The following is a 55,635-nucleotide window of genomic DNA, read 5'->3' on the forward strand; positions in this document are numbered from 1 at the left end:
GCCGGACGAAAGTAGTCACAGTTCAAACAGTTACACCGTTAACTTGACAGACCCCGTCGCTTCGGAATAGTGTGGAGAAGGCCGTCGGCATGCGGGCGAATATGTTGTTGTCTTCCGGTCCCGCTTCCAGCGTGACGACGGAGTTGCGTGGATCTGCGCTGAGCCGTTTGGCGAGTACGGTTCCCCGAGGAGCCCTTACCGACTCGACAGAGTTGGCGGAGATGTTGTGGCGGCGCGGTGTTCCTCTTCTATCCGCGGAGGGCGGACGCGAAGATGCCGGGAAGTTTCGTCCAAGACGGTTTCGCGGCGAATGCCGTCAGTAGTCGACCGGTGGTGGCGGCGGTTCGATTGGTGACGAACCATGGCGGCTTGGGCGAGATGGTCCATTCGCCGTTGACGATCGATCGCGGCGCCGGGCGGAACGGTCCGCGGACAACTGTGCGTTCGGCTCCGTCGATGAGCAGGGCATTGTGGACCATGCCCATTCCGCTTTGGATGTCGTCGATTGTATGGCCCGGGAATGCGCCCCAGGTGGCGCCGGCGGTCAGGAAGCCGACACCGGTCCAGGCGTTCACCGCGATCGTTCCGTAGTTGAGCTCCGCCAAGAGTATGTCGAACCCGGTGCCCATCTGTTGGATCGATCGGGGGTGGGCGATGATGTTGATTCCGAGGGTTCCGACGAAGTCGGAGTTGGCCGTGCGCACGGCCGCAGCCGCGAATGCTTCATCAGCGTGGGGGAGTTCGACAATGCCGAGAACCGGCGCGAAGTACTCGGTCTGCAGGAGTGTGGCCTCGTCCGTCGGGTCGATGTCGTGGATCAGCACCCGTCCACTTCCGAGCTTGTCGGCATGAGGATAGGCCGTGAGGGCCGCTTCGACGCGGTTGGCGCTCCCGGGATAGTAGGGGTTGCGACCGGGAGTGTTGTTCAGCGCCGTGCGCAGGGCGGCCACGAACTGGTCGCGTTGCTTCCACTTGGATGAGAGCACGACGACCTGCGAGGCAACGCAGTTGTATCCGCCGTTGTGGAGACGTTGCGTGGCAACGTGTTCCGCCTGGTATTTGATGTCGGCGTCGCTCCACTCGCCGGGTAGCACAATTGTGGGTGACACGCCGCCGAGCTCGCTCGTCATCGGCTTGTTCAGCACGGGATCGTTGGCCGCTCGACGGGCGGCACCCTCCTGGCCCGGGCCGAAGACGATGGTGTCATGGGTGATTGAGCTACCGGTCATGTGCACATGGTGGACCGCCGCGTGGTTGACCAGGTAGGTGCCGAGCTCGGCTCCTCCGGTGAGCACACGAACTGCTCCTACCTCGATCAGTGGTGCGAGGACCTTGGTGAAGACCGGGAGCATCGGGTCTGTGATCGGGTTGAGCTTGAGTGCGACGACGCGGTTGTGTGCGAAGAGTTCGTAGAGAGTGTCCAGCGGTGCGATGGACATGATGTTGCCTGCACCCAGCACGGCGCCGATGCCGTGGGTGTGGGCCGGATCGAGCTGGGCGAGGCCGGCGGTCTGCCTGGCGCGCTCGACGTCGGTTCCCGGCTGCAGCCATACCTCGGCGCTGAATCCGTTCAGCAGCAGCCGGTCGAAGATGCCGAGGGGAAGGACTCGGACCGTTGTGCGACCACCCGGCGCGGATCCGAATGTCGCGGCGGCGATGGGGCTGGTGCCGGTCTCGAGGGAGGCCAGGCTGTGTGCCAGCGTGGCGGCACCGCCGGCGAATGCGTAGGGACCGGAGATCCATTCCTCTCCGACCAGTGGGGACGAGGGGTCGAGCTCTTTGATCGCGGTGGCGGCGGTGACCCACTCCTCGGCGTGGGCGGCGGTGAGGTCCCGAACCCGCTCGAGCAGCGCCCGTCGAGCAGAGAGGGGCAGCGACGCCCATGTTTTCTCGCCAGTGCTCAGCTCGTCGAGGGCCCGGTCGACGGTCGGGTGTCCTGTGGGGGTGTTCGTGACGTGCATGTCGGAACCGGTTTCGTTGGGCACTGCGATCACTCGTCTCTGTGCTGGGGGTGGGAACCGCGGCGCGGTATATGGATTGTGGTCTCGTCGGGCCCTGGTCCGCTATGGGCCGCTGCTCGTCAACATCCGCGTCTGGTTGTGCCGTTGCACAACTTCGTGGTGTCCACCAGTTCGGGTCTAGGCTGGCCCCATGTCGAGAGCGGCCGCGAAACCCGTGCATGTGCGGAACACCCTGCTTCTCCCGCTGCTGACAACGGTGGATGGCATGGCTTCGGAGTTGGTTGCACGCATACTGTCCGCCGAGCGCGGCTACCTCGAGTCATCCTTGCTGACCCGCGAGCAGCTGTATGACGCGTGTCATGCCAACCTGCTGGCGATGATCACCTGTTTGGCGGGCGAGGTCGAGCCGGAGCTCGAGTCGGCCGCCGAGGCTGGGCGGCTCAAAGCCGAACAGGGTGTTCCGCTCGCCGCCCTGTTGCACGCCTTCCGTCTGGGCGGTCGGCTGATCTGGGAAGAACTGATGAACCGGTCGGAGGCGGAGGCGACGCGCGCGCTGCTCGATATGGCCGCCCAGATCTGGGCGATGGTCGATGTGTGTTCGGATGCGGCCGCCGAGGCCTATCGACACACGGTCGACGCCCGAAGCGAGGAGGATGCCGAGTCGCGGCGACGTCTTATTCGAGCACTGTTCGGCGACCACGCGTCCAATCGGTCTGCGGTGGCAGCCGCTGTGCATACCTTGCGGATTCCCGAACGTGGCAGTTTCGTGGTGATTTCCGCGGATTCGGACCGGCTCGAGTTCTCCACGCGTGAGGTAGGCGCGGTGTGGGATTCGGAGGCCGACGGCGTTCTCGGTCTGCTGTTCGGGCGGTCGGACGCGATAGTCAACGAGGTGGTCGCGCATCTGGACGTATCCGGCGCGGTGGGGGTCAGCGAGATGTTCACTTCGCCGTCCGGAACGGCCAAGGCTGTTGCCCAGGCCAGGTTGGCGCGGGCTTGCGCGCGCGTTGACGACAGTGCTGTCACACGTTTTGGCGCGGTTCCGGTGCCGCTGTTGCTAGCGACCCATCCCGACAGCAGCCGCATCGCTGTCCGTCAGATCTTCGGGTCGCTACTCGATCTGCCCGAGGTCGAGCGAAACAGCCTGCTGGCGACGCTCGACGCCTGGTTCGCATCCAAGGGGTCCACGAGTGACGCCGCCGCGCGCCTGCACTACCACCGCAACACCGTCCTCTATCGACTCCGGCGGATCGGCGACCTGACCGGTAGGGATTTTATGAATCCGGCGCAGGCCGCGGAGCTCTTCGTCGGGCTTCGCGCGTTTCAGCTGGGTGAAGACGGGAGATGACGAACTACAGACGGGCGGCGCGAGCGCATCATCGTTCCAGGATGTCATCTCACAGGCACGACATCGAGACAGTCGATTCGGGTGCATTCGCTCCTGACGATGAAACTGATTGCGTCACAACCTATTAGCCTCCACAGGCTGAGTTGTGTCATCTAACCTTGACGAGAACCCCTGGTATTTGACCCTGCTAGTCAGATCTGATGTGGTGATGCGGACGGAACCTGCGCCGTCGCACCGGCAAGCTCAAGGGTAAACGCGGCTGCAGTGACTCGCCCGATAATTGAGAACCACCCCGGCCAAAAACTTGTCTTTGTGCGACACTGCGCCCACACTGGGATCCGTGGCTGTCTTGACGCGAGGTTCGGCGATCTCCCGGGTAGACGAGCTCATCACCGAACTCGGAGGTGATGCCGACGCTCTCCTCCGGTCCCACGGCATCGATCCGCTCGCAGTCGGCGACTTCGACCGATATGTCCGCTACGAAGACGCGGCCGCGGTTCTCGGACACGCCGCCCGCGAGTTCGACTGTCTCGACTTCGGATTGCGTCTCGGTGGCATGCAGAGCATCGCATCGCTGGGACCGCTGAGCGTCATCCTGCGGAATGCTGAGACAGTGGGCGAAGCGATCACCAACGTCTGTCGCTTCCTCGGAAACCTCGCTCCGGCCGACACTGCGCGGCTGACCACCTCGGCGGGATCGGCGATCTACTCGTACTCGACGATCCTCCACAACGACTTCGACCGGCGCCAGACGGTGGAGAAGAGCCAAACACTGGCCATGAACGCGATCAACGTCATGAGCGGCGACAGAGTGATCCCGATAAAGGTCACGTTCCAGCATGAACGGCTCGCACCATTGGAGTCCTACTTCGACGTGTTCGCTTGCCCCGTGGAGTTCGGCCAGAGTCAGAACGCTATTCACCTGTCGCCGGCACATCTCACCCGCGTCATCGAGGATCGCGACGAAGCCGCACTCGCACTTGCTCAGGAATATCTGGCCCGGGTCCATTCCGGCGTGGCGCTGGCCGAGCATGTCCGCGACGTCACGCGGCGCTTGCTGCTGGTCGGCGAGGCGGGTCTCAGCCGGGTGGCCCGAGCGGTGTCACTGCATGAGCGCACGCTGCAACGCGAACTTGCGGCCGAAGGCACGACCTTCGAGAAGATACTCGACGAGGTTCGACGGGCGACAGCCTGGGAGCTCGCCGCAACCGGCTTGCAGGCCTCGCAGCTCGCCTCGGCCCTGGGCTATGCCGAACAGAGCAGCTTCACCCGGGCCTGCCGCCGCTGGTACGGCGAATCGCCGCGCGACCTGCTCAAACGGCGCCGCGGTAGCCGCCCGGAGGATCCGATCCTCTAGGTGGTCGGCGCAACCGACGCCCACTTGGCACTGTCGCCAAATGGCAAAATTATGTCGTCTGAGGACAAGTTTTCCCGCCGCCTGGTTGCGAGGCTTGTAAGCATCGTCACACTGAAGCTCAACTACGGGAGTTGACATGCCTAAAGCCCATGCGCCTGATTCGGGCCTCGCATTCGATCACGTCGACGTCCTCGTCGTCGGCGCCGGCCTCTCCGGGATCGGGATGGGATACACTCTCAAGCATTCACAGCCCGGCCGAACCTTCGCGATCGTCGATGGGCGCGAATCGCTCGGCGGTACGTGGGATCTATTCCGCTACCCCGGGATTCGATCGGATTCCGATATGCAGGCGTATGGCTTCGGTTTCAAGCCATGGCGCCGTGACAACTCGATCGCCGACGCCCACGAGATCCTCGACTACCTCCGGGAAACCGTCAGCGAAAACGGTCTGCAGCGCCACATCCATCTCGGTTTCACGGTCGTTCGGGCGGATTTCTCGACACCCGAGCAGCGTTGGGTGGTCACCCTCGAGCGCGTCAGTGACGGAGTCCGACACGACGTGACCGCGTCGATGTTGTTCTCGGCCGCCGGCTATTACGACGCCGGCGAGGGTTTCACGCCGGACTTCGCGGGCCGTGATGACTTCGAGGGACAGATCGTCCACCCGCAGCATTGGCCCGAAGACCTGGATTACTCGGGCAAGAAGGTTGTGGTCATCGGAAGTGGCGCCACCGCGGTCACACTTCTGCCGTCGATTGCGGAGGAGGCCGAGCACGTCACAATGCTGCAGCGATCCCCGTCCTACGTGATTCCCATCCCACGCAAGGATCCGCTCGCTAACACTCTCCGAAGAATCCTCCCCGAGAAGACTGCCTACTCGATCTCCCGTGAGATCAGCATTCGGAAAGGGAATCTCGTCTACAAGGGCAGCCGGAAGTTCCCTCGACAGGCTCGGGCACTCGTCCGCAAAATCACGGCCGCCGCGCTCCCGGAGGGCTTCGACGTCGACACTCACTTCCATCCGGAGTACGACCCGTGGGACCAGCGCATGTGCACGGTCCCAGATGGTGACCTGTTCAAAGCAATCGCGAAGGGCCGCGCGGCGGTTGTCACCGACAAGATCGTGCGGTTCACTGAAACCGGGATCGAACTCGAATCAGGCACACGGCTCGACGCCGACATCATCGTCACCGCCACGGGTCTGAATATGGTGCCTTTCGGAAAGATCGCATTCGAGGTGGACGGCCAACGGATCGATCTACCCGATCACGTCATCTACAAGAGCGCGATGGTGAGCGGCCTCCCGAACTTCGCGTTCACCGTTGGGTACATCAACCACTCGTGGACTCTCAAAGCAGACCTCGTCGCACAGTGGTTCTGCCGACTTCTCGACCACATGAGCGAGAACGGCTACTCCAGCGTCGTACCCGTCGTCTCGGACAGTTCGATGCCGGTCAAGCGATTCTTCGAATTCGACGCGGGCTACATCAACCGGGCGATGCACTTGTTCCCCAAACAGGGCACCCACGGACCGTGGCAAGCTCCCCAGGATTTTAACCACGACCGGATCGTTCTCGGCAAGGACCCGATCGACGACCCCGAGCTTCGCTTCACGTCGGCCGCTTCACCTGCCGCCGGTTTCGCGGACGACGCGACCGAGCAAGTCAAAGAAGCCGTCCAGTGACCAACGCACCGACCACGCATGAGACCCCCGCACCCACCGCCGACAAAGCCACTCGGCCAGGTGAGCCAACGCGATTCGCCGACGCCACCGACGGCGTCAAGCTCGCGATCTACGAGTACGGCGACAGCGATCGGCCAACGGTGCTGTTCGTCCATGGATATCCCGACGACCACTCGGTCTGGGAACCGGTAATCGCTCTAACGGCCGGCGACTTCCACGTCGTCACATACGACGTGCGCGGTACCGGAGCATCAGGGCAACCCGCCAAGCGGGGCGGGTATGCGATGTCCCAATTGCGAGACGATCTCGCCACCGTCATCTCCCTGACCAGTCCCGACTCACCCGTTCATCTGGTCGCCCACGACTGGGGATCGATCCAAAGCTGGGCCGCCGTATCCGATTCAGCGTTTGCCAACAAACTGGCGTCTTTCACGTCAGTCTCGGGGCCGGGCCTGGACATGGCCGGTGCGTGGTTGCGACGTGGGCACCGTCACCCGCGTAAGTTCGCACGTCAACTGGTTGACTCCTGGTACATCGTCGCGTTCCAACTCCCTTTCCTCCCCGAACTCCTGGTGCGGCGCGGTGTCGTCGAGAAAATGGTCTCGCGATCCGAGAACATCGGCGTGCCGACCGACCGTCAGATCCCGTCCGGACGCCGGTCACGGCGTGACGCAATAAACGGGATCGGGTTGTACCGCGCCAATTTTCGCCACCTGCTCACGCCACGTCCCACTCGAGCGGTGTGTCCGGTGCAGGTTCTCGCCCCGACCGACGACGCCCACGTGACCGTTCCGCTCGGACTCGAAGCACCAAAGCCGTTCGTGGACCGCCTGTGCACGCACGCGATTCCGGGCAACCATTGGGTGGTGGAGCAGAACCCCACCCTGATCACCACCCTCGTCACCGAGTTCATCAGCACCATCACGCAGCAGGACGAAGATTCGAGATGACCATCAGACCACAGCGCCGCAGCGACCCCAGTAAGGTCGCGCTTCCCGCCCGCAACGTGAATTTCGGCCGGCCGGATTGCCGTTCGAGTCGAGGCCGGGTGGGCGCTTCTCCTCGTACTACATCAACATCCGTCACCTCCGGTTCGTTGAAGGTGAACACTGGTTCGTGAAGGTTTTGGAAGTACTCCTGCCGACCTATCATCCGTCCCATGAGGGCTCGGCATAACAGGCCGTCGCCTATCTGGTGACGTCGCCCGCGGCGATACGGGCGGACGCTGTTGCGGACGCCCCGACATCATGAGTCCGTATCGCAACGTTCTGACCGAATAAAAATGCGACGACCACATGATCCTGTGCGTCTCTCGCGCTCAGGACTCAATTTCCATCGATAGGAGAAGGACGCGATGAAGGCCGTTGTCTGTACGGAGGGCGAACTCAGCGTTCGTGAGGTGAAGACACCCGAACCAGGTCCGGGCCAGGTCCTGATCAAAGTACTGCGGACCGGGATCTGCGGATCGGATCTGCATGCCAAAAAGGACGCCACCGAGGTGAACGCGTTGTTGCTCGAATCGGGCTACGCGACCGCGATCCTTCCGAACCAAGAGGTCATTCTCGGCCATGAGCTCCTAGGCGAGGTGGTGTCATACGGCCCGAAGACCCGCGGCCGTTGGGCCGCAGGGACGACGGTGACAGCGTTGCCCGTCCTGCAGACGGAGGTAGGAATGCATATGACGGGCTTCGACAGCCATGCAGCAGGCGGTTACGCCGAATACACCCTTGTAGAGGAAGCGCTGACATTCCCCGTTCCTGACGGCGTCTCCCACGACAAGGCCGCGTTCACCGAGCCCCTCACCGTCGCACGGCACGCAGTACGTCGATCGAGAATAGGCAAGAAGCGCCCCGCTGTCGTCATCGGATGCGGGCCCATCGGCCTGGCAGTGATCCTGATGCTCAAGGCCGCGGGGGTCACAAAGGTCATCGCCTCCGATCTCTCGCCCGGCCGTCGGAAGCTCGCCAGCCAGTGCGGTGCCGATGTGGTCGTCGACCCCAAGGTTCAATCGCCCTGGGACACCCTCACACTCAAGAGCCCGGTCAACTCGACACCGGAACTCCTCGCGTTCGCACTCGAGATGACCAAAGCCGTGCGTAGGATCCCGATGCTCTCGATAGAGAAGATCTTCTTCGGCGCCGATCGACTCGGGCAAACCCCGAGCGGCCCCGTCGTATTCGAATGTGCCGGCGTCCCCGGAATCATCGATCACGTTATCGCCAACGCGCCGCTTCGTACACTGGTGACAGTGGTGGGAATGTGCACCGAGGTCGACAGGTTCCGACCAGCTGTTGCCCTCAGCAAAGAGATCGACCTGCGCTTCGTCTTCGGCTACGACCCCGCAGAGTTCAGCCAAACGCTGGGCATGATCGCCTCCGGCAAGGTCGACCCGTCACCCCTGCACACTGCGACCGTCGGCCTCGACGGCGTCGCACAGGCGTTCAACGACCTCAGTGATCCCGAGCGCCACGCGAAGATCCTCATCGATCCGTTCCAGTGAGAGTGCAACACCCAGTGTTGTGATCGCGCACACATCTCGATGCCATCTAAGCTCCCATCACGGTGCCGCCGGATCTGATTGCGTGTCCGGCCAAGGTTTGCCCGTCTGTATCACGCTGAACTCAACCGACTTCGCGTGAAGGCTTCACCGCGGAGCAGTACAACTATTGACGACCTCAGGAGAATCATGTTGAACCTGTCTGTCCTCCTTGAGGATTCAGCGCGTAGATATCCATCCAAGGATGCGCTGGTCCTGGGCAACACCAAGCTGACGTACGCACAGGTTGACGGAGCGGCGAATCAGGTTGCGAACCTGCTGGTGGAACGGGGGGTCCAACCAGGCGACAAGGTGGCGCTGAGCAGCCCCAACCTCCCCTGGTTCCCCATCGTCTACTACGGCGTCCTCAAGGCTGGGTGTGTTGTTGTTCCGCTGAACATCTTGCTCAAGAGACGAGAGGTGGCCTATCACCTGACCGATGCCGACGCCGTGGCCTTCTTCTGTTTCGAGGGCACCGAAGAACTCCCAATCGGAATGGTGGGATACGCCGGCTTCCAGGAGTCGACCACCGCGAACTTCTTCCTCATTACCGCAGACCCAGCCGCGTCAAGCCCAATCGACGGCGTCGAGACGCTCGGACAGGCCCTCTCCGGGCGGTCGGATGTATTCGAGTCTGTCCCCACCGAGGCCACCGACACCGCCACCATCCTCTACACCAGCGGCACTACAGGCCAACCCAAGGGTGCGGAGCTGTCTCACGCCAATACGCTCTTGAACGCCCTCACCTGCAATCGACTCTTCGATAATAAGACCACGGATACGCACATCGTGGCACTCCCACTCTTCCACACTTTCGGTGCGACGGTACAGATGCATGCCGGCTTCTCGACGGGCGCCACGCTGCACCTGATCCCACGTTTTGATGCTAGTCAGGTCATCGATCTCTTCCAGAGAGAAGACATCACGTTCTTCGCCGGTGTTCCGACGATGTGGTGGGGATTGCTCGAATCGCTCACCGACGATGTCGACGTCGAGCGGATCGCCCGTAACCTACGGATCGGTCTCTCAGGGGGCGCGAGTCTTCCTGCCGACATCATCTCCCGGGTGCAAGACAAGTTCGGCGTGCAGATTCTGGAAGGCTACGGACTCTCCGAGACATCACCGCTGGCAACCTTCAATGACCCCGACCGCGGTTCGCGCCCCGGTTCCATCGGTCTCCCGGTCTGGGGTGTAGAGGTCAAGCTCATCGACGACGAGTGGAATGAGATTGCCGCAATCGGCGAAGTCGGCGAGATTGCAGTCAAAGGCCACAACATCATGAAGGGCTACTACGGGCGCCCTGCAGCCACGGCGGAGGCCATCCGCGGCGGTTGGTTCCGTACCGGGGACCTTGCCCGAAAGGACGACGACGGCTTCTATTTCATCGTCGACCGATCCAAGGACATGATCATCCGCGGCGGCTTCAACGTCTATTCAAGGGAGATCGAGGAAGTCCTGATGACTCACCCAGGTATCAGCCTCGCCACGGTCATCGGGGTTCCGCACGAACGTCATGGCGAGGAAATCAAGGCGTTTGTGATCCCCAACGCCGGAGCCACACTAACCGGTGATGAGCTTATCGATTGGAGCAGAGAACAGATGGCGGCATACAAGTATCCCCGGATCATCGACATCGTCGACTCATTGCCCACGACCGCCACCGGGAAGATCCTCAAACGCGAACTCACCTGACCGTACGCCGCTCAAGTTGGCGTTCTGCAGAACTTCCCGAGGGGATCCGTGAAGGCCTGGCATGGAGGCGCCCGCAAATCATCGGCACAATCTCCACCTGGTTCGAGTCCACGCAGGACACGCACACGAATGTCCGTGCTGGTGCTCATCTCGGTGAAAACTAGCAACGGACATCGCGTCGTTTTCAGATTTTCGCGCGACGATCGGCCCCACGTAAGGAAACTCGGCATCCGCACATTGTCCGACGCATGAAAGTTTGTATTCCCAATGCTGGCTTCGGTTCGCTGCAAACAGTCGGGATTGAGGATGATTCGCTGAGGTTGTGCCTACCCGCCCCGCTTGATCGAACCCTTGGCTCATTCACCAACTATCCAAGCCTCAGCGCTTCCCAAACGGCCGGAAAAGCACATGACCACCTACCGACGTTCGTACTCACCGAGAACTGATCCCACACAACTAGCACAGGTGCTATTCGACGAACTCTCACATCGCTATCACGAAGAGAGACAACGCAGGATCGCAAACGACAATCCGCAAATGCACGTACACAATCACCCAGGTGACGCCGGATCACTACTCAATCTCGCTTTGAACTGGGCACCGTACGGAGGCGTCCCCGAGGAAGAAGTATTCGAAAGATACGGAACCACATTGGCTCGCTTCGTAGACCAACTATGGGTAATCGTGCGCCACCTCCACTGCGATCGTATGACTGTAGCGAAACTATCCGCGGTGTACCCCAAGCGCCGGACCTCGCTTGAGACCGGGCGCGGCGTTGTCACTCCATAACAATCACTGCAAAACATTTGGCGTCATGGTACAAGCGAACTTTCGGAAACCAATCGTATCCTGTGTCAACGGTCACATCGATGGTTTCCTGATTCGACCCGACGGTCAACTCGGTGTTCGATCTCACGGATGCTGTCAATTGATGAACTTCCTCCCGCGCGCGTTTGCGCCATATTCGTCGACGAAAGAAGGAACCTATGTCTCATGTAGATAACGTGACAGTGCTCGGATCGGGTGTGTTGGGTGGGCAGATCGCCTGGCAAAGTGCCTTTAAGGGTAAATCCGTCACCGCCTACGACATTTCAGACGATGCCATCGAGCGCAGTAAAGCAGCTCATGAGCGTTACGCTGCAATCTACCTAGCGGACGTCGGCGCCAACGAAGAAGATATCGCCGCGACGCGAGATCGACTGACCTACACAACAGATCTTGCAGCTGCCGTCGGGCAGGCGGACCTTGTGATCGAGGCTGTACCGGAGATCCCGGACGTGAAGACCAAATTGTACAAGGAGATGGCGGAAATCCTACCTTCACATACATTAGTCGTAACGAACTCCTCGACTTTCCTTCCTCGCGACTTCGCTGCGGACACCGGTCGCCCCGAGAAGTACTGTGCATTGCACTTTGCGAACATGATCTGGAGGATGAACCTCGGAGAGATCATGGCCCACGCAGGTACTGCCCGAAAAACAGTGACCGAGGTGACCGAATTCGCGATCGAGATCGGGATGGTGCCCATCCCGGTACGTAGAGAACAGAACGGTTACCTCGTCAACACGTGGACCGTTCCCCTGCTCAACGCAGCCCAGACATTGGTCACCAACGACATCGGAGATCCTGAGGACATCGATCGTACATTCATGTTTCTCGGCGCCGCGATGGGTCCGCTCGGCATGATCGATATAATCGGCATGAAGACCACGTACGACGTTCTTGCTCACTGGGGCAAGGAGAGTGGCGATACGCAGATGAGTGCCAACGCTGATTACATCAAGGAAAACTTCCTCGACAAGAATTTGCTTGGTATGCAAACCGGGGAAGGCTACTACCAGTACCCGAATCCCGCGTACGCTCGCCCGGATTTCCTTAATGTTCCAGACATTTCCGCTGTCCCGAACCTCGTTTCCGCAATTCTCCCAGAATAGCGCCACGAACTGCCCACTCTGTTGACATCTTGGCGTGCAGAGATGCCGTGAGATTTGGTCCAGGTCAAGATGTCAACCAATGCAGGGCTTTTACACGAAGGTGATCGACAGACTCTCCGGCGGTTTTCGATCAGCCTTACCCGATATGCTCGGGCTAATTCGGACCATTCTGCAGTGCATACGGTGGAGAGCAAGCCTGGAATCGCAACGCAATTGGCCAACAAGCTGTTGGCCAATTCCCCAAGCCGGCGGGAGATTCCACTCCGCTCACCGAGACCGCCGCTGTCTCAACCGCCGGCTTCAAAGCGGTCGAGGCGGAGCTCAACACTGCTCGGGTGCAAACTGCGGCCCGCGCAGTGGGACTCGCTCGCGGTGCGGTCGAAGATTGCATTGTCTACTTGCAAGAACGGGAGCAGTTCGGGCGGCCGATTGGTGACTTTCAGTACCTGCGCTTCACCCTGGCCGAAATGGCCGCAAAGGTCGAGCAGGCTCGCGCCTTCTACCAGCGTGTGGCCCACAAGATAGATGCCGGCCAGCCGTGCGTGCGTGAAGCTGCGATGGTGAAACTACTGGCCACCGAGATGGCAGTGGAGGTGACAAATCTGGGCAGTCAGCTGCACGGTGGCAACGGCTACACCACCGAACGACGAGTCGAAGGGTATTGGCGCGATGCGCGACTGACTACGATCTTCGAAGGCACCAGCGAGATCCAGCGCAAGATCATCGCAGACCGGCTACTACCGAAAAGCTCGCTGAGCCGATCGGACCCCGGACGCGCTGGGCGGTGCCACCGCCCAGCGCGATCGTGTTGACCCATGGCCCGAGTGGAGCGTTCGACGCCGACTCTGCATCCGGACGCTTGGCCACCAGCGTCCCGGGACCGTCCAGTGAAAGGTGAACTGCGTGCCGACGACGTGCTGATGTGTGCTGTTGCGTTCGGCGGCAGCCGGGCATCCACTCGAACCGGTCGCAGATGGTGAGCTGTGCTGCAGCGGATCTACTGCTGATCGGCGGTCTCGTGGTGATCGGATCATCCGACCTGCGGTTCGTCGGTTGACGGCTCGTTGCAGATCCGCGAGCGCCGTGCTGACTCGTAGCGGTGCTCCGGCCGGGGCCTCCGCGGAGCGCCGTCGCTGCTCCGGCGCGCCCTGCTGGCGTTGTTGTCATTGATCGATATGGTGCGGCTCCGCAGTGGCGTGCCGGACGCCTCTATGAAAAGCCGCCGCTGGGGGCGGCTACCGGAGAACCCGGACCTACCTGTAGCGGACGGAGCGGACGTTTTCACTGACGCAGGTGTGTTTACTCAGCGGTGCCCTTGTACGCCCGCCCGGTGAGGATGAAGCCCCGCCGTCCCCTCCGGTGTGTGGCCGGGGAGACGGCGGGGTTTCTGCGCCGGTGAGATATCGAAAACAGGCCATACCGGCCGGGGTGGAGGAGGCAGGTCACCGGCGGCGACCCGATCCCCGCCGCCCGGGGGATGGGTAGCGACAGTCGGGAGTGGGGGACGGACTGCCGGTGTGCGTGCAAACGGAGAAGCGCCGGGTTAGACGGCGATCATCCCGTGAGGATCGATGACGAACTTCTGGGCCACCCCGCTGTCGAAGGCGCTGTAGCCGCGCGGTGCATCATCGAGCGTGATGACGGTCGCGTTGACGGCTTTGGCGATCTGTACCCGGTCCGCGAGGATCGCGTTCATCAGCTCTCGGTGGTAGCTCATGACCGGGCACTGTCCGGTGGCGAACGACAGCGACTTGGCCCAGCCGGTTCCCAAGCTCAACGAGAGCGCTCCGGCCTTGGCAGCATCGTCGGCGGCGCCCGGGTCCCCGGTGACGTACAGTCCGGGGATGCCGATGCCGCCACCGGCGGTGGTCAGCTCCATCAACGAGTTGAGCACTGCGGCGGGCTGTTCGTGCCCGGCGTCGCCGCCGTGACCGCGCGCTTCGAAACCGACGGCATCAATTGCTGCGTCGACCTCGGGGACGCCGAGCAGCTGCTCGATCTGGTCCTGCGGGGCGCCCCCGGAGACGTCGATGGTCTCGCAACCGAACGAGCGAGCCTGGGCAAGGCGTTCGGTATTCAGGTCGCCGACGATCACGACCGCGGCGCCGAGGAGCTGCGCACCGACCGCGGCGGCGAGTCCGACCGGGCCGGCGCCGGCGACGTAGACGGTCGATCCTGCGCGCGCGCCGGCCGTGAGAGCGCCGTGATAGCCGGTGGGGAAGATGTCCGAGAGCATGGTCAGGTCGCGGATCTTTTCCAACGCCTGGTCCTTGTCGGGAAACTTCAGCAGGTTGAAGTCGGCGTAGGGTGCCATCACGTATTCGGCCTGGCCGCCCACCCAGCCGCCCATGTCGACGTACCCGAATGCTGATCCGGGCCGGTCGGGGTTGACGTTGAGGCAGATGCCGGTCTTGCGTTCCTTGCAGTTGCGGCACCGTCCGCAGGCGATGTTGAACGGTACCGAGCACAAGTCGCCGACCTTGATGAATTCGACGTCGCGGCCGACTTCGACGACTTCGCCGGTGATCTCGTGCCCGAGGACCAGTCCTTCAGGGGCGGTGGTGCGGCCCCGGACCATGTGCTGATCGCTTCCGCAGATGTTGGTGGAGACCACCTTGAGTATGACTCCGTGCTCGCACTTGCGTCCGACGTTGGCCGGGTTGACGCCGGGACCGTCCCGCAGTTCGAGTTTCGGGAACTCGATCTCGCGCACTTCGACCTTGCCGGGGCCGACATAGGTCACCGCGCGGTTTGCACTCGCTGTCATCATTGTCCTTCTGTGTGTGGGGTTTCGAGGCCGAATAGCGGCCAGCGGGGGACGGGGAACCGGATCGTGATAGCTGCCGGTCCGCCCAGACGGGCATGGGGCTGCGACCCAGCCGACTATCCTGGGATTGTCGAATTAAACCTGTGCCAGCAATTTTCCTCGGTTCTTCCCGTTGAGTAGCAGAGCCAACGCGTCGGGAACATTCTCGAAGCCATCGACGACATGTGTGCGCAATCAACTGTCCGCGTTGTGTAAGGTCGTCGAGCAGGTTGTCGACGACGTGGTTGCGTGGACCGAAGTCCGCAACAAATCCTTGTAGGCGTGCGCTGCGGAAAATGAGCAACGGTAAATTCTGTACACCGTAGAGATTGGACGGTTCGCTAATGTTGTACTGAGAAATCGCTCCGCACAGAACAATGCGACACCCTACTGCCATGTTCGTCAGGACGGCATCGATTTCTTCCCCACCCACATTGTCGAAGAACAGGTCGACACCGCCCGGGAAGTGCCGGTGGACGGCCTCGCGAATGTTTTCTTGCTTGTAGTCGATCGCACCGTCGAGTTCAACTCGTCCAGAAGGAACTCACACTTGTCCGGTCCACCGGCAATGCCAACCACGCGGCAGCCCTGCGCCTTCGCGATTTGGGCGGCCAACGAGCCCGTGGCCCCGGCGGCCCCGGACACCAACACCGCATCGGTCGGCTTCACTTCACCGATGAGAGTCATGCCACCGGCCGCTGCGCGCCCGACGTGCGAGAAGATCGCCAGTTGTTGCTCAAACGACATTTCCGTAGCAGGTTTCGCCGGATGCACGAGCAGGGGATCGACGACGTCGAATCGTCGCCACCCCCACATTCCCGTCACGACGTCACCGACGGCGTGGGCAGGTGCGCGGGATTCGATGACGACACCGATGGAAACACCGATCATCGGATCTCCGATGCCGAACGGTATCGCCTGCAATTGAGGATCGAGTTTGAGCCAGTTGAGGTTCGTCGGGTCGAGGGACATCAGCAGCGTCTGTACCACGATCTTGCCGTCTGGAGCTGAGGGAATCGGGCCTTCTATCAGGCAGAAACAGCGGGGATCGTAGGTGCCGGTCGACGCCCGGTCCACAATCCAACTCTGATTCTTCACGGCAAGTCCTCCGGCATTCCTTGTGCGTGTCAGGTCCAGAGCATTTGCTCCGCGGTGTGGGCGTTACAGGTCGAGGACGATCCGTTTCGAGCAGGCCCGGGAGACGCAGATGAACATCGTCTCGTTGGCGTCTTTCTCCTCCTGGGTGAGCAGCGAGTCCCGGTGGTCGGCTTCACCTTCGAGGATCGGTGTCTCACAGCTGCCGCAGGTTCCCTCCCGGCACGAGGAGACCACGAGCGCGCCGGCCTCCTCGACGACGTCGAGGATCGAACGGTCGGACGGAACCGACACCGTGACGCCCGTTAGCGCCAGTTCGACCTCGAATTCGGTGTCGACGCTCCCCGGGTCGGCGGCCTTGGCGCGGAACCGCTCCATGTTCACCGCGCCTGCCGGCCACGAGGTGCAATAGGAGTTGATGGCATCGAGCAAAGGGCCCGGCCCGCAGGTGAAGACCCGGCGGCCCGGCCGGTGCTCCCCGAGGATCGCCGGCAGATCCAGATGCCCCACCTCATCCTGGGGACAGATCGTGACCCGTCCGGGATAGCGGTTCTCGAGGTGCTCGACATACGCCATCGAGGACCGTGCGCGCCCACCGTAGACAAGCCGGAACGGAATACCCTGCGCCTCGGCGGTGGCGATCATCGGAAGCAGCGGCGTAATGCCGATTCCCCCGGCGATGAACAAGTACTCCTGCGCGTCGACCAACGCGAAGTTGTTGCGCGGACCCTGGGTATCGAGCATGGCCCCGACAGTGAGGATGTCGTGGACCGCGAGGGAGCCTCCGCGACTATCGGGTTCACGCAGGACCGCGACCCGGTATGCCGAGCGGTCACCGGGGTCGCCGCACAGCGAATACTGGCGCACCAGGTTCGGCCCGAGGACCAGGTCCAGGTGTGCACCGGGTGTCCACTGGGGTAGCGGCCACCCGGCAGGGTGGGCCAGAGTCAGTTCCACGACAGCATCGGCGACCACGGTCCGTGCCGCGACAGTCAACGTCATACGGTTCTCCGTCGACGTCGGCAGGGACGTGTCGGTGTCGATCACAGGTGTCGTTTGCATGGGGAGGTCCTTGTCGGCGAGTTATTCGGTGGTGCTGTCGGCCGGGTCCCAGGTCGCGACGAGGCTACGTCGGATCGGAAGCATGACCAAGGGGAGGAAGTCCTGTGCGAAGTCGGGAGCGATGCGCAGGCTGGGCAGTCGTTCGAACAGGACACGGACCCCGGCGGTGCCCTGCGTCCGGCCGAGCGGCTGGCCCAGACAGGTGTGTCGGCCCTTGGTGAACGCGTAGTGATCGGTGGGCTCGTCGCGGTGGATGTTCCACTTCTTCGGTTCCGGGTAATGCTGGGGGTCGTTGCTGGCGCTGGCCAGTGCCACCCACACCATGTCCCCGGCGGGGATGGTGACCCCCGACAGCTCGCCGTCACGGGTGGCCTGCCGGGAGGCGAACGGGGCGGACGGGCGCCGCCGGAGGGTTTCCTCGAACACCCGCGGCCACAGGCTCGGATCGGCTTGGGCCTGGTCGAGTTGGTCTTCGTTTCGGGAGAGGAAGATGACAGCATTGGCCATGCCCTGGGCAGTGGTGTCGGTCCCGGCGGCCGAGAATTCGCACAGATGAAGCGCGACACGCTCGTCCGACAGGGTTGGTTCGCCGTCGCGGTTGCGTGCCGAGGCCATCACCGAGATGAGATCGGAGGCGGTACTGTCGCGGCGTTCGCGCACGACTTCGCGGAGCGCGAGTTGCGCGTTGGTGTACCGCGTCCACACCTCGGTGCGGCGCGGCTCCTCCATAGGCTCTCGTCCGCTGGCCAGGACCGCGAAGTGGTCGTCGCGTAGTTGGCGCATCATCGGCTCGAACGAGTCCGGCAGATCCATCAGCGCCATCAGCGTCTGGGTGGTGAGCTCGAGGCAGTAGTCCTCCATCAGCTCGGCGGTGCCGCGGTCGGCGAGCCGATCGATGATGCGGTGGGCGCGGGCTTCGATCTCCGGCTCGAGGGCGTCGATGACCGGCTTGAGGAAGCCGCGTTGCGCGACCCGACGCATTTCGGTGTGGATCGGCGGGTCCATGCTGATGGAGATGTGCGCCATCAGCTCGGAGGTGACGATGGAGGTGAATTGCTCGGGCACGGGAAGGTTTCCGCCGTTACCCCTGCAGGAGAACGTCTTCCAGTCCATCAGGACTGTGTCGACGTCGTCGCGGCGAGTGACGACCCAGGTGCCGAGCTGCTCGTGCCAGAACACGGGCCGCTCGGTGCGGATCTGGTCGTACATCGAGGCCGGGTCGAGCAGGGCGCTCTCGCTCAGCGGATTGAATTCTGGTGGTGCAGCGGGGCGCTGCCCGTAGGTGCTGGTCATGTCGGGGTCCGTTCAGAGGGCGGTGGCCGCGGCCATGGTGGACAGACGTTGGAAGCGGGCGAGGTTGTCGCCTTCCTCCATCACTCCGGCGGTCAGGCACACGAAGGTCAGGTCCTTGTCGGGGTCGACCCAGAACAGGGTGGAGCCGGCGCCGTAGTTGCCGTGGGTGCGTGGGCTGGTGGATGCGCCGAAGAACGTCGGGTACACCCCTTCGCCGCGCAGCGCGAAGCCGAGACCGAAGTTGCCGGGGGGCACGTCCCACCCGCGGGCGTGGCACAGCATGGCGTACAGGTCGTTCGGTGCTGTGCCGGTCTGCAGGGTGGTGGCGAGATCGAGGATGCTCGGCGAGAGAATGCGGACGCCGTCGAGTTCGCCGCCGCGGCGGATCATTTCCGCGAAGCGCAGGATGTCGCTGGTGGTCGAGACCGCGCCGACCCACGGCATTTCCGCGCCCTCGACGACGATCTCCTGCATGACCTCGATGTCCGACGACTTGAGCCATCCCCCGGGAGGGAAGTGGGCTTTGATGGGCACCATCCGATCGGCCCAGGCCTTGGGGGCGCCGAGTGCGGTGTCGGTCATCTTCAGGGGGGCGAAGAGTTCGGTGGTGAGCAGTTCCCCGTAGCTGCCGTATCCGGTGACGCGGCGCACCATCTCGCCGAGCAGCGCGTGGTTGAGGGTGGGGGAGTAGTTGAAGGTCCCCCCTGGTTCGCCGACGACGTCGAGTTGACTGATCGCGTCGATGACGGCGTCGAGGTTGCCGATTTCGGAGTACGGCAGGGGGGTGGGTGTGGCGACGAGACCGGCGCGGTGGGTGAGCAGGTGACCGACGTTGACGCGGTCCTTCTTCGCGGCACGGAACGGGTCGCGGCCGACGAACTCGGGGATCACGTCGACGACCCGGGTGGTCAGATCCAGCTGACCGCGGTCGATGGCCTGCAGGACCAGAATGTTGGTGAACGCCTTGGTCATCGAGAAGATCCAGAAGACGTCGTCGACGGTCGCGGTGCGTCCTGTGGTGCGGTCGGCGTATCCGATGGCCTCGTGCATGCCGATCTCGCCGTGGCGGGCGATGGCGATGACCACGCCGTCGTAGTGTCCGGCGTCGATGTCCTCGCCGATCGTGGTGCGGATGCGGCGCAGGGCGTCCTGGTCGAAGGTGGTCGTGGGTGTGCTCATGGTTGCTCTCTTTGTCTGTGCGTCCGGGCGGGTTTACATGTAGAGGCCGCCGGACGGCGACAGGGTCTGTCCGGTGTAGTACTTGCTGTCGTCGGAGGCGAGGAACAGCATGGTGGCGGCGAGGTCTTCGGGCTTGGCCAGGCTCGAGATCGGCTGCACGCTGGCGATGGAATCGACGATCTCGTCGGGCTGGGCGCGCAGCAACGGGGTGTCCACCGCGCCCGGTGCGACGGCGTTGACGCGGATGTCGTGGGGCGCGAGCTCCCCGGCCGCGGCTCGGGTCATGCCGAGGACACCGGCCTTGGAGGCCGGGTAGTACAGCGGCATCGGCGTTCCCACGAGCGCGGACACACTGGAGATGTTGACGATCGACCCGCCGCCGGATCGTTTCATCAGCGGGGCCGCCTCACGGATGGTGTAGAAGGGGCCCTTGAGGTTGACGGCGAGGACGCGGTCGAAGTGCTCGTCGGTGACACCGGACAGGAAGTCCGGGTGCAGGATCTCGCCGCGTTTGCGTGCCTCGAAGACCTGCACGTTGACCTCGACCAGGCGCTGGTTCTCTTCGCGGGTCGGTGCGTTGATGCCGGCGGCGTTGATCAGCACATGGAGTGCGCCGTAGCGGTTTTCGACGTGCGCGAATGCCTCCTTGACGGCGGTGCTGTCGGCGACGTCGAGGGCGATGCCTTCACCCTTGTCGATTCCGGACAGTACCTCTTTGACGTTGGCTTCGGAGATGTCGGCGCCGATGACGGTCGCACCGTGCTCGGCGAACAACCGGGCGGTGGCGGCGCCGATTCCGGACCCGGCGCCGGTGACGAATGCGACTTTTCCAGCAAGCTTCATGGAGAGACTCCTCGAGAGGGGGCGAGCGCAATGGCGGCTCGTAAGTGGTGCAAGACACACCATACCAAAAACTAGATCCATGTCTAGTTTTTTTCTGGATTCTTGTCTAGTTCCGCTGTGTGTGCTGATCGCGGCACCGATACGCTGGACTCATGAGCACGACGGAAACCGCATCCCCGACCGACTCGTCCGCACCGCGCGTGGGCAGGAAGAAGCGGGCCACCCGCGCCCGCATCGTCGAGTGCGCGATTCCGCTGTTCTCCGAATACGGCTACGACAAGATCACCATGGAGTCGATCGCCAAGGCCGCCGGCATCAGCCGCGCCAACCTCTATCTGCACTTCAAGGCCAAAGCGGAGCTAGTCGACGCCATGCTCGAACAACTCAGCCCGGAGGTCGTCGACAGCTACCGAACGCTCGATTCCCTCGACCCGGCCGATACCGACCGCCTGCGGCGGTGGGTCGAAGACAGCTCACAGCTGTGGGTGGACAGGCGCCGGCAACTCGAAACCCTCGAGCATGCCTTGTCCGTCGAACCGGTCGTCTCACAGCGGTGGTACCAGACGCTGTCGGAAGCGGCGGACGCGATGACGACCTTCCTCGGCCGCTACCCGGACGGCCCGGAACGGCAACGGGCACGATTGACGCTGGTCACGACGATGCTCGGCTTCGAGCGCACCCTGTACTTCGTGCTCGTCCGCTCCGCTCCGGCCGACCACTCCGACGTGATCGACGTCTTGACGGCGCAGTGGCACGCCGCTCTCGCCGGCGCGACCACCCCGGCGGCGACACACCCGGCGGCGACACACCCGGGGTGACGCGCACGGCGGCGAACGCGGACCTACTCGATGACGAGCATGTCGAGTTCGGTACCCGGTGGGTAGTGATCGTCGAAGATCACCGCACCGGCGCCGGTCAGGGTCGCGGCGTACCGGCGTTCGGTGAGCCCGTGCGCTGCTTCCCAAAGATGCAGCTCGGCCAGGGGGATGCGTCGAGTTCGATCCGGCCAGCCGGTCGGATCTATCACCGACAGGATCGGCCCGGACCCGGTCATCTCGACCCACGGCTCTGCGATCAGGATGTCGAGCATCCCGCCGTGTCCACCGAGCCGAACGACTCCGCCGAACCGCATGACCTGCGGCGTGTCCGGGGCGGGAGCCGGCGGGAAGGTGAAGTAGCTCGTCTCGCCCAGATACGTGCCCTCGGACATCGCATGTCGACCGTCGGGCAGAGTGCCGATATAGCGGATGAAGCTGCGCTTGATTCCCCAAGTCAGTCCGACCAGGGGAAGCGCGCACGGTCCGACGCCGGCAGTCATGGCACCTCGAGGGTCAAGGTCGCGCCGCGCCCGCCTTCGCCGCACACTACGCGGGACACGCAGGCGCACAGCTTCTTCGAGTTGGCCTTCTGCTCTTCGCTGAAGAACACGTCCCGGTGGTCGACGGTGCCCTCGACGTCGACGATATCGACCTGGCACAGACCGCACTCGCCCTTGCGGCAGTCGAACATCATGTCCGCGCCGGTTCGCTCGAGGGCGTCGAGCAGCGAGTCACCGGCCCGGACGGTGGTCTCGATGCCCAGTCGCGGGATGTTCACGACGAACTCCTCGGCCTGGAACCACCCGCTGTTCCCGAAGGTTTCGTACCGCAGGTTCGGCAGCGGCAGATCCCGCTCGATCCAGGTGCGGCGCACGGCATCCATCAGCCGGATCGGCCCGCACATGTACAACTCCGTTACCTCGTCGACGCCGGCGACGAGATCCTGGACATCGAGTCCGGTGCCCTCGTCGTCGATGTGCACCTCCAGACGATCACCGTGCACGGCGAGCAGTTCCGGCAGGAACGCCATCGCGGGTCGGCTGCGCGCGACGTAGACGAATCGGTAGTCGGCCCCGACCCGCCGCAGCACCGCCGCCATCGCCGCCATCGCGGTGATCCCAATGCCCCCGGCGAGCAGCACATACCGCGGTGCGCCGACCCGCAGCGGGAAGTTCTGCATTGGTGCGGTGAGCTCGATCGGGTCACCGGCCTGCAGGGTGTGCATGTACCGGGACCCACCACGGGAGGTGGGGGACAGGTGGACCCCGAGGGTCACGCTGTGGCCGTCGGCGGCGCCGGAGACGATCGAGTACGAGCGGACGGCGCCGCTGCCGATGCGGACATCGACGTGCACTCCGGGCGCTGCGCGATGGGATTGTTCGGTGGCGATCACGATCTTGGCGATGCCGTCGGCGGCCGGCTCGACAGAAATAACCTGTCCCTGCTGCCAGGTGATCTTGTTGTCGGTCATGTCAGTTCACCGTTTCGGCAGTGAGAGCGTCGATGTTTGCGGTGTGCAGGCGCTCGCTCTCGATGATGCGCTGAATGATGCGGCGGACCCACATCCCGCCGGCGTCGATGTTGAGGTTGTAGAACTCGTGATCCGGGTTGGCCTCGATGGCGGCCTGCTGGGCGGTGAGCATGGCCTCGTCCTCGCCGAAGACTCCGTGTACTCCGTCGCGCAGCTGCGTGGTGATCAGCTGGCTTTCGAGGCGGTAGTTGCGTTGGAAGGCCCAGAAGTACAGCGCCGTCTTCTCGTCGACGGGGGTAATGGTGTTCATGACGAAGCCGTTGACACCCTGGCTGCGATCACCCTCGGGGGCACCGGTGCCGGCCTTGGCCACGCCGACGTCGATGCGAATGGTGCCGGGGGCCTGGAATTCGATGATCTGCCAGCGGTCGACCTTGCCCTCGAACCCGGGGAACTTGTCACGCATGTTCTTGAGCCAGAACGGTGGCGCGTCGATGTTGTGCATCCAACGGGAGACCGTGACCGTGCGCTCGTCGTGGGTGACTACGAAGTCGGACTCGCTGAGTTCTTCCTGTCCGATGGAGGAGGAGTGGACGAACTCTTCGTGGGTGAGGTCCATCAGGTTGTCGAGCACCAGCTGGTAGTTGGCCTGGACGTCGATGGTGCGGCCGTCGCCGGCCCACTCGGGCGAGTCCATCTGGAACATGTCCGGGATGGTCGTGGGGTCAGCGAGTGTGGGATCTCCGGGCCACACCCACAGGAACCGATGACGCTGTTCGACGGGGTAGGACGCCACCATCGCCGAGGGGTTGATCGTCTCCTGCGCCGGCATCTTGGTGCACCGGCCCGCAGAGTTGAACCGCAGGCCGTGGTAGGGGCACTGCACCTCGTCCGCACCGATACGGGTACCGAGTGACAGCGGGGCAAGCCGATGCCAGCAGGCGTCGGCGAGGGCGACCGGGCGGCCATCGGTGGTGCGGTAGAGCGTCATCGGCTTATCGGCAATTCTGCGGGCAAGCAGCTTCGCGGAGGTCACTTCGTAGTCCCACGCCGCGACGTACCACGCGTTGAGAGGGAAGGCCATGTTCTTGGCGGTCGCGCCGCCCGGGCCGAGATCGGTCATGCGATGTCCTTGGGGATCGTCACCAGTAGAAACCGCAATAACTATGCAGATAGCTATTGGGTGATGTGACGCACACACTATCTATCGATATAGTGATTGGCAAGACAGCCCGGCCGACGAGGAGACATGAGCCTTCGCTACGCACTGCTGGCCCTGCTCACGGCGGGCCCGCTCACCGGATACGACGCCGCCAAACGATTCGGCGGCTCCGTGGGGCACGTCTGGCACGCCCCCGATTCGCAGATCTATCCCGAACTGCGCCGCATGCAGAAGGACGGACTGATCGAGGGCGAGCAGGTCAGGTGGGGGCCGCGGAGCACCAAAACGCAATACCGCATCACCGACGACGGCATCGCCGCCTTCCGAACGTGGATGAACACCCCGCTCGACCACGCCCCCGAACGCGATGCCCACCACATGCAGGCCGCCTATTTCGAATGGGCGGACCCCGATCGTGCACGGGCGATCCTGCACAGGCACATCGAGTACTACACCACTCAAGTCGAGTTGCTCACCGCCGTCCGGGACGGAATCAAGGCCGGCACGGATCCAGCAATCGTTCGGCGACTCGATCACTACCCGCAACACGAACACGCCCGGATCATCGCGTACAAGGCCTACACCTACGACGGCATGATCGCCCGGAGCCGGTCCGAGATCGACTGGGCAAACAAAGGTCTCGTCCTCCTCGATGAGCTGTCACACGCCGAGTCGTCACACCGGGACCACGACGATGACGGCACGGCCACCGAACACCCGGTCACTGTGCACTCGTAATCCACCACCTGTTTTGCCCGACAACTCCCTACCGAAACACCGGCACCGGCGACCCTTCGTACCGGCCACAGCGCCCTGCGCGATGTGACCCGCACGAAATACCGAGTGCCGAAACCCACCGAGCACGACTCTCCGGTGTTCACCGCGGCGGTTCCGGCGAACCACCGGAGACACCGGCTAGCGGGCGATCAACCGAAGAGGAATCGCGGCCCATCCCTTGAGCGTGTTGTTCAGTCTCGGCGTCGGTGGGTCCACGAGCTCGATCCGCTTCACCTTTCGGGCGAGCGCACCGAGAACGATCTCCGCCTCCAGGCGGGCGATGGGCTGGCCGACACATTGATGCACGCCCATGCCGAAGGCGACGTGCCCACCGCCGGACCGGGTGATTCGATACTCGTCCGCCGACTCGCCCCATTTGCGCGGGTCCCGGTTGGCGGAGCCGAGGAACAGGAGCACCTTCGCATCGGCAGGGATGTCGTAACCTCCGACCGTCTTCCGCCGCGACGAGGTACGGAAGAATGTTTGGACCGGTGACTCGCACCGCAACGCCTCGTCGAACGCGAACTTCGCCAGATTCGGTTCACGGTGCAGCAGTTCCCATTCCGCAGGGTTCTGTGCCAGTGCATACATCGTGTTCGCGATGCCGTACACGGTCGTGTCGACACCCGCACTGAGCAGAGAGCGAACCAACAGCGGAGCCTGTTCCTGGCTTACCTCCCCGCGGTCCGCGGCCGCCCAGATGTCGGCGCCGAAACCGGAATCGGTGAGGGCCTCGCGCTGACAGCTGGACCATATCCATTCCCGCACCGCCGCCGCGGACTCCATCGCCGATTCGAGGAGCGCGTTGTGGGGTCCGAAGGCGTTGAACGCCAACGCACCGTATGGGAGCAGGTTGTGCCGTCCGTCGGCCGGAAGCCCGACGGCATCGGGAAACACCTTGAGGGGATAGACCTCGGCGAGGTCGGTCACCGCGTCGATCGTCTCGCGCTCGATCAACGCGTCGACGAGTGCGTCAGCCTCGGCCTGAAACTGTGTCCTCAGCCCACGAACGGTGCGCGGGGAAATGACACTTCCCATCACCGTCCTGACGGCAGTGTGATCCGGAGGGTCGGACTCGAGCAGAAGGGAAGGCGGCCGCCACGGCTTTTCCTTCTGAAAGTCCGTGAGCCCGGCCCCTCGGCTGGAGACGAAAGTCTCCCAGTCCACCAGGGAGGCGTGGACGTGTTCGTGCCGCCCCATGGCGTAGACCTCGTATCGAGGAAGGAATACGACAGGCCCGGCATCACGCAACCGTTGGTGAAAGTCGTACGGGTCGGTCAGGATGGCCGTACCGAAGGGATCGTCGTCGAGGACGGGCAACTCGGTGGCGGTCGTGGATTCGGTAGACATGGAGGGCCTCTCCTGATAGCGCAGTGTCACTGCTGTCGGATTCGATCGCGAGTCCCCACCTCGCACAATGCGTGGGTTTCGAGGTTGAAACTTGACCCCGCTGCCCGCCGAATCTGCGCTGTGAGCGCAGATTCGGCGGGTGGCTGTCGGCGTCAGTTGTAGTAGCGCAGAACCGCTTCGGCGATGCAGACCGGCTTGTCGCCGCCCTCGCGCTCGATCGTGATCGAGGCGACGATCTGGACGCCGCCCTTGATCTCCTCGGCATTCGCGACCGTCGCGCTCAGGCGGACGCGCGATCCGACCGGGACGGGAGCGGGGAAACGAGTCTTGTTCAGCCCGTAGTTCACGCCCATGCCGAGGTTTTCGACCTTCAGGACATCGTCGAACAGCGGAGCTATCGGCGACAACGTCAGGTAACCGTGGGCAATGGTGCCGACGAAGGGACCGGTCTTCGCGCGTTCGACGTCGACGTGAATCCACTGTTCATCACCGGTCGCCTTGGCGAACTGGTCGACATCGGGCTGTGTGATGTCACGCCATCTGCTGGTCCCCAGCGACTTTCCCACGTAGGTCAAAAGGTCGGCAGCGGCGGCGACGGTGGTGGACGCCGTTGTGCTGGCGGTCATGTCAATCTCCAAAGGTTGGTGTGGTGGTCGATCAGGCTTTGATGCCTAATGCGGTCAGGGCGTTGTCCTTGAGGATCAGGGGGCGCACCTCGGGTTTGATGTCGAGGACCGCGAAGTCGGTCATCCAGCGGTCGACCTGGATGACGGGGAAGTCGGAGCCGAACAGCACGTTGCCGCGGAGCTTGCTGTTGGCGGCCTTGACCAGCTGCGGCGGGAAGTACTTCGGCGACCACCCGGACAGGTCGATGAAGACGTTGGCCTTGTGGGTGGCGATGGAGATCTGCGAGTCGACCCACGGCACCGACGGGTGGGCCATGATCACGGTGAGGTCGGGGAAGTCGGCGGCGACGTCGTCGAGCAGCATCGGGTCGGAGTAGCGCAGTTTGATGCCGTGGCCGCCGGGCAGCCCGGCGCCGATCCCGGTCTGACCGGTGTGGAACAGGGCGGGGACCCCGGCCTCGGTGATGGCCTCGTAGAGCGGGTAGAACTGCCGGTCGTTCGGTTCGAATCCCTGCATGCTGGGGTGGAACTTGAACCCCTTCACACCGTATTGGTCGACGAGCCGGTGCACGCGCCGCACGGCGGCCTTGCCCTGCCAGGGGTCGACGGATCCGAACGGGATCAGGACGTCGTTGTGGCGGGCCGCGCCCTCGGCGATCTCCTCGACCGAGTTGGCGGCGTGGCCGGTGGCGGCGCCGGCGTCGACGGTGAACACGACGGCGGCCATGTTCCTGGCCCGGTAGTGCGCGGCGACATCGTCCACGGTCGGGTTCTGGTCCTCGGGCGATTTGAAGTATTTCGCGGTCGCTGCGAGGAGCACCTCGTCCATCGCGTGATGACCACAGCCGTCCAACTGGACATGAGTGTGGAAATCGAGGGCCTCGATCGTCGTGAAGTCGATGCCGTACTCGTAGCGGCTCACTGCGCCACCAGTTCGTCGGGGAACTTTTCGCCGACCGACTCGGTCGATTCCGCGAATGTCTGCTGCCAATCGGACGCGATATCGTCGGCCGACCATCCGCCGTCGTGGAAGGCAGTGGTCGTCAGCTGCGGATGTGAGAACAGTGCGAGGCGGTCGCCGCCGACGGCGAAGGCCTGCCCGGTGATGTCCGCGGCGGCGTCGGACGCGAGGAACGAGATGATGCCTGCGGCGTCTTCGGGGGTGCCCATCCCGACCTCGCGGCGGATGATGTCGGGGAGCGGCTCGCCGTTCTTCATGCCCTCGATGTAGGGGGCGAGGAACGGGACGGTCTCCGTCATCGCCGTCGCGGCGACGGGGCAGACGGCGTTGGCGGTGATGCCCGCGCGCTGCAGTTCCATCGCCCAGGTGCGGACCATGCCGACGATGCCGGACTTGGCGCCCGAGTAGTTGGTCTGCCCGAAGTTGCCGCGCTGGCCGGCGGGGGACCCGATGCAGATGATGCGACCACCGTCGCCCTGCTCGCGGAACTTCAGGACGGCTTCGCGGACGCAGGTGAACGTGCCGCGCAGATGCACATTGATGACGGCGTCGAAGTCGTCGTCGGTCATCTTCCACAGCACCTTGTCGCGAAGGATGCCGGCATTGGTGACCATGACGTCGAGGCGTCCGAATGCGTCGACCGCGCCGGCGACCAGCTTCTGGGCGGTTTCGGTGCTGCCGACCGGGGCGACGACGGCGACGGCCCGGCCGCCCGCGGCGGTGATCTCGGCGACGGCGGCGTCGGCGGTGGCCTGGTTGACGTCGTTGATCACGACCGCGGCGCCGTGCCGCACCAGGTCCTTGGCGTAGGCGAGCCCGAGGCCCTGTCCGCTGCCGGTGACGACGGCGACCTTGTTCGTCAGGTCCATAGCTGTAATCTCCCGATCTCGTTGAGGTGGTGGGGTGGCAGGTGACTGGCGGCGGCCGGATCGAGTGGGCCGACCAGCTTCCGCCATGTCGGAAAGTGGACAGAAAAGTGAATGTGCAGGGGCGAGGCGCTACCGGAGACCGCTCGTGGATCCCGCGGCGTCCTTCAACACTCGGCGCAGGATCTTGCCTGCGGGTGATTTGGGTATGGCGTCCACGAAGGTGACTGCTCGAATCTTCTTGTACGGCGCCACTTGGCTGGCTACCCACGTCATCAACTCGTCGCCGCCGATGGGCTCGGTCGTTACGACGAACGCTCTCGGGGCTTCACCGCCGGTCGAATGGGGCATAGCGACGACGGCCGCATCCCGTACGTGCGGATGGGTGAGAAGCAGTGCCTCGAGTTCGGCTGGTGCGACCTGGTAACCCTTGTACTTGATCAGTTCCTTCAGACGGTCGACGATCGCGAAGTTCTCGCCGTGGGCGACGGCGATATCCCCGGTGCGGAGCCATCCATCGACAATCGTGGCGTCGGTGGGGTCCTGATTGCCGAGGTACCCACGCATGATCTGTGGCCCCCGAACCCACAGTTCGCCTGGGTTTCCCGGCGGAACATCGTCTTCGGTTGCCGGATCGACGATGCGGGCCTCGGTAGCCGGCATGAGGCGCCCGACGAATCCCGCCGGGGTGTCGGCGAAATCCTCGTCATAGACCATGTGGGTTCCCGGGCTCGCTTCGGTCATCCCGTAGCCCTGCCGGATCACCACACCGGTGCGGTCCTGAGCCCGGGCCACCGCCTCTTCATCGAGGGGAGCCGCACCGGAGAGGGCGATGGTCATCGAAGACAGGTCGTACTCGGCGACGTCCGAAGAATGCGCAAGTGCCAGCACGACCGGTGGCGCGAAATGCCCCCGCGTCACTCGGTAGTCCTGGACGGTGCGCAGGTAGGTACGAAGGTCGAAGCGGGGGAGCGTGATCACGGTCGCGCCGGCAAGGAGAGCGGAGTTGAGGATGATCGTGAAGCCGTAGATATGGAAGAACGGCAGGGCTGCGCAGAGCACATCCGATTCGGTCAGACGCCAGCCTGCGCGGAGTTGCTGGAGGTTCGCGACGATGTTGCGGTGGCTCAGCATCACACCTTTGCTGGCGCCGGTGGTGCCACTGGAGTAGGGAAGAACGGCCAGCGCGTCTGGTTCGATGCGGGGCAGTGGTGCTGGCGCCGTGGCACAAAGCGTGTGAAAGGACGTGAAGCCTTCCCGCTCGCCGAGCACAAGATGCGTCTTTAAGCGTGAGTGGTCCCCCGCCAACGCGACCTTCGCCGCGATATCGGTCGATGCGATGGTTGCCTTGGCGTTCGAGTCGCCGAGCTGCTTCGCCATCTCGGCGGCGGTCCACGCCGGATTCAGCGGTGTCAGGATCGCCCCGGCCCGCAAGATCGCCAGTACGGCAACGGCATACATCGGCTGGTTGTGGCTGGCGAGTGCCACCACGTCGCCCGTCCCGATCCCGCGGGCACGCAGCCCCGCGGCCGCCCGTGCGGACAGTGCATCGAGCTCGCCATACGTCAGTCGTTCCCCGGTTTCGCCGTCGATCAGAGCCGGCTTGCCGTCCCGGCTTGCGGCGCCGGCGAGAACGTGCTCGGGCATGGTCACAGCGGGGATGTCGATCGATGCGATGCGGGAACGATAAATCACGATGCACTCCTGTGCGTGATCCCAGACGAGAGGACCGGGACTGTGAGCTGCGGCGCCTGAGCAATGGCGCATGTCACCAAAAAGCTACACAAATGGAGGACGAGCGTCAATATTTCACTTAGCATTGTGCGTATGGCACTGTACGAGTGGAACCCGAAGTGCGGGGACCTCTCACGGGTGCGAAAGGGAGAGCTGATGCAGGCGTACGTGGAGGCTGACTCGGTCGACCCGCCGCGGGCCGAGGTCAGCGAGCGGCGGACACCGCAGGAACTGTTGCTCAGTTTTTTCGGGGCTCTGGTGCTCGATCATGACCGGGCACTGGTCAATGCGCGTGTCTTCATCGAAGTCCTCGGCTACCTCGATGTCAGCGAGCCTGCCGTTCGGGCAACACTGAACCGCATGGTGCGGACGGGGCTACTCGACCGGTCGCAGACCGGTCGGATCGCAGCCTTCGGCATGAGTTCAGGCATGGAGGAACTACTCCGCCAGGGACGCGAAAGGGTGGTCTCCAGCCACCCGTTCACTCCTGCAGACGACAACTGGACTCTGCTGAGCTACTCCGTGCCGGAGACGCATCGCGACCTGCGCCGGCACCTGCGATCGCAACTGATGTGGGCAGGTTTCGGGCGCCTGCGGGACGGGTTGTGGATCGCCCCGGGTGTAGTCGATGTCGCAGACATCCTCGCCCGCACCGAGGCACCCGATGCTCGCGCATTCGCGTTCGCGGGCACACCGCTCGCGGGTATCGCGCCGAACGAGTTCGTACACACTGCCTGGGATTTGGTGCACATCGAGCAGCAGCACCGGCGATTCGTCGAGTGCTGGCGAAACCCGGCGAACGATCCGCCGAATCCCGTGGCCGCTTTTACCGCCCTCGGTGCGGACTGGGTTCGCCTTCTTCGCAGCGACCCGGGACTGCCTGCCCGGTATCTGCCCGATCCCTGGCCCGCGGAGCAGTCGGCGGCGGTGCACGACGACGCCGTGAAGCGTCTCGCGGGACCCGCGGAGGACATGCTCGATCACATGATCCTGTCCTATTCCCGGCGCCGGTAGGACGGCCCGTCCGCGGCGCCGGTAGGCCAGATCGTCGGGATGGCATGCCAGTCACACCATCCCGACGACATCACGCGAACCGGGTGCATTCCTTCCGGTGAGGTGCCGACCTTCGGATGACGCCAACGCACGCGTGATTCCCAGGGCCGCGGCTCGCACGGCGATGGCGAGCGGGCCGGGATGAGCGCCGTCTGACCGCACGACGAGGGACACCGCTGCTCGCGCGGTACCGTCGAGGGAGAGAATCGGCGCGGCAACCGAGAGCGTGTCTGAGGTGATCTGACGGTCGCTGACGGCGTACCCCTTCGCACGCACCGTGCCAAGGCATGTGTGCAGTGTGAGCGGGTCGGCGATGGTCCACTCGGTGTACTGCTGGAGCGGTGAGGCGCAGACACGGTCGCGCACATCGGGCGGCGCAAAGGCAAGTAGTGCAAGTCCGACACCCGTGGCATGAATGTCGAATCGTCCACCCACGCGGGTGTGGACCGGGACCGCGCGCCGCCCGGTGATGCGTTCGACGAACACCACCTCGGTGTCCTCACGCACGGCGAGCTGAACGTTTTCATGCGTGAGCTCGTACAAGTCTTCCAGATACGGCAGTGCGGCCTCGCGCAGCGCGAGGCCCCGCGGGGCCAAAGACCCGACCTCCCACAGCCGTAGGCCTATGCGAATCCGACCTTGGGGCGTCCGTTCGAGTGCGCCCCACGCAAGAAGCTCCGCCACTCGCCGATGTGCGGTCGGAACGGACAGCTGCGCCCTGCGGGCAAGTTCGGTCAAGTTCAGTTCGGGTGTGTCGACACTGAAGGCGGCGAGGATCGCCAGAACTTTGTTCGTGACCGACCGTCCTGCAAGGGAAGACGGCCTTCCGCCCAGTGGATAAGCTTCCTCGGCCTCGGCCGCGGCTGCGATGTGCCCGCAGTCGGGACCCGCCGAGCGCAGGGCGGCCAGAGTCGATTCGTCCATCGCGGGTCTCGGAACTCCATCAGATGTCGTTGACGGCTCCCGGCGGACGGGTACGGCGTTCCAGTACTCGTCCGCCGGGAAGGGAGGCTGATCGGTCAGATACGGCCACAGCTACAGTTATTGGATGCTTCGTCCGCCGTCGACATCCAGGGCGACGCCGGTGATGAAGCTTGCGGCCGGCGACGCCAAGAACAGAATTGCGTCGGCGATGTCCTGAGTGGCAGCGGTTCTGCCCATCGGAATCTCGCTGAGCATCGCCACCTTGACATTGTCCGGAATCTTGTCCAATCCCTGTGCGCCCTTGACAAAATTCGTCTCCGCGACCGCGGGATTGACCGCGTTCACACGTACATCGGGGGCCACTTCCGCGGCGAGCCCCCGGGTGAGTGTGATGACCGCGGACTTACTGGCGTTGTACACCGTCATTCCGCCACGCGGACGGATTGCACCGATGGATGCCACGTTGACGACCGAGGCACCGGGCCGCTCCCGCATCACCGGAATGCCGAATTTGCAGGCGAGGAAGACCGAACGGACATTGACGGCCCACATGCGGTCGGCATCTGCTGGATCGAGGTCGAGCATCGGCATCGACCGGTGCGGGACACCGGCGTTGTTGACCAAGACGTCCAGTCCGCCGAACTCCTTTACCGCGGTATGGATCATGTCCCGAACCGAATCGACGTTCGAGACGTCCGTTTCCACTGCAACCGCCTGGCCGAGCGAATCGGCGGTGGCCTTCGCACCGTCGGCGTCGATGTCGGCAACCACCACCTGGGCCCCGGCATCGGAAAAACTGCGAGCGATGTTCTTGCCGAAACCACTGGCTGCGCCGGTGACGATGACGACCTTGTCCTTGTAGAGCGACATGGGATCTCCTTTTCTCTACCGCGAGTACGTGACGATGACGCTTTTGAGCTGGGTGTATTCGTGAAGCGCCTGAAGGCCCTTTTCACGGCCGTATCCGCTGTTCTTGTAGCCGCCGAACGGGGTTTCGATCAGGGAACTGCGCCAGGCGTTGATGTAGACCTGGCCGGCTTCGAGCTGTTCGGCGACTCGGTGAGCACGAGAGATGTCTCGGGTCCAGATCCCCGCGGACAGCCCGTAGTCGGAGTCGTTCGCCAGGGCTACCGCCTCGTCCTGATTGTCGAAGGGGATGACGGCGAGAACCGGTCCGAAGACCTCCTCGCGGGCGATGCGCATGTCGTTGGTGACACCGGTGTAGATCGTCGGCTCGATGAAATTTCCCGATCCCGGGGTGCCGCCGACGACCGCACGGGCGCCTTCCGAGGCTGCCACCTCCAGGTAGTGCGCAACCTTGTCGCGCTGCGCGGAGGTGGTCAGGGGGCCGAGTTTGTTGCTCATCGACGGCGTCTTCGCGGCGAGGGCATCGACCACACGATCGTGCACGGTGCGTTCGACCAGCAACCGCGTGCCTGCTGAGCAGACTTGGCCGGTGTTGTAGGCGAAGGCCATGAGGCTACCGTCGACCGCTTTGTCGATGTCCGCGTCGGCGAAGACGAGGTTCGCGCCTTTGCCGCCGAGCTCGAGGCTGACGGGGATGATCCGTTCGGCAGCAATCCGGCCCACCTCACGACCGGCACGGACGGAACCGGTGAACGACACGCGCCGCACCTTTTCGTGGGAGACCAAGGACTGGCCCACAGCGCTGCCTGTCCCGGTGACGACGTTGAAAACGCCGTCGTCCAAGCCGATTTCGGTGGCTAACTGAGCAACGGTCAGCGTGCTCGTCGACGTGAACTCGGAGGGCTTGACCACCACCGTGTTGCCTACCGCCAGGGCGGGTACGGAGGAGCGAAGGCACTGATTGAGGGGTGAGTTCCAGGGGGTGATCACCCCGACGACGCCGAAAGGTTCACGCCGGGTGAATGCATGGGTCCCGGGACCGGCGTCGAGGACACTGCCTTGCTCGATGTTGACGAGCCCGCCGTAGAACTCGCAGTACTGGGCGGCGCCCTCGACCTCGAGTTCGGCCTGCCAGGCAGGTTTTCCTGACTCCGCCGATTCGAGTTCGATGAAACGATCGGCGCGTTCCCGGATTGCGCGGCCGAGGGCCATGAGGAGTTGTCCGCGTTCCATCGGCCGCCGCTCGCGCCAAGCGTGCCCGGCGTCATGAGCCGCGGCCACCGCGCACGCAACGTCGCTTTCGGTCCCCGAAGCGATCCGGGCAACAAGTCGTCCGTCGACGGGGCTGGTGGAGTCGATGAATGCGCCGGAGGAAGGTGCGGTGGCCTTTCCCGAAATCCAGTGGTCGTAGTTGATCATCATGGTCTTTCTCTCGTGGCCCGTCTGGTGCCGAGCCGACTGACCCAGTCAATGGTCGGGAGCATCAAAAGCGTTGAAGTGCAGGTATATAGAGATGAAGCCAGAGCGAAATCTGCGACATCTCTCGGAGAGGTATCGCCGGTGACGCCACGGCCAACGCCGCGCCGTCCCGGGCCGCGCGCTCGAACGCCCTGGGGGCCTCGTCTCGCGCGGCCCGGAAGCTGCCCGAATGGGACGTGGATCACAAACTAACACCAAAACTAGACTTCTGTCTAGTAAGTGAATAGCAGTCCACTCCGGTCTCCCTATGGCGGGAGCCGGTCACGAAAAATCACGCGCCTACCAGCCGCGGGGAGCAGCTCGACGATGACCTGCATCACTAAGAAGCTACATCAAAGTGCGACGCGCGGCAATAATCTGCATCGGTTTGGTGCAGGCCGTAGAACCCTTACGGCCCGCGATGTTTTCCGAATATCGGAAGGAACTCGATCGCCCCTTCCCGCGACCCCGGTTGTCGTGGACACTTTCGAGCAACCTCCGCAGAGGACGATCTTGCGGCCGCGTTTCTGCTTCCGACCGGACAACTGCGGTCGAATTCCCTTGCTGCGCGGAGGGCCTGCGGTCAGCCCTAGTCGCAAGCAGGTCTTGGAGCAGCGTCGCCACAGTCAGATTCTGGACGACTCCGGCCGCGGCTCCGCGCGCGAGCAACTTCTCGCCCTGCACATCAGAAGGAGAAATCGATGCCAAAGAATGCAAGGAACACGGCAAAGCGCCTCTGGGCGCTGGACGCACCGACGATGGACATGGACGCCGGCGAGCTCGTCGTGGGGGCCGAAGGGAAGGTGACCATCCCACTGCCGGCGTTTCTCATCGAACACGACCAGGGACTGATCATGTTCGATACCAGCTTCGCTCCCATCCTCAACGAGGATCCGTACGCGTACTTCGGTGACCTGGTCGACGTGTACAACGTCCAGTCTCACCCCGGGCAGCGGATCGACAGGCAGATCGCATCCCTCGGTTTCCGCCCCGAGGACATCACCCACGTCATCCTCTCCCATACGCACTCCGACCATTCCGGAGGGCTCTATCTGTTCCCCCAGGCCAAGTTCTACATCGGCCCCGGAGAGTACGACTTCGCGGCGGATCCTCCCGCCGACAGTGCACAGTTCTATCGCTTCGCCGACGACCTCGAACCGGTCAAGAACTTCGACTGGACGACCCTCTACGCCCCGCAAACCGACCTTTTCGGCGACGGCGCAGTGACCATCATGCACACCCCGGGACACAGTCCCGGCGAGCTGTCGCTGATCGTCGAACTTCCCAGCCAGCGGCTGGTGCTCACCGGAGACACCGTTCATCTGCGGGAGGGATTGGACAAGTGCCAGCCGGATCCGTTCGACTGGGACCACGACCAGGCACGCGCCAGCATCGAAAAACTCAAGAGACTCGAGGCCGACGGCGCCCGGTTGTGGATTGCCCACGACATGGAGGACTGGAAACACTTCGGCCCTCTCGTCCCCCAGGAATAGCCATGATCCTCGTCGACTACAAATGCACCTCCTGCGGTGTCATGCGGGAACGTCTTGTCGCACAACCCGTGCCGAACACCGACACCTGCCCGGACTGCGGCTCGGGCACGCGACGGACATATGCCAGCGCTGGTCTCGTCGGTACGGCGTCACCTGGCCGGAGCACGCATTGCGTGGACAATCCCTTCATTCCAGGTCTGTGTCACGTGGGGCCCTCGGCGCGACGCGCGCTGATCGCGCGGGCCACCGGCGACGACAAGGCCTACGCTGCGGAGCGGCAGCGCCAGACCGCCGAGTACGAGAAGACGGGTCCGCCGAGCCTCGGGTCCGTGATTGCTCCCGGGCACGTCCATCACAGCACCCCACGTGCCGCGGGCGCAGTCTGAAATAACATGATGTCCCCGCTTTCGCTGCGGAAAGCGGGGACATCAACATCGACGATCCGGGACCGCAACCGTAGTGCACCGTTTAATGCGATCGAGGCCGCCGGGCCCCGGTCACCGACCTGCTGGCGCGATCAGTTCGCGGCCGATGATCTCTTTCATGATCTCGGTCGTGCCACCGTAGATGGTCTGAACTCGTGCGTCGACGAATGCCCGCGCGATGGGGTATTCGCGCATGTAACCGTACCCACCGTGCAGCTGGAGGCATCGAGAGATCACCCGTTGCTGAAGCTCGGTTGCCCACCATTTCGCCTTCGCGGCATCAACCGCAGACAGTCTGCCCTCGTTGAGGTCCAACACAGCGCGGTCGATGAAGGCGCGGGTGACGTCGAGTTCGGTCGACAGGTCGGCGAGAGTGAACTTGGTGCTCTGAAATTCGGCGATGGCGTGTCCGAAGGCGTGCCGATCCTTCACGTACTCGATCGTCCAGCCCAGAGCGGCTTCGGCGGCGGCGAGACCGTAGTAGGCGATCGACATCCGCTCCTTCGGCAGCCGCTCCATCAGGTGGCGGAATCCTGCCCCCTCCTCGCCGAGCAGATGGGTATTGGGGACGCGGACGTCATCGAAGAACAACTCGGAAACATCCTCGGCACGCTGGCCGAGCTTGTCCAACGCCCGGCCGTGGGTGAAGCCGTCCATGCCTTTGTCGACCAAGAACAGGCTGAAGCCGCGTGCTCCGGCATCGGGGTCGGTACGTGCGACGACGATGACGAGGTCGGCGCGGCGCCCGCCGGTGATGAAGGTCTTTCTGCCATTGAGGATCCATCCATCCCCGTCGCGCCGTGCGGACGAGCGGATACCCCGCAGGTCACTTCCGGCACCGGGCTCGGTCATGGCGATCGCGGCACCGAACTCGCCGCTGCACAATTTCGGAAGCAGACGCCGTTTCTGTTCCTCGGTGCCAAGATCGACGAGGTAGGGACCGATCAGGTCGTCGAATCCGCCGAGCGCGACGTTGACCGCCGCCGCACCGACCTGTGCGAGTTCGTCCATCACCACACACCGGAACCGGTAGTCCGCCGACCCGGCGCCGCCGTAATCCTCGGGGACCGACAGGCCGATGAGGCCGTGTTCGGCCGCCGAGGACCACAGGTCCTTGTCGATCGAGCCGTCGGATTCCCACCGGTCGATATGGGGGGTGATCTCCCGCGCCACGAACTTCTGAACGGTCTCGCGGAACATTTCGTGCTCGTCGGAAAAGAGGCGAGTGTGCATGAGCACTCCTGGGTCGAGTAGCCACCCCGTCGGCGGTGGGTGCGGTTGGGAAGCAAGTCAATAGCGGCCGACCGTGACCAGAGGACGTGCCGGCCGCGACACTGCTCCTTCTACCGGACCGAGCCCCCGAGGGCACGGCGGCTTTCAACTGTTGAAAGCCGCGTTGACACCCGTCGGGCCGAAGGAGACAGTCGTCACACCGTGCCGGGAAGGTATGCGCGCGGTCACCCATGGTGGCCGATGGCCCCTCGCTGCGAGGGATCTTGCGCCCTCGGCGCGCTCACGTCTCCGATCCACAGAAAGGGCCGTTCATGGCCTCCACCGCAGATTCCGCGACCTCTCGTGTCGCCGAGCCGAGTCTGGCCGCACGTATGAGCCGATTGCCCAGCGCCACACCGACTCAACGACGCTGGCTGGTCCTCCTGGGTGCGTTGATGCTCTTCGACCAGGCGGACCTGAATGCGTTTGCGTACGCAGCACCCGCCGTCCGCGCACAATGGGATCTGTCGGTCGGCGACATCGGCATCCTCACCTCGGCGTCGTTCTTCGGCATGTTCGTCGGTTCCACCGCCGGCGGTTGGCTCGCGGACCGATACGGCCGTAAGTGGACCATCATCGGCGCCACCTTCTGGTACTCGGCATTCTCACTGGCCTGCGCCTTCGCTGTCGGAATGGTGGATCTGACCATTTATCGAGTGCTGACCGGCGCCGGCCTCCAGGCGATGGTGGCCGTATTGCTCGCCTACGTCGCGGAAATGTTTCCGCGACATCTACGAGGCCGCATCCAAGCGCTCACCCTCGCTGTCGGACTCGCGGGCATCCCGCTCATGGCTTGGTTCTCGCGATTCGTCATTCCCACGGGTCCATCCGCCTGGCGATGGATCTTCGTTCTCGGAGCCGGTGGTGTCGTGATCGGCATCGTCTCCATCTGGAAGTTGCCCGAGTCGGTGCGCTGGCAGGAAGCCAATGGTCGCGGAGCCAGCGCGGCACCGATCGTAGAAAAACTCGAGCGAGAAGCGCTCAGCCTGTTCGGAGCACTGCCCGAACCCGAAGAAGAAGGTCCCATCGTCAAGGCTCGGACGAGTGAACTGTTCGGCCGTGCCTACATCAGACGCACCCTGGTCGCAGCTGTGATGCTCACGTTCCTGGCGGTGGGCTTCTACGGCTTCAATTCCTGGCTTCCCACCCTCCTGGTCGATCACGGGCTGAGCGCGTCGCAGAGTCTGACGTACACCTCGATCCTGTCGCTCGCGGCTGTTCCCGGCGCCCTCTTCGCCTGGTTGTTCATCGACCGGTGGGAGTGGCGTCGCATGCTGTGGATCATCGAATCGATTGTCGCGGTATTGATGTTGGTCTTCGGATTCACCAACAGTGCCGTAGTGCTCGTCGCGAGCGGGCTGCTGATCACCCTGCTGTTGCAGACCGGGACGGCGTTCGTCTTCACCTACCTGCCCGAGATCTTCCCGACGCGCCTGCGAGGAACCGGAACAGGATTCGTCAACGGCATCGGTCGGATCGCCGGATTCGGAAGCGGGTTCCTCATTGCCGGGGTGTACGCGGGGCTCGGCTATGCGGCCGTCTTCATCGTGACGGCAGGAGCGATGGCACTGATGGGAATGACACTGGGCGTCTTCGGTGAACGCACGACCAACCGAAGCCTCGAACAGATCGCGACCACAACGGATCCGACCGAGGATGTGCAGGCGAGGAAGGCCGCGGGGCGTACCGACGAAGCAGTCTCTCCCGCCCGACCCACCACACTGCAGCGAAATCTTGCCGACCGTACAAAATGTGTCTAACGTGTTGGGGGTCACTCCTCACCGTCAGGTGCGGACGGGCTCTCAGTGTGGTGATCGCGTGACGCAACCGTCCGACAGCTCCGGCCGCTGTTCCGTCTGGGCGGACCCCTCACGCGATCACCACTCACAACAGGGCGAGAACAGTGCAGGGAACCTCCCGGCCGTGCCGGAGTATTCCGGCACCGAAACCCATTCTCGTCAGAAACGAATCAGGGGCGACCGAAACCGATGACCACCGACACCGAGTTGCAGACCCGCCAACTCTCACCTATCGAACTCCGATACAACGGATACGACGAGGGCGTACATCTGACCGGAATCCAGGCGATCGTGCGCGCTATCGCCGAGCGTCGGCGTACCGATATTCGTGCAGGCCTCCACACGGCCGGCTTCATCTCCGGATACCCGGGAAGCCCCCTCGGCGGGCTCGATGTCGAAATCGACCGTCAGCACGAACTCCTCGAGCCGTTGGCTGTTGTGCACCAGCACGGTGTCAACGAAGAGCTCGCCGCCACCGCGGTCTTCGGTTCTCAACTCGTCGAGGGTCGCCCCGAAGCTGAAGTCGACGGCGTCACGGGTTGGTGGTACGGCAAGGCTCCCGGTCTCGACCGGGCAGCGGACGCCCTGCGGCACGCCAACTACGCGGGAACCGGTGCACACAGCGGCGCAGTCGTCCTCGTCGGCGACGACCCGTCCTCGAAGTCCTCGACTCTGCCGTGTGCGTCCGAACACACCCTTCAGGATCTCGCTCTCCCGGTGCTTTTTCCCGGTTCGGTGGCCGATGTGCTCGAACTGGCCCACCACGCTGTCGAGCTGTCCCGAATGACCGGTGTGTGGGTGGCCTTGAAGATCGTCACCGATGTCGCGGACGGTTCGGAGACGGTGTTCGTGCCGAAGTTCGGTCCCCCCACCGCCCCGACCGGCTCGGAGACGATCACCTACACCCCGCGCGCGGACGGACACCTGCTGCCGCCCTACACCATCGATGCGGAGAAGACCCTCCACACCACACGGCTCGCCGCGGTCCGCGCCTATCTCCGTGTCAACGGCATCAACCGCGTCACCGTCCGCGGCGACAACGACTGGCTCGGCGTGGTCGCCGCGGGAAAGACCTATCACAATCTCCTTCAGGGACTCCGTGACTCGGGCCTACACGAAGACGAACTGCGTGAAGCCGGAATCCGTCTCCTCGAGCTCCGCGCGCCGTGGCCGCTCCACCCGGAGCAGATCCGCGAGTTCGCCGACGGCCTGGACCGCGTCCTCGTCGTCGAGGAAAAGAGAGCGTTCGTCGAACCCGAGATCAGCCGCGCGCTGTACCCCATGGCGAACCGGCCCCAGTTGCTCGGCAAGAACGATCTCGACGGTCTCCCGCTGGTCCCGGAGTACGGAGTGCTCGACGCCGCTCAACTGGCGCGTTACGTACTCGACCAAGCCCACGAACGCGGCGTCCTTGCGCGCGTTCAGGCGCACCGCCCGGGACTGCTCGGCAAAAACCTCAACCTCGCCGTGGTGCCGAGCCGCACGCCGTACTTCTGCTCCGGATGCCCCCACAACCGATCCACGCAGGTCCCCGAAGGGCAACTGGTCGGAGCCGGCATCGGATGCCATCTCATGGTCGCCGGAATGGACGAACGATTCGGCGAAATCACCGGCAACACCGTGATGGGCGGCGAAGGTGCCCAGTGGGTAGGTATGTCACCGTTCCTGCGTCCGGTGCCTTTCACCCAGAACGTCGGTGACGGAACCTTCTTCCACTCCGGGCAACTGGCCCTGCGGCAAGCGGTCGCCTCCGGCGCCACCGTGACGTACAAACTGCTCTTCAACGACGCCATCGCCATGACCGGCGGCGGTGCGCCAGCAGGGACCATGGCCGTTCCCGAACTCACCCGGCTCCTCGAACTCGAAGGGGTCAAGCGCACGATCGTCACCACCGAAGACCTCAGCCGCTACAAACGCGTCAAGCTGGCCAAGAATGCTTCGGTGTGGCACCGCGACAAACTCGAACGGGCACAACAAGAACTGGGCGAGATCGCCGGTGTCACGGTCCTGATCCACGACCAAGAGTGCACCGCCCAAAAGCGGCGCCGGCTCCGCCGCACCCGCTCCGCCAAACCCGAACCGGTGATCGTGATCAACGAGCGGGTCTGCGAGGGCTGTGGCGACTGCAGCGTCCAATCCAACTGCCTCTCCCTGCGCCCGGTCGATACACCCTTCGGGCAGAAGACTCAGATCCATCAATCGTCCTGCAACAAGGACCTCTCCTGCATCCGCGGGAACTGCCCGTCCTTCGTGACCGTCACACCCAAGCAGCACCCTGCCCGCCCGGCGGCCACCCGGGCGTCGACACCGCCCCCGACCACCGAGCCGTCGCGGCGGAGCATCGGACCCAAGGACACCTACGCCATCCGGATGACCGGCATCGGCGGCACGGGAGTTGTCACGGTCAACCAGGTGCTGGCTACGGCCGCGCTCCTGGACGGACTCAAAACCTCCGCCCTCGATCAGACCGGGACCGCACAGAAAGGCGGCCCGGTCATATCCGACGTGATCATCGGCCACCAGGTGCCCGACGGCAACAAGGTCTCCCACAGCCGGTGTGACGCACTGCTCGCATTCGACGCCGTAGTCGCCCTCGCCCCCGCCACACTGGCCACCCTCGATGCCAATCACACCCGGGCAGTCATCAACACCGACGTCACCCCCACCGGGCAGATGGCGTCGTCGCCACACGCCGCCTTGGACGGGATTGCGGACTTCGAACAACAGGTCCGGCGCCTCCTACCGGCGGAGCGCGCCCATTACGTGGCCGCCTCGCAGATCAGCGAGTACCTCCTCCGCAATCATGTACTCACCAACGTGGTCCTGCTCGGTGCCGCCTACCAGCGTGGGTTGATTCCGATCTCCTCGGCGGCGATCAGAAATGCCTTCGAGCTCAACGGTTCCGCAGTGGCCGCGAACCTCACCGCATTCGAGTGGGGTCGTGCCACCGTCGAGCACCCGCAGATGGTCGCCGAGACCGTCGCGGACCGTCGCAAGGAACAACAGGTCATCGACCGGCGCGCCGACAGGATCCGACGGAAGGTGACCGTGAGCGAACAGCTACCGCCGATCGTCGCCGATCTCGCGACCGACCTCGTCGAGTTTCACAGCGCCCGCGTCGCCGCATCCTTCGTCGGCTTCCTCGAACGAGTGCAGCAGGCCGAGTCGGCCCGCTTGCCCGGCAACCAGACCTTCACTACCACCGTCGCCCGCTACCTGCACAAGCTCACCGCGTACAAGGACGAATACGAGGTCGCACGCCTGCACCTGACCGGCCTTGCCGCTGTCGTCGAGACCGCCGGCGGCACTCCCGCACGAGTGGCATGGAACCTGCATCCGCCGATCCTCAAGAGCGTCGGTGTCGACCACAAGATCCAATTCGGTGCGTGGTTCACACCGGGATTCCGCACCCTGTATGCGTTGCGCCGGCTTCGAGGCACCGCGCTCGACCCATTCGGCCGCGACAGGGTCCGAAAGACCGAACGCTCCCTGATCGACGAGTACCGCGCGATCGTCACCGAACTCGTGGACGTCCTCGACGAGAACACATTGGACACCTGCATTCGGGTGGCCTCGCTACCGGACATGGTGCGTGGATACGACGACGTCAAACTGGCCAACGTCGAGCGCTATCACGCCGAACTGGACCGCGAACTCGCCGCGCTGAGGAGCGCCCGCAGCAATAACAACGAGGACGTGGAGTCGCTGCTGCTCACCGCGGCACGCGAGGAAGACGGAGGACACTGATGAGCAGGATCGCAGTATTCGAGGGAGACGACGCATCCCCTGAGGTCGTCCGGTCGGCGGTGCAGATCGTCGACAAGGCAGGAGCCGACATCGAATGGATCCACGCCACCGCCGACGACCCGGCCCTGATGCGCGATGCCATCGACAATTCAGACGCAACCCTGTTCGGCTCGGCTAGCGCACGATCGGTCCCGGCGATCGAATACCTGCGGTGGGGTAAGAAGACGTACGCCAACGTCCGACCGATCACTACGATGCCCAATGCGGCAACACCATTGGCGGACTCGAGCGGCATCGACTTCGCGATCGTCCGTGAGAACCTCGAAGACCTCTACGTCGGAATCGAGGGAAGCCTCGCCGATCTGTCCGGTGCCGGCCTGACCGATCGAATCGGCCGGCCGATCGGCGACCACGGTGCCGGCACCTTCGCCGTCAAACTCGTCACCACCTCGGGCATCGAGCAAGTTGCACGCAGCGCCTTCGAACTGGCCCGGACCCGTGCCCACCAGCGCAGCCGGACCGGACGCGTCACGATCGGAACCAAGCACAACGTGCTGCCGGTCACCGATGGCCACTTCAGGGAGGTCGCACTCGATGTCGCAACCGAGTACCCGGACGTCGAGGTCGTCAGCTACCTCGCCGACGACCTCGCTCGCCGGTTGATCATTTCGCCACGAGAACTCGACGTGGTGCTGCTACCGAACCTCTACGGGGACATCCTGTCCGACGAGGCAGCAGCGTTGGTCGGGGGACTGGGTGTGGCACCGAGTGGTTGTTACGGAACGGATTACGCTTACTTCGAAGCATCCCACGGCACTGCGCCGGACATCGCTGGTAAGAACATCATCAACCCCACCGCCCAGATACTCGCCGCGGCAATGATGCTCGACTACCTCGGGCAAGACGATCCCGCCCGTCGTGTCCGTTCGGCCGTCCATTCGGTGTACGCCGAGGGATCATGCCTGACCGTGGATGTCGGTGGCCACGCAAGCACCACGGACTTCACGGACGCGGTCGTGGCGGCGTTGTGAGTTCCGCTGCAGCCCCGGTCGCACTGATCACCGGTGCGACCGGGGGGATCGGCTCGGCGGTGGCTCGCCGGCTGCACCGCGAGGGAATGCGTGTCGTGGTCAGTTCGAGCAGCTCGGTCACCCAGGGCCAGCGGCTGGCCGACGAACTCGTTCCTGCCGCATACATTCGCGCCGACCTGACCGACCCGGTGCAGGCACGCCACTTGGTCGACGAGACGATCAAGCACTTCGGGCAACTGGACCTGCTCGTCAACAATGCGGCAGCATTCGCTCAGATACCTCACGAGGATCTCGAGGCTGTCACCCCGGAGATGTGGCGCAGATTGTTCGACGTCAATGTCATCGGCGCCTGGTGCGCGATCCAGGCTGCGCAGCCGGCGTTGGCAGCGGCGAACGGACACATCGTCAACATCACTTCCATTGCCGCGCTGCGTCCCATGGGTGCGTCGATACCCTATGCGGTCAGCAAAGCAGCGCTCGGTCACATGACCGCACTCGTCGCGAAGGCACTCGGCCCCCAGGTGCGGGCGAACGCGGTCGCACCGGGGCTCGTCATCACCGAGCGAACCGCCGAGTGGGCCGCTGCCCGGAACGAGGTGGAAGAGCGAGCGCCTCTGCGTCGGGCAGGTATGCCCGACGACATCGCCGATGCGGTCGTGGCACTGCAGAACGCCCCGTACGTCACTGGCGAGACGATCGCTGTCGATGGTGGACTTCACCTGTTGTAACCGGTCTCCATGAGCCATCTGCCGCTGCTCGCCGAACCCGCAGACGCTTTCCGCGGGTCGGCGAGCGTCGTGCCGGGCACGAGCCGACGCCGGCCCTTCCCACTACTACTCCGAACGGAATTTAATCTGTCGGTGCTCGACCTGTTCCGCGCCGGAGCAGGTCGAGCACCATCAGTATTGGCCCGGGCTAGGTTCCGCTTACGCGGGCGATCTTGTCGCCAGCGATCGATCCAACCCAGATCTCGTCAGCTACGGGTAGAGCGGTTGTCGCGAGACTGAATGGTGAGTCAGGTTCGTCGTGCAGCACAGTGCTCGCCATGGTGTCAGGATTGATTTCGACGACCGTGTACCCGGTGGGGCAGTCGGTCCCTTCACCACCGTTGCACGTCATGATGTCGTCGGCTGAGATGTCCTGCCCGGTCACCAGGACAGTACCGTTCGTCGTCCAACGGAGGTTGTCGGGCAGGAACGGCACAGTGGCCTCGGAGCGCTCACCGCTGCCGTCCAGGGGTAGCCGGACCACCTTCTTTTGTGTCCACGCTGCCGCGATGATTGACCGACCGTCCGGTGTAACGGCGATGCCGTTGGCCCCGCCGAGACCGGAATTGGGGACCGGAGCCCATCCGCTGTCACGGTGCCAGGTCAGGACCTGCCCGGTGTCTTTGCCGGTGAACATCCGCTCGAACGGGTTTCCCGGTTCGGTCGGGTCATACATGCTGGTCAGCGCGAGTCCGTCCTCAGGCAACGCGGCGATCCCGTTCGCGTAGACGTTGTGGGGCAGCGGAATGCAGCCTGTCCAGATTAGTCCGACAATGTCTGTCGTGGCGTCGATCCGGAAGACTTCGACCGACTCACGCTTGTGATTGATGGCGTAGAGGACAGGGGGTTGACCTTCGTCGGCTCGCACGTTGATCCCGTGCGGCTCGGTAGCATCCGGGGGACCCGGGCAACCGGGATAGGTGGATGGATCCCACTCGATCTGCTGATTTGTGGTCGGCCATACCTCGGCGGGGAGACCGACGTCAGTGTTCACCGAGTACAGATGTCCCGCCGTGCCGAGCTTCGCTGATGCCATTCCGCTGACGAGCACCCAGGGCGTACCTGGCACGGACACCAAATCCTCGGGCCGTACGGCACCGGAAATATAGCTCTCCCGTGTCGATGCCGCCGTCGCGGTCTGCGATGCACCGCCTGACGGTCCGGGTTCGCTGGAGCCTGCGTCCGACTGCGAACTGCAACCCGCCAGGAGCAGCATCACGCAGGTTGAGGCGGTCGTGATGGATCGTTTGTGCATAAGGAGTGGATGGCCTTTCTTTCTGTGGCACTGAGGAACTGGGTATAGAGAGTGGGGGCTGCTCTCGCGTCGTACGGTCAATGGCCGTGGACAGTCGAACCTGTCAAGCTGACGTTCGTGGATAGGGTCAGACCTGCCAGTACCGCCACCAGGGCGACAGCGGCCGCAACGAGGAACCCGATACCGTAATTCTCCGCGGACGGCAGAGGAGCGGCGGGTGTGGTCCCCAGGCCGATGATGGCGGCATAGACGGCGGTTCCCACGGCTGACGATGCGAGTGCGACACTGACATAAATTGATGCGGTCCCTGCCCCAGATTCTGAGGGGGCCTGGGCGGCGATGACCGAAACGGCCACCGTTACCAATGTGGAAAAGGCGATGCCGTACAGGAAGATTCCGACCAGGGTTCCCGCAACAGAGCCGTGCCAGAAGTACAGCAGACCACAGGAAAGGCTGTACGACAGGCCGCCGATCAGAAGTACTGACCTCGGTGAGGTTCGTCCGAGAATCCGAGGTACGAAACGGCCGGCGATGATGCCGCTCACCGTCATCGGCACGAACAGCAGCCCAGCCAAGAGAGGCGTGAATCCGAAACCGTAGCCGAGTTGCGATGGCGTCTGGGCCCACCCCATCACGAAGTTCAAGATCATGATTCCGACGATGCCGAGGGCAATGAAGACAAGATACGCGGGTAGAACGCGGGAGCTGAAGATCAGTGCGGTGTCGACGAGTGGACGAGTGCTGCGTGACTCCCAGAACAGGCCGGCTGCCAGGCCAACGACTCCGAGTAGCGTGAAAGCGAGGGTGGGGGAGGACCACACACCCCAGGTTGTGCTTTGGCTGATACCTACGCAGATGCTGGTCAGCGACGCGCCGATGATGAGCAGGCCGACGGCGTTGAGGTTTCGTGGTTTCCCGACATTGCGGACCGCCGCGTCTGAGTCCGACCCCCAGCGGTACATCGCTGCCAGTCCGACCAAGGTCAGCAGGCCTCCGAGCCAGAAGGTCGTACGCCATGAGGCGCCCAGGGCGATCATTGCACCGCCCAGGCCGAATCCGATGGTGATTCCGACAGCCTGTCCGCCGGCAATAATGCCGACGGCGCGGTTGCGGTCAAATGGTGAGAGCCGGTCGTTCATGATTGCGATGAACAGTGCTTGTGTCGCGACGACTCCAGTCAGAGCCCGGCCAATCAAGAGAACCGGAAAGGAAGTCGCAACCGCTGACACCGCATAGCCTGCCACGATCACGGCGGTACAGACGAGGATGATGCGGCGGTGCCCGAAGAGGTCACCGGTCTTCGCGAGCAATGCAGTCGACACGGCACCCATCAGCAGGGTTGCCAGAAGTGCCCATGACACCTGTGCTGGCGTCAGACTGAGGTCGACGCTCATCGGTCCGTAGAGTGGAATAGCCATCATGGCGCCGACTTCACCGAGCAACTGGAGTGTGGAGAACGTCAGGGCCATATACAAACCCGCACGCTTCCAGTCGATGAATGTGTGCGGTAGCGCGGTAGGAGGTGCAGCGGTAGGCGCTGAATCTGGCAAGGGGTTCATTGCAGCATCCTTGAGGGAATTGGGTCTGCACAGCAGAGTTGATGAACAGCACGTGTGCGCAAATGGTGAACGAAAGATATACAGACGCGAGTCACGTGGTCGCGTCTGCGGAGGGCTCCCGGTCGACTTCTCAGGTGAGCGTCGCGGAGATGTCGGATCGATTCCGGGGAGCATCCGATGGGCGGTCGGAATGCTGCGTCGGGCTTGAAGCCCGCTCGGTTTCATCCAGATTCTCGTTCACCACCACGACAGACTGTGGTTCGGGTCGCGAACTGATCGAACAGTATCCGGTGCCGGTGCGCCACACAATAGCGGTCAACGCTTTTTCCGGCTTCTGGAACCTGGGCGCGAACTTCTAGTTGTGGTCAGTGCGCGTCACGGAGCAGGTTCTACACGTCGCGTTCTCGCCCGAAGCGGTCTTTCCGGCTGGTGAGGGGCCACACCCGATGCAGGCCGCGGACCCATCGTTTGTGTGCCGACGTCGCGATGCCCCTCGCACCCGGCGCTTCTTGAACGCGGACAACGACTTCCGAATATCAGAAGTTGGGTGTCGGCAGCAATATTCGGTCAGTCAGAGTAGGCCCGAATGTCTCGCCCAGGGCGCGGCTGCCGTGACACTGCTTCTCACCCAGACTAACGCTCGGCACGAATTCTGCGCTATGTTGCAGTGCGAGTCATGCAGGGATCTGGCGCTCATAACACGGCAGGGTTTCCAGCTCGGCGTCTGTGGAGACGCAGACGTCGTCTTCGTGGAGCGGGCCGCCGCAAATGCCGGCACCCCAGTTCACGGACGCGCCGGTGGGCGATTTCCCGTCACCGCGACCGCGCTACGGGGTTGGCTCTGCTTGCCTACGCCACGCCAGTCGAGAGATTCGGCTCTTGCCAGGTCTTTCGTGAAACCGTCAGAACCGACAGCGGTTTGAGAAGAAAATTGGCCGAGATTTGGCGCAGACAAGTCGCTATCAGCGATCGCCACGTCACTATGGACACGTTGTCCGCCGCGCACATCTTCCAGCCCACAAACACCGCAACCGCCGCCATTTCGCTGGTCGTAACTCGCGAGGGCGAAGCAGATCGGTTTGCTCGTGCCGCTCCTGTGGTCCGCAGCGCACACCATCAGCGGAGCGTCAGGATCAACCAGCCTGACCCTCCTTCGAGGGCGACACCGACTATGCCCTCACCGAGTGCTGGGATTGCCGGCGCTTCCGAGAACCGACGACCATTGGTCGGTGAGCGACTCGAGGAGCAGTTTGGAATCGAGTGGCAAGCCACGGACAGAGGATAGGAACATTCCCCGTTCCATGGTGATCATTTGCATGAGGACGTTCTGCCGGGCGCGGCGGCGTGACGTGCCGGAGGGGAACTCCGACAGATAGCCGGTCATCGCATCGGCTGAACGTTCAAGGCAAAGAAACCACCGCTCCTGCACCTTTCGCTCGACAGCTGCAGCACGATCGAGGGCTTCGAAACGACCACTGTCCGCTCCCCATCGCGCAGTTTCCCGCACGACCCACTTGTGGATCTTCGACCGTGGAGCGTGGCGCAACTCATCTAGATCGCGGTAGGCCGCAACCACCGTCGGCTCGAGCCGGTCAAGAAGCTCCAGAACCAACTCGGCCTTGCCCTTGAAATGCAGGTAAAAGGTCGCCCTGCTGGCTCCGGCCAACTTCGCGATGTAATCCGCCGTCGCCAAGTCGTAACCCTGCTCGCGGAAAGCGGTCAGGGCCGCCTCGGTCAGACGCTCCCGAGTGAGATCCTTCTGGACCTCACGCAACGAGGACCGCACTGGATCCTTCCCGGTCGGGGTAGTGGCTGACATGTCATACCACTCTACGCATCTCGCTACCCTAACCGCGACCTCCCCGGTACCTGTTCGCACGAAGCGCATGACGAGCATGCGTCTATTCACTAGACAGCAGTCTAGTGACTGTGGCATTGTGGTTGTAGTCACAACACGCGGCGATGGGCGCGTCGCGCACGCTGAGGAGGCGAAATGAGGACGGGTTGACGTCGATTTGGTTGGAGCGCAGCCTGCAGCGGTGCCGGATTAGTACCGCTGCGTTGGGCGCGACGCAGGAGATGTCGGCAGAGTCTGCGACCCGTGCGATCGGGAAACAAGAGCATGAACCACAAATCCGGCGCTGATTTCGCCACCGCTGTGGGCGGACGTCGTGGAACCCGGAGAAGGGATAGTTGGTGGACCGCAACATGGAACTACTTGAATTCGCCCGCCGGTGGAAGCATTGGGGCGGTGGTCCTGAAGGTGACATTTTTGTCACTTTCGGGCTCTCGGCGCAGGAGTACTTCCGCCGAGTTCATGGCCTCCTGGACACAATCGCTGCCCGATATCTGACACCGACCGAGACGCAGGATCTGAAAACCATCTGCTTGGCTCGACTTGGACGACATAGCGGGCCGCGCTACGTCGACAGTGGCACTTTGAATCGATGATTCCGACTGCACAGCGGTCGACTGAATGTCTCTTCCGTGAAATCAACGATCTCGAAATCAGCGGTGGCAGTTATGATTGCGTCAACTTGCTGGTCGTGTGCGCAAGGCACACCCGGTAGGCTTCGGCAGGTGTCAGCACTGAATCCGAATTTGTCCGGCCGGGTCTTCCCGGCCACCACGTACCTCGTCGGTCGAGAGAAGATCCGTGAATTCGCACGGGGAATCCGCGCGACGCATCCGCTTCACCATGACGTCGCAGCCGCACAGGCTGCGGGTTACGCCGATGTTGTGGCGCCCACGACGTTTACCACTGTGTTGCAGCAAACGGCGGTGACCCAGTTGGTCGAAACGCCCGACACGGGAGTCGACCCGATTCGAGTCGTGCATGGCTCGGAGAAGATCGAACAAAGGCGTCCGATAGTTGGCGGCGTGGATCTGGTGACGACCCTGACCATCGCCGACGTCATTGAACGGGGCGGCAACGCCATCCTGGCGACTCATTGCGAGATTCGTGACAGCTCGGACGAACTCGTGGCTACCGTAAAGTCGACGCTGCTGGTGCGAGGATGCGCCGCATGACGATCCCGGCTCCGACATTCGATTCGCTCGAACTGGGTGCGGTCATCGCCAAGGCAGACCTGGCGATCACCCGAGGTGACCTGGTCCGGTACGCCGGTGCATCTGGTGACATGAACCCGATCCACTTCAATGACGCCGCGGCGAAGGCCGCTGGGCTTCCCGGAGTGCTCGCGCACGGAATGTTCACCGCGGGATTGGCGCTGCAGCCTGTTGTCGACTGGGTCGGCGATCCCACCTGGATCGTCTCCTATGAGACGCGGTTCACTCGACCCGTCCTCGTCGACGGCTCGACGGGGGCGACGCTCACCATATCCGCGAAGGTCGCTCGACTCGACCCGGGAACAAGCACCGCGCGCATTGACCTCACCGTCTCATGTGGGGCGCAGAACGTGCTCGGCAAGTCACAAGCGCACGTCCGTTTCCCAGCCTGAGCTGGCGGCATTGACAGCCCACGTCTCAGTGGCCTACTCGATCCGCGAGCGAGCTCATAGTTGTCTGCGTGGCGTGGCGCACTTCGCCGCGGGAGAGCGGCATTAGTGAGCCTATCGATGTTGTGCCTCGAGGTCTGTGGAGACTCTCGGTGGCCCGGCTGTTCGGCAGGTTGTAATGAACGGGAGTAGGTCTGTGCCTACACGGAGGCGCAGGTCGCCGCCTACTGGGAGGTCGCCCTGTCGCAGAACGGGCCGTTTCGGGTGCAGGCGATGACGGCGACGCTGACGTTGACAGTGGGGGCGGGTGCCCGGTCGGGAGGTTCGCTGCCCGAACGCTGAAGTGCCTGTAATGGGTGTGGAGCGAAGGGGCCGGCCCATTGCTGTCGATGTTGGCGGAAGCAGAGCCATCTCCTCGATGGTCACCTGGTGTTGCGTGGCGGGCCAATCCGGACCGGATGCGTCGGTACTGTGTCTTCGGCACGGATCTTGCGACAGACTTGTTGGATGGACTCGCGTAGCCAGATGCTGGCGAGGTCGGTGGTTTGCAGGGGATGCCAGTACATGGCCTCCACTACTGGCATTTCCAATTCTGGAACGAACTCGACGACGGTGACGGAGAGTCCCGTTGCCAGCCGCCCGGCGAGGAGGCGCGGTACCAACGCGACTAGGTCGGTGCCTTCGACGAGGAAGGGCAGTATTTGCCATCCGGATACTCGGGCGGCGATGACAGGCGTGACCCCGGCGTCGGCCAGGAATTGCATCGGTGGGGTTGTGACGCCGGGGCCGAACTCGCCGGCGGCGTGCGGCGCGGACGCGATGTCCTTGAGGGTCAGCTGATCTCGGTCGAGCAGTGGATTCGCGCTGTCCATGACGGCGACGAATTCGTCCCGGAACAGTTGGCGGTTGCTGCCGCCGAAGTCGTAGCCCATCGGCCCGATGATCACGTCCACGTGGCCGAATGCTTCCAACCCGGCGTCGAGTCCGACGATCGGCATGATCTCGACCGAGACCTGGGGCGCCTGCCGCGTGATCAGGGCACGCAGCGGTCGGACCACGACGGTGGTTGCGTAGTCGGATGCGGCGAGGACGAAGGTGCGGTCGGTGTCCGTGGGATCGAGTTCCGATCGCATCTGCATGGCGTCGTGCACTTTCGCCATCGCTTCCTCTACCGCCGGGGCGAGATTCTGCGCGAACGCGGTCAAGGTGTATTCCCTGCCGGCGCGCACCAATAATTCGTCGTCGAAATGACGGCGGAGTCGTGCCAACGCGGCGCTCATCGCCGACTGGCCCAGATGTGCCCGTTCGGCGGCCCGGGACACATTCCGCAGTTCGAGTAGCGCGTGCAGATTCGGAAGCAGGTTCATGTCGACTTCCTTCACCGACACTCCTCCATCCTCAACATCACGTGCCGCCCCGTTGCCCGAACCCTACGTGAACAGTTTCTTCGTGAACCCTATCGACAGTGAGGGGAGCATAGTGGCGGCGTTGTCGACGAGTATGGCCTGGACGACGTCATCCGGTAGGCCCGCCATGCGGACCGCCGCGACTGGATCATCAGTACCCATGTCGAATGGGTAGTCCGAACCGAGCAGCACCCGCTCAGTCCCGGCTACCCGGACCAGCTCAGCGAGCTGGGCACTGTCATGGGTGAGGGAGTCGAACCACAACCGCCGAAGGTAGGTCGACGGTGGATGCGTGCATCCGCGAGCCTCGGGACGCACTCGCCAGGCGTGGTCGGACCGCCCGATCGTCGTGGGGAGGTAGCCGCCGCCGTGTGCGGCGACGACGACGAGGTCGGGGTAGCGATCGAGGACCCCGCTGAAGATCAAGTGGGACAGTGCGACCGCGTTCTCGGCGGGTTGGGAGACCGTGTACCTGGGTGGCGTCCATCACGGCCAAACGGGTAGGCAGGTCGGTCAGCAGCGACCAGCGATCCTGGATCATGCGGCCCGATTCGATGGAGGACTCGCGACCGTTTCGCCGGGCATCGAGGTCTTTCGCTGCCGCGAGCCCGTCGGGGTCGATCTCGGCCACGTATGCCTCGATGCCGGGCAGCAAAACGTGGGCGTGGACGTCGACGACCGGGCCGTTCATGCCGGAACCTTCACCATGTGGGCGACGCGTTGGATGACTTCGGCGACATCGCCGCGGTGGCCGTCGATCATCCATTGCACCAATTGGGTGGAGGAGTCGACCACTGTCTTCGCTCGGTCGAATCGGCGGTGGCGGAAGCGGGTGAACACTGGTCGAGCGGTGTGTGGTCGTCTGCGAGGAGTTCCTCTACGAGGACCGCGGCGTCCTCGAGTGCCATGGCCGCTCCTTGGGCGATCGTCGGTGGGCAGTTGTGGATTGCGTCGCCAATCAGTACTACCTGGTCGCGATGCCAGGGTCCCTCGACGAGATGGGTGGTGAACCAGGTGTAGTTGGTGGGGGTGTTCTTGTCGACCGAGTCGGCGATCTGTTCCCATGGCCCGCCGTAGCCGGCCGCGAGTTTCTTGAAGATCAGGGGCCCGTCCGTCCCTGTTGCCTCATGTCAAGATGCCCGCGAAGTCTGATTCGTTGACTCATCGAGAAGTGCCCGCGTGAGAGGGGCTCTCCTCGTGGGTGTGTTCTTGGCGGTGGCGAGGGCGATGAGCTCGGTGGTCAATGCCTGGATCTGACGCAGGACGGCGGCGGGGTTGATGGTGGAGTACGTGTCGGCGAGGATGGCTTTGTCCTCTCCGGTGACGGCCTCGTGCTGGTCTGCACGCCGATGCGGAGTGGTGGCGATGTCGTACTTCTTGGTCACCTTCGCGCCGTCACGTTCTTTCGACACCAATTTCTGCTGTGGGTAGAAGTAGTTCGTTAGCTGCGACTGCAGAACCCAGATCTGATTGAGCAGCAACAACTCTGCAGAGGTATCATAGCGGAGATAGCCGACGATGGTGCGTACTACGGCCCAGTTCTTCTGCTCGACGTGTGCCCCGTCGTTGGAGTTTCCGGGATGCGAGCGGGTGAAGGTGATCTGCTGTCTGTTGCACCAGTCGAGCAGGTGGTGGTTGATGAACTCGCTGCCGTTGTCGGAGTCGACGCCGAGGAGTGGGAACGGCATGATGGCAGCGATCTCGTCGAGTGGCGGCGATGAACCCATTTGCGGGCCTTGTTGCGCACACTGCGGTTCTCGGTCCAACCGGTGGCGATGTCGGTGACCGTCAGCGTGTAAGCGTGCTCACCGACGGCGTTGCCGCCCTCGTGGCCGACCAGGTCGATCTCGGGCGTTCCCCGGCGCCGCATCATCCCACTGCGCCCAGGTGCGGATTGTGGATCTGGGACTCGAGCAGGGAACCGGGCTTGGTATGTGATCGGCCCTTGAGTTCATGGTTCTTGCGTTCGGGCGCCAGCCGTCGGTCGATGGTGGCTGCAGACATGCCGACCAGCAACAGTGCGGTAGCGTCGTCGATGTCGAGTTCACCGAACGCACGCAGAATGGGCACGAGGTCGGGCAGTGCCGGCGCAAGCCGCTTCCCGGCAGGCATCCCCAGCACCGCCCAGCAGAAGATCAACGCTGCAACAACGTTCGGCCCGTACATCGGTGGGCGCCCGGTTCGGGGACGGACCACCTTCGGAATCAACGCTGCCCGCAATGCCTTGCGGGCGTGGTCGCGATGCCAGCCGGTCGTGGCGCACGGTTCGTCGAGGATCTTCGCTTTGCCCGGCTTGTCGGCGCGCTTGTAGCGGGTCGCGATCGCCGTGGTGACGGCTCTGCGTTCAGCCATGGTCAGTCCCATCCTCCGGCCCTACCCTCGACCACCACACCGACGTGATCGACACGCCGCTACGCGGGCGTTCTCACGTGAGGCAACGAAGGGGCTTACGCGGGCATTTTGGATGAGTCAACGCGGGGCCTTGCGCTCGCCGCGTCCTCGTGTCAGGCTCTAGTAGTACTTTGTTAGCTCGGCGTGTCGGCTCGAGTTTTCGTGGCCTTCTCGA

At 63.6% G+C, this 55,635-nt stretch carries 45 protein-coding genes and 1 pseudogene; 20 read left to right on the forward strand and 26 right to left on the reverse strand.

Annotation, left to right across the window (positions count from 1 at the left end):
- Positions 1 to 248: 248 nt before the first annotated feature.
- A complete protein-coding gene (locus QM806_RS37310) occupies positions 249 to 1,961 on the reverse strand; it encodes an aldehyde dehydrogenase family protein (RefSeq protein WP_167113855.1) in 1,713 nt (570 codons plus the stop codon).
- Positions 1,962 to 2,151: 190 nt separating this feature from the next.
- On the opposite strand from QM806_RS37310, the gene QM806_RS37315 reads away from it, so the two are divergent.
- The 8 genes from QM806_RS37315 to QM806_RS37350 all read left to right on the forward strand — a co-directional run bounded on the left by QM806_RS37315 (position 2,152) and on the right by QM806_RS37350 (position 13,324).
- Entirely contained in the window at positions 2,152 to 3,309 is a 1,158-nt protein-coding gene (locus QM806_RS37315) for a PucR family transcriptional regulator (protein WP_120660840.1), read from the forward strand.
- A gap of 340 nt (positions 3,310 to 3,649) precedes the next feature.
- The gene (locus QM806_RS37320; protein WP_005565063.1) at positions 3,650 to 4,666 is read left to right on the forward strand and encodes an AraC family transcriptional regulator; all 1,017 of its coding nucleotides are present in this window, start codon (positions 3,650 to 3,652) and stop codon (positions 4,664 to 4,666) included.
- A gap of 136 nt (positions 4,667 to 4,802) precedes the next feature.
- Positions 4,803 to 6,350, forward strand: a complete 1,548-nt coding sequence (locus tag QM806_RS37325; protein WP_005565062.1) for a flavin-containing monooxygenase — start codon at positions 4,803 to 4,805, stop codon at positions 6,348 to 6,350.
- A complete protein-coding gene (locus QM806_RS37330) occupies positions 6,347 to 7,300 on the forward strand; it encodes an alpha/beta fold hydrolase (protein ID WP_005254725.1) in 954 nt (317 codons plus the stop codon). The genes QM806_RS37325 and QM806_RS37330 overlap by 4 nt, the downstream gene beginning before the upstream one ends.
- Before the next feature lie 404 nt (positions 7,301 to 7,704).
- A complete protein-coding gene (locus QM806_RS37335; protein ID WP_005565058.1) occupies positions 7,705 to 8,850 on the forward strand; it encodes a zinc-binding dehydrogenase in 1,146 nt (381 codons plus the stop codon).
- Between the two features lie 186 nt (positions 8,851 to 9,036).
- On the forward strand, positions 9,037 to 10,578 hold the full coding sequence (locus tag QM806_RS37340) for a long-chain-fatty-acid--CoA ligase (protein WP_054247868.1): 1,542 nt from the start codon (positions 9,037 to 9,039) through the stop codon (positions 10,576 to 10,578).
- A 986-nt stretch (positions 10,579 to 11,564) separates the two neighbouring features.
- The gene (locus tag QM806_RS37345) at positions 11,565 to 12,512 is read left to right on the forward strand and encodes a 3-hydroxyacyl-CoA dehydrogenase (RefSeq protein ID WP_005565054.1); all 948 of its coding nucleotides are present in this window, start codon (positions 11,565 to 11,567) and stop codon (positions 12,510 to 12,512) included.
- A gap of 212 nt (positions 12,513 to 12,724) precedes the next feature.
- On the forward strand, positions 12,725 to 13,324 hold the full coding sequence (locus QM806_RS37350) for an acyl-CoA dehydrogenase family protein (protein WP_267204513.1): 600 nt from the start codon (positions 12,725 to 12,727) through the stop codon (positions 13,322 to 13,324).
- 731 nt (positions 13,325 to 14,055) lie between these two features.
- On the opposite strand, the gene fdhA is transcribed toward QM806_RS37350, so the two are convergent.
- From fdhA to QM806_RS37380, 6 genes are all read right to left on the reverse strand, one after another.
- Positions 14,056 to 15,282: a formaldehyde dehydrogenase, glutathione-independent gene (gene fdhA, locus QM806_RS37355; protein ID WP_054247865.1), complete on the reverse strand. Its 1,227-nt coding sequence runs from the start codon at positions 15,280 to 15,282 to the stop codon at positions 14,056 to 14,058.
- Positions 15,283 to 15,720: 438 nt separating this feature from the next.
- Positions 15,721 to 16,395, reverse strand: a complete 675-nt coding sequence (locus QM806_RS37360) for an MDR/zinc-dependent alcohol dehydrogenase-like family protein (protein WP_162276260.1) — start codon at positions 16,393 to 16,395, stop codon at positions 15,721 to 15,723.
- 84 nt (positions 16,396 to 16,479) lie between these two features.
- Positions 16,480 to 17,460 (reverse strand): PDR/VanB family oxidoreductase, encoded by a 981-nt coding sequence (locus QM806_RS37365; RefSeq protein WP_082359837.1) that lies wholly within the window; start codon positions 17,458 to 17,460, stop codon positions 16,480 to 16,482.
- Between the two features lie 36 nt (positions 17,461 to 17,496).
- Positions 17,497 to 18,768 (reverse strand): cytochrome P450, encoded by a 1,272-nt coding sequence (locus QM806_RS37370; protein WP_005565046.1) that lies wholly within the window; start codon positions 18,766 to 18,768, stop codon positions 17,497 to 17,499.
- Between the two features lie 12 nt (positions 18,769 to 18,780).
- Complete coding sequence (locus tag QM806_RS37375; RefSeq protein WP_005565044.1) at positions 18,781 to 19,947, reverse strand: serine hydrolase domain-containing protein; 1,167 nt, start codon at positions 19,945 to 19,947, stop codon at positions 18,781 to 18,783.
- Positions 19,948 to 19,980: 33 nt separating this feature from the next.
- Entirely contained in the window at positions 19,981 to 20,790 is an 810-nt protein-coding gene (locus QM806_RS37380; RefSeq protein WP_005565043.1) for an SDR family NAD(P)-dependent oxidoreductase, read from the reverse strand.
- Positions 20,791 to 20,942: 152 nt separating this feature from the next.
- Between QM806_RS37380 and QM806_RS37385 the strand changes: the two genes are divergently transcribed.
- Positions 20,943 to 21,608 carry a TetR/AcrR family transcriptional regulator gene (locus QM806_RS37385; protein ID WP_054247861.1) on the forward strand — a complete coding sequence of 222 codons (666 nt, stop codon included), beginning with the start codon at positions 20,943 to 20,945 and terminating at the stop codon, positions 21,606 to 21,608.
- Positions 21,609 to 21,631: 23 nt separating this feature from the next.
- Here the strand turns inward: QM806_RS37385 and QM806_RS37390 are convergent, their stop codons facing one another.
- Genes QM806_RS37390 through QM806_RS37400 form a run of 3 tightly spaced genes read right to left on the reverse strand, consistent with a single transcriptional unit; the run spans position 21,632 to position 24,202 of the window.
- A complete protein-coding gene (locus QM806_RS37390; protein ID WP_005565039.1) occupies positions 21,632 to 22,108 on the reverse strand; it encodes an HtaA domain-containing protein in 477 nt (158 codons plus the stop codon).
- Positions 22,105 to 23,079: a PDR/VanB family oxidoreductase gene (locus tag QM806_RS37395; protein WP_005565037.1), complete on the reverse strand. Its 975-nt coding sequence runs from the start codon at positions 23,077 to 23,079 to the stop codon at positions 22,105 to 22,107. Before QM806_RS37395 ends, QM806_RS37390 begins: the two co-directional genes overlap by 4 nt.
- Before the next feature lies 1 nt (position 23,080).
- Positions 23,081 to 24,202, reverse strand: a complete 1,122-nt coding sequence (locus tag QM806_RS37400) for an aromatic ring-hydroxylating dioxygenase subunit alpha (protein WP_005565035.1) — start codon at positions 24,200 to 24,202, stop codon at positions 23,081 to 23,083.
- A 126-nt stretch (positions 24,203 to 24,328) separates the two neighbouring features.
- Here QM806_RS37400 and QM806_RS37405 point away from each other — a divergent pair, with 126 nt between their 5' ends.
- The gene (locus tag QM806_RS37405; protein ID WP_005565033.1) at positions 24,329 to 24,979 is read left to right on the forward strand and encodes a PadR family transcriptional regulator; all 651 of its coding nucleotides are present in this window, start codon (positions 24,329 to 24,331) and stop codon (positions 24,977 to 24,979) included.
- Between the two features lie 177 nt (positions 24,980 to 25,156).
- Here QM806_RS37405 and QM806_RS37410 read toward each other — a convergent pair whose 3' ends face one another.
- The 5 genes from QM806_RS37410 to QM806_RS37430 all read right to left on the reverse strand — a co-directional run bounded on the left by QM806_RS37410 (position 25,157) and on the right by QM806_RS37430 (position 30,516).
- Positions 25,157 to 26,368, reverse strand: a complete 1,212-nt coding sequence (locus QM806_RS37410; RefSeq protein WP_043788929.1) for a cytochrome P450 — start codon at positions 26,366 to 26,368, stop codon at positions 25,157 to 25,159.
- A 152-nt stretch (positions 26,369 to 26,520) separates the two neighbouring features.
- On the reverse strand, positions 26,521 to 26,994 hold the full coding sequence (locus QM806_RS37415; protein WP_283294723.1) for a MaoC family dehydratase: 474 nt from the start codon (positions 26,992 to 26,994) through the stop codon (positions 26,521 to 26,523).
- 31 nt (positions 26,995 to 27,025) lie between these two features.
- Complete coding sequence (gene couO / locus QM806_RS37420; RefSeq protein ID WP_283294724.1) at positions 27,026 to 27,916, reverse strand: 4-hydroxyphenyl-beta-ketoacyl-CoA hydrolase; 891 nt, start codon at positions 27,914 to 27,916, stop codon at positions 27,026 to 27,028.
- Positions 27,913 to 28,824 carry a 4-hydroxyphenyl-beta-hydroxyacyl-CoA dehydrogenase gene (couN, locus tag QM806_RS37425; protein WP_120660846.1) on the reverse strand — a complete coding sequence of 304 codons (912 nt, stop codon included), beginning with the start codon at positions 28,822 to 28,824 and terminating at the stop codon, positions 27,913 to 27,915. Before couN ends, couO begins: the two co-directional genes overlap by 4 nt.
- Positions 28,825 to 28,953: 129 nt before the next feature.
- Positions 28,954 to 30,516 (reverse strand): AMP-binding protein, encoded by a 1,563-nt coding sequence (locus QM806_RS37430; protein ID WP_005260641.1) that lies wholly within the window; start codon positions 30,514 to 30,516, stop codon positions 28,954 to 28,956.
- Between the two features lie 132 nt (positions 30,517 to 30,648).
- On the opposite strand from QM806_RS37430, the gene QM806_RS37435 reads away from it, so the two are divergent.
- Positions 30,649 to 31,569, forward strand: coding sequence for a PaaX family transcriptional regulator (locus QM806_RS37435; RefSeq protein ID WP_283294726.1), 921 nt, complete (start codon positions 30,649 to 30,651; stop codon positions 31,567 to 31,569).
- Between the two features lie 51 nt (positions 31,570 to 31,620).
- Here QM806_RS37435 and QM806_RS37440 read toward each other — a convergent pair whose 3' ends face one another.
- The 3 genes from QM806_RS37440 to QM806_RS37450 form a co-directional block, all read right to left on the reverse strand.
- Positions 31,621 to 32,532 carry an IclR family transcriptional regulator gene (locus tag QM806_RS37440; RefSeq protein ID WP_283294727.1) on the reverse strand — a complete coding sequence of 304 codons (912 nt, stop codon included), beginning with the start codon at positions 32,530 to 32,532 and terminating at the stop codon, positions 31,621 to 31,623.
- A 117-nt stretch (positions 32,533 to 32,649) separates the two neighbouring features.
- On the reverse strand, positions 32,650 to 33,402 hold the full coding sequence (locus QM806_RS37445; protein ID WP_005260638.1) for an SDR family oxidoreductase: 753 nt from the start codon (positions 33,400 to 33,402) through the stop codon (positions 32,650 to 32,652).
- A gap of 15 nt (positions 33,403 to 33,417) precedes the next feature.
- Entirely contained in the window at positions 33,418 to 34,821 is a 1,404-nt protein-coding gene (locus tag QM806_RS37450) for an aldehyde dehydrogenase family protein (protein WP_283294730.1), read from the reverse strand.
- Between the two features lie 737 nt (positions 34,822 to 35,558).
- Here QM806_RS37450 and QM806_RS37455 point away from each other — a divergent pair.
- Positions 35,559 to 36,350 (forward strand): N-acyl homoserine lactonase family protein, encoded by a 792-nt coding sequence (locus QM806_RS37455; RefSeq protein WP_242322883.1) that lies wholly within the window; start codon positions 35,559 to 35,561, stop codon positions 36,348 to 36,350.
- A 173-nt stretch (positions 36,351 to 36,523) separates the two neighbouring features.
- Complete coding sequence (locus QM806_RS37460; protein ID WP_242322884.1) at positions 36,524 to 36,736, forward strand: hypothetical protein; 213 nt, start codon at positions 36,524 to 36,526, stop codon at positions 36,734 to 36,736.
- A 111-nt stretch (positions 36,737 to 36,847) separates the two neighbouring features.
- Here QM806_RS37460 and QM806_RS37465 read toward each other — a convergent pair whose 3' ends face one another.
- On the reverse strand, positions 36,848 to 38,008 hold the full coding sequence (locus QM806_RS37465; RefSeq protein WP_043789892.1) for an acyl-CoA dehydrogenase family protein: 1,161 nt from the start codon (positions 38,006 to 38,008) through the stop codon (positions 36,848 to 36,850).
- A 311-nt stretch (positions 38,009 to 38,319) separates the two neighbouring features.
- Here QM806_RS37465 and QM806_RS37470 point away from each other — a divergent pair, with 311 nt between their 5' ends.
- The 4 genes from QM806_RS37470 (at position 38,320) to QM806_RS37485 (ending at position 45,352) form a co-directional block, all read left to right on the forward strand.
- Positions 38,320 to 39,807, forward strand: coding sequence for an MFS transporter (locus tag QM806_RS37470; RefSeq protein WP_283294733.1), 1,488 nt, complete (start codon positions 38,320 to 38,322; stop codon positions 39,805 to 39,807).
- A 228-nt stretch (positions 39,808 to 40,035) separates the two neighbouring features.
- Positions 40,036 to 43,593 (forward strand): indolepyruvate ferredoxin oxidoreductase family protein, encoded by a 3,558-nt coding sequence (locus tag QM806_RS37475; protein ID WP_283294735.1) that lies wholly within the window; start codon positions 40,036 to 40,038, stop codon positions 43,591 to 43,593.
- Positions 43,593 to 44,624, forward strand: coding sequence for an isocitrate/isopropylmalate dehydrogenase family protein (locus QM806_RS37480; RefSeq protein ID WP_005260631.1), 1,032 nt, complete (start codon positions 43,593 to 43,595; stop codon positions 44,622 to 44,624). The genes QM806_RS37475 and QM806_RS37480 overlap by 1 nt, the downstream gene beginning before the upstream one ends.
- Entirely contained in the window at positions 44,621 to 45,352 is a 732-nt protein-coding gene (locus tag QM806_RS37485) for an SDR family NAD(P)-dependent oxidoreductase (protein WP_005566773.1), read from the forward strand. The genes QM806_RS37480 and QM806_RS37485 overlap by 4 nt, the downstream gene beginning before the upstream one ends.
- Before the next feature lie 187 nt (positions 45,353 to 45,539).
- On the opposite strand, the gene QM806_RS37490 is transcribed toward QM806_RS37485, so the two are convergent.
- From QM806_RS37490 to QM806_RS37500, 3 genes are all read right to left on the reverse strand, one after another.
- A complete protein-coding gene (locus tag QM806_RS37490; RefSeq protein ID WP_283294737.1) occupies positions 45,540 to 46,442 on the reverse strand; it encodes a hypothetical protein in 903 nt (300 codons plus the stop codon).
- A 281-nt stretch (positions 46,443 to 46,723) separates the two neighbouring features.
- The gene (locus QM806_RS37495) at positions 46,724 to 48,205 is read right to left on the reverse strand and encodes an MFS transporter (protein ID WP_283294739.1); all 1,482 of its coding nucleotides are present in this window, start codon (positions 48,203 to 48,205) and stop codon (positions 46,724 to 46,726) included.
- Positions 48,206 to 49,382: 1,177 nt separating this feature from the next.
- Complete coding sequence (locus tag QM806_RS37500) at positions 49,383 to 50,024, reverse strand: TetR/AcrR family transcriptional regulator (RefSeq protein WP_162276224.1); 642 nt, start codon at positions 50,022 to 50,024, stop codon at positions 49,383 to 49,385.
- Positions 50,025 to 50,401: 377 nt separating this feature from the next.
- On the opposite strand from QM806_RS37500, the gene QM806_RS37505 reads away from it, so the two are divergent.
- From QM806_RS37505 to QM806_RS37515, 3 genes are all read left to right on the forward strand, one after another.
- Positions 50,402 to 50,656, forward strand: a complete 255-nt coding sequence (locus QM806_RS37505) for a DUF3263 domain-containing protein (protein ID WP_304708816.1) — start codon at positions 50,402 to 50,404, stop codon at positions 50,654 to 50,656.
- A 129-nt stretch (positions 50,657 to 50,785) separates the two neighbouring features.
- On the forward strand, positions 50,786 to 51,235 hold the full coding sequence (locus QM806_RS37510; protein WP_005260625.1) for an FAS1-like dehydratase domain-containing protein: 450 nt from the start codon (positions 50,786 to 50,788) through the stop codon (positions 51,233 to 51,235).
- Entirely contained in the window at positions 51,232 to 51,666 is a 435-nt protein-coding gene (locus QM806_RS37515; RefSeq protein ID WP_005260624.1) for a MaoC/PaaZ C-terminal domain-containing protein, read from the forward strand. The genes QM806_RS37510 and QM806_RS37515 overlap by 4 nt, the downstream gene beginning before the upstream one ends.
- Before the next feature lie 419 nt (positions 51,667 to 52,085).
- Here the strand turns inward: QM806_RS37515 and QM806_RS37520 are convergent, their stop codons facing one another.
- The 4 genes and pseudogenes from QM806_RS37520 to QM806_RS37535 all read right to left on the reverse strand — a co-directional run bounded on the left by QM806_RS37520 (position 52,086) and on the right by QM806_RS37535 (position 55,433).
- Positions 52,086 to 53,051 carry a LysR family transcriptional regulator gene (locus tag QM806_RS37520; RefSeq protein WP_283294744.1) on the reverse strand — a complete coding sequence of 322 codons (966 nt, stop codon included), beginning with the start codon at positions 53,049 to 53,051 and terminating at the stop codon, positions 52,086 to 52,088.
- A gap of 42 nt (positions 53,052 to 53,093) precedes the next feature.
- The gene (locus tag QM806_RS37525; protein ID WP_054247771.1) at positions 53,094 to 53,495 is read right to left on the reverse strand and encodes an amidohydrolase family protein; all 402 of its coding nucleotides are present in this window, start codon (positions 53,493 to 53,495) and stop codon (positions 53,094 to 53,096) included.
- 332 nt (positions 53,496 to 53,827) lie between these two features.
- A complete protein-coding gene (locus tag QM806_RS37530) occupies positions 53,828 to 54,172 on the reverse strand; it encodes an FAD-dependent monooxygenase (protein ID WP_122975616.1) in 345 nt (114 codons plus the stop codon).
- A gap of 27 nt (positions 54,173 to 54,199) precedes the next feature.
- A pseudogene (locus QM806_RS37535) lies at positions 54,200 to 55,433 on the reverse strand (integrase catalytic domain-containing protein).
- Positions 55,434 to 55,635: the final 202 nt, after the last annotated feature.

The sequence above is a fragment of the Rhodococcus sp. IEGM 1351 genome, assembly GCF_030056875.1.
In the GTDB taxonomy this organism is placed as follows: domain Bacteria; phylum Actinomycetota; class Actinomycetes; order Mycobacteriales; family Mycobacteriaceae; genus Rhodococcus_F; species Rhodococcus_F opacus.

Bases quoted from the DNA above. Each gene is read 5' to 3' on its own strand.
- QM806_RS37310 (WP_167113855.1), bottom strand. From the start codon at position 1,961: ATGCACGTCACGAACACCCCCACAGGACACCCGACCGTCGACCGGGCC.
- QM806_RS37315 (WP_120660840.1), top strand. From the start codon at position 2,152: ATGTCGAGAGCGGCCGCGAAACCCGTGCATGTGCGGAACACCCTGCTT.
- QM806_RS37325 (WP_005565062.1), top strand. From the start codon at position 4,803: ATGCCTAAAGCCCATGCGCCTGATTCGGGCCTCGCATTCGATCACGTC.
- QM806_RS37335 (WP_005565058.1), top strand. From the start codon at position 7,705: ATGAAGGCCGTTGTCTGTACGGAGGGCGAACTCAGCGTTCGTGAGGTG.
- QM806_RS37340 (WP_054247868.1), top strand. From the start codon at position 9,037: ATGTTGAACCTGTCTGTCCTCCTTGAGGATTCAGCGCGTAGATATCCA.
- QM806_RS37345 (WP_005565054.1), top strand. From the start codon at position 11,565: ATGTCTCATGTAGATAACGTGACAGTGCTCGGATCGGGTGTGTTGGGT.
- fdhA (WP_054247865.1), bottom strand. From the start codon at position 15,282: ATGATGACAGCGAGTGCAAACCGCGCGGTGACCTATGTCGGCCCCGGC.
- QM806_RS37370 (WP_005565046.1), bottom strand. From the start codon at position 18,768: ATGACCAGCACCTACGGGCAGCGCCCCGCTGCACCACCAGAATTCAAT.
- QM806_RS37375 (WP_005565044.1), bottom strand. From the start codon at position 19,947: ATGAGCACACCCACGACCACCTTCGACCAGGACGCCCTGCGCCGCATC.
- QM806_RS37380 (WP_005565043.1), bottom strand. From the start codon at position 20,790: ATGAAGCTTGCTGGAAAAGTCGCATTCGTCACCGGCGCCGGGTCCGGA.
- QM806_RS37385 (WP_054247861.1), top strand. From the start codon at position 20,943: ATGAGCACGACGGAAACCGCATCCCCGACCGACTCGTCCGCACCGCGC.
- QM806_RS37390 (WP_005565039.1), bottom strand. From the start codon at position 22,108: ATGACTGCCGGCGTCGGACCGTGCGCGCTTCCCCTGGTCGGACTGACT.
- QM806_RS37395 (WP_005565037.1), bottom strand. From the start codon at position 23,079: ATGACCGACAACAAGATCACCTGGCAGCAGGGACAGGTTATTTCTGTC.
- QM806_RS37400 (WP_005565035.1), bottom strand. From the start codon at position 24,202: ATGACCGATCTCGGCCCGGGCGGCGCGACCGCCAAGAACATGGCCTTC.
- QM806_RS37405 (WP_005565033.1), top strand. From the start codon at position 24,329: ATGAGCCTTCGCTACGCACTGCTGGCCCTGCTCACGGCGGGCCCGCTC.
- QM806_RS37410 (WP_043788929.1), bottom strand. From the start codon at position 26,368: ATGTCTACCGAATCCACGACCGCCACCGAGTTGCCCGTCCTCGACGAC.
- QM806_RS37415 (WP_283294723.1), bottom strand. From the start codon at position 26,994: ATGACCGCCAGCACAACGGCGTCCACCACCGTCGCCGCCGCTGCCGAC.
- couN (WP_120660846.1), bottom strand. From the start codon at position 28,824: ATGGACCTGACGAACAAGGTCGCCGTCGTCACCGGCAGCGGACAGGGC.
- QM806_RS37435 (WP_283294726.1), top strand. From the start codon at position 30,649: ATGGCACTGTACGAGTGGAACCCGAAGTGCGGGGACCTCTCACGGGTG.
- QM806_RS37440 (WP_283294727.1), bottom strand. From the start codon at position 32,532: ATGGACGAATCGACTCTGGCCGCCCTGCGCTCGGCGGGTCCCGACTGC.
- QM806_RS37445 (WP_005260638.1), bottom strand. From the start codon at position 33,402: ATGTCGCTCTACAAGGACAAGGTCGTCATCGTCACCGGCGCAGCCAGT.
- QM806_RS37450 (WP_283294730.1), bottom strand. From the start codon at position 34,821: ATGATGATCAACTACGACCACTGGATTTCGGGAAAGGCCACCGCACCT.
- QM806_RS37455 (WP_242322883.1), top strand. From the start codon at position 35,559: ATGCCAAAGAATGCAAGGAACACGGCAAAGCGCCTCTGGGCGCTGGAC.
- QM806_RS37465 (WP_043789892.1), bottom strand. From the start codon at position 38,008: ATGCACACTCGCCTCTTTTCCGACGAGCACGAAATGTTCCGCGAGACC.
- QM806_RS37470 (WP_283294733.1), top strand. From the start codon at position 38,320: ATGGCCTCCACCGCAGATTCCGCGACCTCTCGTGTCGCCGAGCCGAGT.
- QM806_RS37475 (WP_283294735.1), top strand. From the start codon at position 40,036: ATGACCACCGACACCGAGTTGCAGACCCGCCAACTCTCACCTATCGAA.
- QM806_RS37480 (WP_005260631.1), top strand. From the start codon at position 43,593: ATGAGCAGGATCGCAGTATTCGAGGGAGACGACGCATCCCCTGAGGTC.
- QM806_RS37495 (WP_283294739.1), bottom strand. From the start codon at position 48,205: ATGAACCCCTTGCCAGATTCAGCGCCTACCGCTGCACCTCCTACCGCG.
- QM806_RS37500 (WP_162276224.1), bottom strand. From the start codon at position 50,024: ATGTCAGCCACTACCCCGACCGGGAAGGATCCAGTGCGGTCCTCGTTG.
- QM806_RS37515 (WP_005260624.1), top strand. From the start codon at position 51,232: ATGACGATCCCGGCTCCGACATTCGATTCGCTCGAACTGGGTGCGGTC.